Here is a 57,671-nt window from a genome sequence, read left to right as displayed (position 1 = left end):
TGGAGCGCGCGCCGTACTGGCCGCGCAGGGTCAGGTAGACGTCATTCCAGCGCGAATAGTCCTGGCCGACCGCGACACCGCTGGAGTCGAGCACCACGATGCCCTTGGCGTCGGTCACGTAGATGCGGTGGTTGACCTGGTTTTTCGCCAGGCCCCAGATCGTCGCCTGCGGCTGGCGCTCGCCATAGGCGCGCAGCAGTTGCGGCCAGCGGTTCTCGCTGAGGGTGCCGGCCTTGAAGTCGTCACGGAGGATTTCCGCCATCAGGTTGGCGGTGTCGACCAGGGTTTCCTCGGTGGACTGGCGCACGCCGGGGCGGATTTCTTCCATCACGGTGTTGAGCACGAAGTAGCCGGTGAGGCCGACAAACAGCACGTACACGAGGAAAATCCGCAGCCCCAGCGACATCAGCTGTGTCCCGGGCTGTAGCTGTAGCCGAGGCCGCGATGGGTCTGGATCGGCTCGGCCTCGGCGCGTACCAGGCGCAGCTTGGCGCGCACACTCTTGATGTGGCTGTCGATGCTGCGCTCGTATCCGGCGTCGGCGGCCACGCCCAGCGCATCGAGCAATTGCTCGCGGCTGAAGACCCGCTCCGGTTGCTCGAGCAGGCACTGCAGCAGGCGGAATTCGTGGCGCGTGAGGCTCAGCGGTTGCCCGCGATAGCTGATCTGCACCCGTTGCGGGTCCACGCGAAACAGCGCCGATGCCGGCTCCAGTGCCGCCCGTGGCGCCATGCGCTTGAGAATCGCCCGGACCCGCGCCGCCACCTCGCGCGGGCTGAACGGCTTGACCACGTAGTCGTCGGCACCGATTTCCAGGCCCACCACGCGATCGATCTCGGCATCCCGGGCGCTGAGGAACAGCACCGGCACCTCGCTGAAGCGGCGCAGCTGCCGGCAGGTTTCGAAACCGCTGATGTCCGGCAGGCCGATATCGAGGATGATCAGGTCCGCAGGGGTCTGCCGCTGGTGCTCCAGCGCGGCCGCGCCGAGACTCAGCCAGGTGGTGGTGAAGCCCTCGCCCTGCAAGGCAAAAATCAGCGTGTCGGCAATCGCCGCTTCGTCTTCGACAATCAGGATATGGGGCATGGCGTCCGAGCCTGTAGGTTGCGTGCGCGAACGGTGCCCCAAGCCTGGCATTCCGTCAATCAGACCACTGGCATCAGCAGTCCGGCTTGTCGGCGGTGAAGCGCCGGGCCGGGTTGACCGCGGCGCCGAACTCGCGCAGGGCCTTGGCGCCGATCAGCAGCGGGTAATTGAAGTTGCTGCGGTCGGTCAGGTTGACCTCCACGGTACGCTTGACGTTGCCCAGGCACAGTTCCAGGTCGACCACCGGGCGCTTGGCCACTTCCGTGGAATCGCCCTCGTCCTCTTCATCGGAACGGCTCTTGATCTTGCTGATGCGCGCGATCTTGTGTTCGTAGACCTTGTTGCCGGCGTCCTTGGTGGCGAGGCGGAAACGCACCCAGTTTTCGCCGTCGCGGGTGAAAGTCTCGATGTCTTTGGCCGACAGCGAGGCGGTCAGGGCGCCGGTGTCCATCTTCGCCTTGAGCACTTCACCGCCGATTTCCGGCAGCGCGATGTATTCGTAACGCCCGTACAGGGTCGGCTCGGCGGCCATGACCGGCAGGGCGACGAGGGCAAGCAGTGCAAGGAGGGATTTCACGTAGTGGGCTTCCTTGAAAAATGAGGGCGGCAGACGCGAGATTTTAGACAGCGGACGGGCAATTGGTTCGCCTCAAGTCCGTCTTCGCGTGCAGGCTCGTTGCCACAGTGGATTTTCTGTGGGCATGCAATCCTGCACAGCGCATAAACTTCCTGTGGGAGCGAGCCTGCTCGCGAAGAGGCCAGCCCATTCAATATGAATCTCGAGCAAAGCATACCGGCGCGAAAGTGAAACATTTGTCAGCGCCAATTTGGCCTGCCGGCCGAAGCTGCTTATCATGGCGCGCCTATCCGTCTTCATAGAGTTGCTTATGCGCCGCCTGCTCACCGGCTGTCTGGTCACCCTGCTGCTGTTGCTCAACACCCTGATCCTGATCGGGCCGTTGCTGGTCTTCGCCCTGCTCAAACTGGTGGCACCCGGACGCTGGCGCGATTACGCCTCGTGGGCGGTCATGTGGATCGCCGAGACCTGGGCCGAGATCGACAAACTGATCTTCCGCCTGTGCATCCCGACACAGTGGGACATCCGCGGTGGCGCCGACCTGCGCGGCGACACCTCGTACCTGGTGATCAGCAACCATCAGTCGTGGGTGGATATCCCGGCGCTGATCCAGACGCTCAACCGGCGCACGCCGTTCTTCAAGTTCTTCCTCAAGAAAGAATTGATCTGGGTGCCGTTCCTGGGCCTGGCGTGGTGGGCGCTGGATTATCCGTTCATGAAGCGCTACAGCAAGGCGTTCCTGGCCCGGCACCCGGAGCTGGCCGGCAAGGATCTGGAAATCACCAAGGCCGCGTGCGAGCTGTTCAAGCGCCAGCCGGTGACGGTGGTCAATTACCTCGAAGGCACCCGCTACACCGCGGCGAAAAGTGCCCAGCAACAGTCGCCGTTCAACCATCTGCTCAAGCCCAAGGCGGGCGGCGTGGCGTTCGTGCTGGCGGCGCTGGGGGAACAGCTGGACGCCATTCTCGACGTGACCGTGGTGTATCCGCAGGCGCAGATCCCCGGGTTCTGGGACTTGATCAGCGGCAACGTGCCGCGGGTGATCATCGATATCCAGACACGCGAACTCGACCCGGCCCTGTGGCAGGGCGATTACGAAAACGATCCGCTGTTTCGCGAGAAGGTCCAGGGCTGGGTCAACCAGCTCTGGACCCTGAAAGACCAGCGCATCGCCGAACTGCAGGGCGAGCGCCGCTGAATCAACTGCCGGTGCCGGTGCCCCAGATGCTGCCGAGACTGCTCAGCAGCGAGCCACCAACGCCCTGCTGGCCGAGGTACTGCAGGATCACCGGGGCAAACTGGCCGACCATGCCGCTGTCCATGCCCAAGGCGCCGAAAGCGTTGTTCAGGTCATTGGTGTCTTTCACATTGCCGAGGGCATTTTCCAGGCCGGCGGATTTCCCCGACGAGCCGAGCAAGCCGCTCAGCGCTGCCAGATTGCCGCCACCGCCGGAGAGTTTGTCGATGCCCGGCACGCTCTTGGCCAGTTGCGAATAGTCGGTGCTGCTGAGCTGGTTCTTGGCCAGGCCGAGCATCGCACTGGTACCGCCCACAGCCTGTTGCGGCGTGACATCCAGAGCGCTCAGCGCCTTGAGCAGGCCGGCGGTTTCCGAGGTCGGCGCGGCCGCGGCGGCCTTGTCGCCACCCTGCATGCCCGCGACCGCCCCGGCCACATCGCTCAGATTGAACTGGGCAAACGCCGGGCCCGCCGCCAGGGTCAGGAGCGATGCCAGGGCAAAACCGCGTGAAATCTTCATTCGAACATCCTCTTGTGGCGTAAAGACCTCCCGTCGCCGGGCGGCCAGGCTGCCGGTTTGACCGGGCAGGCGCCGGCATGTTCCGGCGCGGCGCATCCATTTTCACCCGGGCAACGTATATGAATCGTGAAACCGCGGACAACCGACGATGAATGGCACCAGCGCCCTGGCTGAACTAGCCTGTGAACAGTTCGAGACGCCACCTCGGCGCCCCGCCATTGCCCGGAGATCTGCCATTTCCATCGCCGACACCGATCAGCTGCGGCATCTGCTGGCCCAGTGTGCACTGGGCGATCGCCGTGCCTTCGAGACGCTCTACCGCAGCGTCGGCCCGCGCCTGCACGGCGTGGCCCTGCGCTTCATGGGCCGCGCGGATCTGGCCGAGGACGTGCTGCAGGAAAGTTTCGTGCGGATCTGGAACAACGCCGCGCGTTATCAACCGCAACTGTCGGCGCCACTGACCTGGATGATCAATATCACCCGCAACCAGGCCATCGACCAGTTACGCAAGCAGCGCGACCGGCCCTTGAGCGAGATGGAGCAGGACGCCCTGCCAGACGCAGGCCCCTCGCCCGCCGAGCAGTTGAGCAGCGCCCGCGAGGCCAGCGCATTGCGCCGTTGCCTGGACAGCCTCGACGGCATGCAGCGCCAGTCGATCAGCGTCGCCTATTTTCAGGGTCTGTCCTGCGCAGAACTGGCCGAGCACCTGGCCGCACCGCTGGGAACGGTCAAATCGTGGATCCGCCGCGGCATGGAACGCCTGCGCCGGTGCCTTGAAGCATGAACTACCAGACTCCGGCCCTGCGCCGCGCCCTCGCCGCCGACTACGCCATCGGGTTGATGTCCACCGCGGCCCGACGGCGCTTCGAACAACTGCTGCTCGACGATGCCGCGTTGCGCGCGGAACTGGCGCAATGGCAGGACAGCCTGGCCAGCCTCACCGCCGCCGTGCCGGAGCAAGCGGTGCCGGAGCGGGTCTGGCACGCCGTCACCGCGCGGATCGAACCGCAAGTGCTGCATGTGCCCGAGAAGCGCCCGTGGTGGACCTGGCTACGTCTCACCGTCGCCGTTGGCTCGGTGGCGTTGCTGGTGTTCGTCGGCGCGCTGTACAACCGCGACGACGCCCGCTACCGCGCCACTTTGCTCAGCGCCGACGCGCAACCGGCGCTGAAGGTCGAGGCCCACGAGAACTACCTGCAGGTCGAGCCGCTGACCCTGGCCGCCGTCGACCCGAGTCGCAGCCTGGAACTGTGGGCCATCGCGCCCGACGGCAAACCGATTTCCTTGGGCGTGATCCCGGCAGGGGGCAAAGGCAAGGTCGAACTCAGTGCGGCGCAGAAAGCCTTGATCGGCAAACCGATCGCCCTGGCGGTCAGCCTCGAGCCGAAGGGCGGCTCGCCAACCGGGCAACCGACCGGGCCGGTGCTTTACCAAGGGGCGCTGACGGCACTCTGATCGGGCGAAAGCGCTGCGAAAGGCCTGTAGTTCACCGCGGCGCGGCTCAAGGATGCGGCAAAAAAAAAGGGCAACCGTTGCGGTTGCCCTTTTGACTTGGCGGTACTTACGCCGCGCTGAACAGCTTGTGCGGATCGATGACGAATTTCTTCGGCACACCGGCATCGAACTCGCCGTAACCTTCCGGCGCCTGGTCGAGGCTGATGACCTGCACGCCGACCACTTCGGCGATATTGATGCGATCCCACATGATCGCCTGCATGAGCTGGCGGTTGTACTTCATCACCGGGGTCTGGCCGGTGTGGAAGCTGTGGGATTTGGCCCAACCGAGGCCGAAGCGAATGCTCAGGCTGCCCATCTTCGCCGCCGCATCCACCGCACCCGGATCCTCGGTCACGTACAGGCCCGGGATACCGATCTTGCCGGCTACGCGCACCACGCCCATCAGCGAGTTGAGCACGGTGGCCGGGGCTTCGTGTTTCACCCCGTCGTGACCGTGGCCACGGGCTTCGAAGCCGACGCAATCGATGGCACAGTCGACTTCCGGCTCGCCGAGCAAATCGGCGATCTGCTCGTGCAGCGGTGCGTCTTTCGACAGATCGACGGTCTCGAAGCCCTGGCCCTTGGCGTGCGCCAGGCGGATGGTGTTGACGTCACCGATGATCACCACCGCCGCGCCGAGCAGGCGCGCCGACGCCGCAGCCGCCAGACCGACCGGGCCGGCGCCCGCGATATAAACGGTGCTGCCCGGCCCCACGCCCGCCGTCACCGCACCGTGGTAGCCGGTCGGCAGAATGTCGGAGAGGCAGGTCAGGTCGCGGATTTTCTCCATGGCCTTGTCGCGATCCGGCAGTTTCAGCAGGTTGAAGTCAGCGTACGGCACCAGCACGTATTCAGCCTGGCCGCCGGTCCAGTCGCCCATGTCGACATAGCCGTAGGCACCGCCGGCACGGGCCGGGTTGACGGTCAGGCAGACGCCGGTGTGTTGCTCCTTGCAGGAACGGCAGCGCCCGCAAGCAACGTTGAACGGCACAGACACCAGGTCGCCGATTTTCAGGTTCTCGACGTCGGAACCTTTCTCGATCACTTCGCCGGTGATTTCATGGCCAAGGACCAGGCCGGTCTGTGCCGTGGTCCGGCCGCGCACCATGTGCTGGTCGGAACCACAGATGTTGGTGGACACCACTTTGAGAATGACCCCGTGCTCGATCTTGCGACCGCGCGGGTCCTGCATTTTCGGATAGTCGATTTTCTGTACTTCGACCTTGCCAGCGCCGAGATACACCACACCACGATTGCCAGACATGCTTTCACCTCGCTGTTGTTTTTATGGAACCGCGTTGCCCAGGCAGGCAGCGCGTTGAGTGCTCGGGTACAGATGCTGATTGTTGTGTTGCCTGTTATGGCCTCATCGCTGGCAAGCCAGCTCCCACAGGATTCGGGGTGGATTGAGATTTTGTATACGACACAAATCTCTGTGGGAGCTGGCTTGCCAGCGAAAGCGATCTACAGAACGACAGTTCTGTTGGCGTTCAAAAACACCCTTCTTTCGATGTGATAACCCACCGCCCGGGCCAGGGTCAGCCCTTCGATATCCCGGCCCTTGGCGATCAGGTCTTCCGGATAGTGACTGTGATCCACCGCCTCGACCCCCTGGGCAATGATCGGCCCTTCGTCGAGGTCGTTGTTGATGTAGTGCGCGGTGGCGCCGACCAGTTTCACCCCCTTGTTGTAGGCCTGGTGATACGGTTTGGCGCCCTTGAAGCCCGGCAGCAGCGAGTGGTGGATGTTGATCGCCTTGCCGTCGAGCTTGCGGCACAGCTCGGGCGACAGCACCTGCATGTAGCGGGCGAGGATCACCAGTTCGGCGCCGGCCTCCTCGATCACCTGCCAGACCTGACGCTCCTGCGCCGGTTTGTCATTGGGGTCGAGGGGGAAATGGTAGTAGGGAATCTGGTGCCAGTCGGCCAGCGGCTTGAGATCCGGATGATTGGACACCACCGCCGCCACATCCATCGACAACTGGCCGATGCGCTGGCGGTAGAGCAAGTCGTTGAGGCAGTGATCGGCCTTGGAGACCATGATCACCACTTTCGGCCGGTAGTTCGGCGCAGTCAGCTCGAAGACCATGCCGAACGCCTGGCCACGCTCGGCCAGGCCTGCGCGGAAGGACTGCTCGTCGAAGCCGTCGGGCTGGCGAAACTCCACGCGAATGAAGAATCGTCCCGACAGACGATCATCGAACGAGTGGTGCTCGGTGACGTAGCAACCCTGCTCGAACAGAAAACGCGTGACCGCGTCCACGGTGCCGAGGACGCTGGGGCAATCGGCGGTCAGAATCCATGTGTCTGGGGCGCGGCTCATATTTTTTCCTCTGATCGTTCCCATGCTCTGCGTGGGAATGCCGCCATGGACGCTCGGCGTCCGCTACTGGGACGCGGAGCGTCCCGGGATGCATGCCCACGCAGACGGCTCGACGCCTCGACGCGGGAACGCGCATCCATCAAGCCTGAACGCTAAGCCCGTACTCGGCCGACGCATCCTGCAACCACAACCACCAGTAATCCGAGAAGCTGCGGCGAATCAGCAGTTCCCAGGTGTCTTCGCCGGTGTGGCGGATCATCAGCTGCGACTTGGCGAACACCGTGCCCACCGCTTTGCCGACCGGGAAGTTGTTCGGATGGACGTCGTAGCTGGTGGACTTCATCAGCACCTGGCGCACGTTCGGCCCGCTCAGTTCGAGCAGTTGCTGGCCGCCGCTGACGTTGACGATGGCGATGTGCAGGTCGCCGAGTGCTTCGCGCAGTTTCTGTTCGGCGGCGAATTCTTCACCGCTCGGCACGATCAGCAGCCACTCGTCCGGGCCCATCCATTGCAGGCTGGTTTCACCCTTGACGATGACGCTCAGGGCGCCCGGCAGTTCGATGCCCAGGGCTTTGTGCACACCGGCGGCAAACGCCGCATCGTGGCCATCGCCGCGCAGGGTCAGGTGGCCGAGGAGTTTCTTTTCACGCACGAACACGCCGGCGTTCTTGCGGCCCTTGCCGGCCAGGCTGGCGAGGTCGGCGTGATGCAGCGACGACTCGGCACGGGCGCCGGTGGTCGGGCGTTGTTGGTAAACATTGGCTGCGGTCATAAAGCACCTTCCTGAATTCTGTTGGTTCCTGCGGTGGCTGATCTGCCGCTTTCGCGAGCAGGCTCGCTCCCACAGGGAAACGCGATCGAATGTGGGAGCGAGCCTGCTCGCGAATAGCCGCCCCCCACAGTTCCTGAGGCCATCAAATGTTCTGCCGATCACCCTTCGGATCGAAGAACACCGAAGAAACAATCTCTGCCTCGATCACGCTGCCATCGGCCAGCGGTGCAAACACCCGCTCGCCGAGGCGCTTGAGACCGCCCTTGACCACGCCCATGGCAAACGAATAGCCGAGGGAGTTGTGCGCATAGCTGGAGGTGACGTGGCCGACCATGGTCATCGGGATCGCCTGCTTGGTGTTGAACACCAGTTGCGCGCCTTCCGGCAGCCATTTGGTCGGGTCGATCGGCTTCAGGCCGACCAGTTGCTTGCGCTGGTCGCGCACGCAGTCTTCCCGGTTCATGCCGCGCTGGCCGATCCACGAGAACGGCTTGGTGCGACCGACGCACCAGCCCATGTTCAGGTCGTCCGGGGTCATCGAGCCGTCCGTGTCCTGACCGACGATGATGAAACCCTTCTCGGCCCGCAGCACGTGCATGGTTTCAGTGCCGTACGGGGTCAGGTTGTACGGCTTGCCCGCCTCGACGATCTTTTCCAGCACGCCCATCGCGTAGTCGGCCTGGACGTTGACTTCGTACGACAGCTCACCGGTGAACGAGATGCGGAACACCCGCGCCGGTACGCCGCCGACCAGGCCTTCCTTCCAGGTCATGAACGGGAAGGCTTCGTTGCTCAGGTCGATGTCGGTGACCGCGCTGAGCAGCTTGCGGCTGTTCGGCCCGGACAGGGTCATGGTCGCCCAGTGGTCGGTGACCGAAGTGAAATACACCTTCAGTTCTGGCCATTCGGTCTGGTGGTACAGCTCCAGCCACTGCAGCACGCGTGCCGCGCCGCCCGTGGTGGTGGTCATGACGAAATGGTTGTCCGCCAGACAGGCCGTGACCCCGTCGTCGAAGACCATGCCGTCCTCTTTGCACATCAGGCCGTAACGCGCCTTGCCCACATCGAGCTTGGTCCAGGCGTTGGTGTACACGCGGTTGAGGAACTCGCGGGCATCCGGGCCCTGGATGTCGATCTTGCCCAGGGTCGAAGCGTCGAGCAGGCCGACGCTGTCGCGCACGGCTTTGCATTCACGTTTGACCGCCGCGTGCAGGTCTTCGCCGTTTTTCGGGAAGTACCATGGCCGCTTCCATTGGCCGACGTCTTCGAACTCGGCACCGTTCTTCACATGCCAGGCATGCAGCGCGGTGTAGCGCACCGGTTCGAAGATGTGCCCACAGTGACGGCCGGCGACGGCGCCGAAAGTCACCGGCGTGTAGTTCGGGCGGAACATCGTGGTGCCCATCTGCGGGATGGTCACGTTCAGCGAACGGGCGGCGATGGCCAGGCCGTTGACGTTACCGAGCTTGCCCTGATCGGTACCGAAGCCCAGCGCGGTGTAGCGTTTGACGTGCTCGACCGACTCGAAACCTTCGCGGGTGGCCAGTTCGATGGCGGCGGCGGTGACGTCGTTCTGCAGGTCGACGAATTGCTTCGGTGCCCGCGCGGTGCCTTTCTCGTGCGGCACCTGGAACAGCGCCAAGGTCGGCTCTTCGAGACGACTCAGGGCCTTGGGCAACACACCTTCAACGGTCTGGAACCCGGCTTCGGCGGCCACACGCACGCCACCTTCGAAACCGTCGGCGAGGGAATCACCGAGGCCATAGACACCGTTGATGCCACCGACGCACACGCGTTTCTGCGGGGCTTCGCCCGGTACGAAACCGAGGATGTCTTCACGCCAGATCGGCTTGCCACCGAGGTGCGACGCCAGGTGCACCACCGGGCTGTAACCGCCGGAACTGGCGATCACGTCGCAGTCGAGCCATTCGCCCGGACTGGTCACGGCATGGCCTTTGACATCGATGGCGGCGACGCGGGCGGCGGTCACACGCTTGCTGCCACGGGCCTCGATCACGGCGCTGCCGGTGAGAATGCGGATGCCTTTGGCGCGGGCTTCTTCCACCAGCGCACCACGCGGATTGCTGCGCGCATCGGCGATGGCCACCACTTGCAGGCTGGCATCGAGCCAGTCCAGCGCGACGCGATAGGCGTGATCGTTGTTGGTGCTCAGCACCAGTTTCTTGCCCGGTGCCACGCCGTAGCGGCGCACGTAGGTCGAAACGGCGCCGGCGAGCATGTTGCCCGGTACGTCGTTGTTGCCGTAGACCAGCGGACGCTCGTGCGCGCCGGTCGCCAGCACCACTCGCTTGGCGCGCACACGGTGGATGCGCTGGCGCACCTGGCCGATCGGCGCACGGTCGCCGAGGTGATCGGTGAGGCGTTCGTGAATGGTCAGGAAGTTGTGGTCGTGGTAGCCGTTGACCGTGGCGCGCGGCAACAGCAGCACGTCCGGGGTGTTTTTCAGTTCAGCGATAACGCTGGCCACCCACTCCATCGCCGGTTTGCCGTCGAGGCTTTCGCGCGAATCAAGCAGGCTGCCGCCGAACTCTTCCTGCTCATCGGCGAGGATCACCCGCGCACCGCTGCGCGCAGCGGCCAGGGCAGCGGCGAGACCGGCCGGACCGGCGCCGACGATCAGCACGTCGCAGTGCTGGTTCATGTAGTCGTAGGTATCCGGATCGACTTCTGTCGGCGAACGGCCGAGGCCCGCAGCCTTGCGAATGTACTTCTCGTAGGTCATCCAGAACGATTGCGGGTACATGAAGGTTTTGTAGTAGAAACCCGGCGGCATCAGCTTGCCGCCGACCTTGCCGAGAATCCCCATCATGTCGTTGTTGACGCTCGGCCAGCCGTTGGTGCTGGTGGCGACCAGACCCTGGTACAGCGCCTGTTGCGTGGCGCGCACGTTAGGGATCTGCGTGGCTTCGGTGGCACCGATCTGCAGCACCGCGTTCGGCTCTTCGGCACCGGCGGCGAAGATCCCGCGTGGTCGCGAATACTTGAAGCTGCGACCGATGATGTCGACACCGTTGGCGATCAGCGCCGAGGCCAGCGAGTCGCCTTCGAAGCCTTTGTAGGTCTGGCCGTTGAAGGTGAAGCTCAGCACTTTGTTGCGGTCGATCCGTCCACCGTTGGACAGGCGATTGGTCTGGCTCATACCTTCTCTCCCAGCGCCGACGTGGCTGTTTTTGCAGGATCAGCCTTGTCGGTGAATTGCGGCTTGGTGCCGATCTTGTAGGTTTCGAGAATCTCGTAGGTGACGGTGTCGCGGGTGACGTTGAAGTACTGACGGCAACCGGCGACGTGATCCCACAGCTCGTGGTGCAGACCGCGCGGGTTGTCGCGGAAAAACATATAGTCGCCCCACTCTTCATCGGTGCAGGCGTTCGGATCCAGCGGACGCGGAATGTGCGCCTGGCCGGATGCGTGGAATTCCTCTTCGGAGCGCAGTTCGCCGCAGTGAGGACAGAAGATATGCAACATGGGGATTTCTCCTGTTAGTGGGCAACCGCAGCAGCGCCGTGTTCATCGATCAACGCACCGTTGTGGAAACGGTCGATGGAGAAAGGTGCGGCCAACGGGTGCATTTCACCCTTGGCCAGGCTGGCGGCAAACACGTTGCCCGAGCCAGGTGTGGCCTTGAAGCCACCGGTGCCCCAACCGCAGTTGAAGAACATGTTCGGTACCGGGGTTTTCGAAATGATCGGGCAGGCGTCCGGGGTGGTGTCGACGATGCCGCCCCACTGGCGGTTCATGCGCACCCGCGACAGCACCGGGAACATCTCGACGATGGCCTGGATGGTGTGCTCGATCACCGGGTACGAACCGCGCTGACCGTAGCCGTTGTAGCCGTCGATACCGGCGCCGATCACCAGGTCGCCCTTGTCCGACTGGCTGATGTAACCGTGCACGGCGTTGGACATGATCACGCTGTCGATAATCGGCTTGATCGGCTCGGACACCAGCGCTTGCAGCGGGTGGGATTCGATCGGCAGGCGGAAACCGGCGAGCTTGGCCATGTGCCCGGAGTTACCGGCGGTGACCACACCGACACGCTTGGCGCCGATGAAACCCTTGTTGGTCTCGACGCCGATGCACACGCCGTTTTCCTTGCGGAAACCGATGACTTCGGTCTGCTGGATCAGATCCACGCCCAAGGCGTCGGCGGCACGGGCAAAGCCCCACGCCACGGCATCGTGACGAGCGACGCCACCACGACGCTGAACGGTCGCGCCCATCACCGGGTAGCGGGTGTTTTTCGAGCAGTCGAGGTACGGAATCTCGTCGGCCACTTGCTTGGCATTGAGCAGTTCGCCATCGACGCCGTTGAGGCGGTTGGCGCTGACCCGACGCTCGGAATCACGGATGTCCTGCAGGGTGTGGCACAGGTTGTAGACGCCACGCTGGGAGAACATCACGTTGTAGTTGAGATCCTGGGACAGACCTTCCCAGAGCTTCATCGCGTGTTCGTACAGGTGCGCCGACTCGTCCCACAGGTAGTTGGAACGCACGATGGTGGTGTTGCGCGCGGTGTTACCGCCGCCCAGCCAGCCTTTCTCGACCACGGCGACGTTGGTGATGCCGTGTTCTTTCGCCAGATAGTAGGCCGTCGCCAGACCGTGCCCGCCGCCGCCGACGATGACCACGTCGTAGACCTTCTTCGGCGTCGGCGTGCGCCACATGCGCTGCCAGTTTTCGTGGTGGCTGAGGGAGTGTTTGAAGAGGCCGAAGCCCGAATAGCGTTGCATAGTCATTTACTCCAGAACGCTCAGCGATAAACCGGGAAGTCTGCGCACAGGGCCGAAACCTGCTGGGCGACATTGGCCTCGACGTCGGCGTCGCCGAGGTTGTCGAGGATGTCGCAGATCCAGCCGGCCAGCGTCACGCACTGGGTAACCTTGAAGCCGCGGGTGGTCACCGCCGGGGTGCCGATGCGCAGGCCCGAGGTGACGAACGGCGACTGCGGGTCGTTCGGCACGGCATTCTTGTTGACGGTGATGTGGGCACGGCCGAGGGCGGCATCCGCATCCTTGCCGGTCAGGCCCTGACGAATCAGGCTGACCAGGAACAGGTGGTTGTCGGTGCCGCCGGACACGACATCGTAGCCACGCTTGATAAACACGCCGGCCATCGCCTGGGCGTTGTCGATCACTTGCTGCTGGTAGGCCTTGAAGCCCGGCTCCAGCGCTTCCTTGAAGCACACGGCCTTGCCGGCGATGACGTGCATCAGCGGACCGCCCTGGGCACCGGGGAAGACCGCGGCGTTGAGCTTCTTCTCGATCTCTTCGTTGGCTTTGGCCAGGATCAGCCCGCCACGCGGACCGCGCAGGGTCTTGTGGGTGGTGGTGGTGACCACATCGGCGTACGGCAGCGGATTGGGGTACAGCCCGGCAGCGACCAGACCGGCCACGTGGGCCATGTCGACGAACAGCAGCGCCCCGACCTTGTCGGCGATCTGGCGGAAGCGCGGGAAGTCCAGGGTCTTGGAGTAGGCGGAGAACCCGGCGACGATCATTTTCGGCTGGTGCTCGACGGCCAGACGCTCGACTTCGTCGTAGTCGATCAGCCCGGTGTCGGTGTTGATGCCGTACTGCACCGCGTTGTAGAGCTTGCCCGAGGACGACACCTTGGCGCCGTGGGTCAGGTGACCGCCGTGGGCCAGGCTCATGCCGAGAATGGTGTCGCCCGGCTGGATCAGCGCCAGGTACACGGCGCTGTTGGCCGAGGAACCGGAGTGTGGCTGGACGTTGGCGTAATCGGCGCCGAACAGCTGCTTGGCGCGCTCGATGGCCAGTGCCTCGACCTTGTCGACGTGCTCGCAGCCGCCGTAGTAGCGCTTGCCCGGATAGCCTTCGGCGTACTTGTTGGTCAGGCCGCTGCCCTGCGCTTGCATCACGCGCTTGCTGGTGTAGTTCTCCGACGCGATCAGCTCGATGTGATCTTCCTGACGTTGCTCCTCGGCATTCATCGCCGCCAGCAGTGCATCGTCGTAACCCTGGATCTGGTCTTGCTTGCTGAACATCGCGTCTCTCCCAGCGGCGGCGGTGCGCCTTTTTGTCTTGGTGAGGCACGCACCTGGCGGCAGTGCCCTTTGATGCGATGGTATGACCGGCGCAGACAGCTCAAATGCCTACGGACGCCACGCAAAGGTGCGTTTACGACATGGCGAGAAATGGTCTTGCCGGACTCGATCTGGAAAACACTGAAGAACCTTGTGGGAGCTGGCTTGCCAGCTCCCACAGGGTTATGCGGCGACCTGGCGGATAAATAGCAGCAGGACAAAATGCGCGGGATAGAGGGCATAGGCCCAGCGCCGCATCGGCGGCGGCTGGAGATGTCGCGCATGTCGCAACAGGAACAGTCCGAGCAGTGGCGCAATCAGGCACGCCGCGATGCCGGACAGCGCGACGACATTGCCGAACTCGGCGGCCTCAAACAGCACCTGCCATTGATTGGCCGCCAGACACACCAGCCCCGCCAACAGGCTGAAGTACCAGGGCCGGCGAAACACCAGCAACATCGCCAGCGGCAGCAGTACCCCGAACAGGCCGAACATCAGGTGTCCCGGGAACAGCGCCGCCAGCGTCAACGCACCGACCGCGAGCCACCGAGCGATCGGCGCCCGATCCTGCCAGCCCCGCGCCACCAGCAGCCCCAGCGCCAGCGTGGGCATCACGTTCAAGGTGTCGGGATCGGGAATGTACAGACGGTAGGGCATTTCGCTGACCAGGCTGAACAGCAGCAACCAGCCCAGGTAGCGCCATTCGGTCTTCTGCGCACCGGCCCGGCACAGGTTCGCCGCCATGGCCAGGCAGAACCACGGGAACGCCAGACGCCCCGGCACATACAGCCAATCGTCGCTGATCCCGACATATCGCAGGTGATCGAGCAGCATGCTCAGCAGCGCCAGCCACTTGAGCAGATCAAGGGCGCCGTCGCGCTGGCTCAGGTGCATAATCGGCGAGCGTCCATGTAAAGTTCTGCCAGCGACATCCCGTGTGCTCCCCGGATGATCTTCGGTAAAGTGCGCACCATCATTGACCAACGCGGCGCCACAAGCGCCACGATCACGGAAGCCGGCCATGACCGACAAGAGCCAACAATTCGCCAGCGACAACTACTCCGGCATCTGCCCCGAAGCCTGGGCCGCCATGGAACAGGCCAACCACGGCCACCAGCGCGCTTATGGCGACGATGAGTGGACCGCACGCGCCGCGGATCATTTCCGCCAACTGTTCGAGACCGATTGCGAAGTATTCTTCGCCTTCAACGGCACCGCCGCCAACTCGCTGGCCCTGTCGTCGCTGTGCCAGAGTTACCACAGCGTGATCTGCTCGGAAACCGCCCACGTCGAAACCGACGAATGCGGCGCCCCGGAATTTTTCTCCAACGGCTCGAAACTGCTGATCGCCGGCACTGAAAACGGCAAGATCACCCCGGCCTCGATCCGTGAAATCGCCCTCAAGCGCCAGGACATCCACTACCCCAAACCACGCGTGGTGACCCTCACCCAGGCCACCGAAGTTGGCAGCGTCTACACCCCGGAAGAAGTCCGTGCGATCAGCGCCACCTGCAAGGAACTGGGGCTGAACCTGCACATGGACGGCGCGCGGTTCTCCAATGCCTGCGCGTTCCTCGGCTGCTCGCCGGCGGACCTGACCTGGAAGGCCGGCGTCGACGTGCTGTGCTTCGGCGGCACGAAAAATGGCATGGCGGTCGGTGAAGCGATCCTGTTCTTCAACCACAAACTGGCGGAAGACTTCGATTACCGCTGCAAGCAGGCCGGGCAACTGGCGTCGAAGATGCGCTTCCTCTCGGCCCCCTGGGTCGGCATTCTGGAAAACGACGCCTGGCTCAAATACGCCCGCCATGCCAACCACTGCGCGCAACTGCTGGCAGAACTGGTCAGCGACATTCCCGGCGTCGAACTGATGTTCCCGGTGCAGGCCAACGGCGTGTTCCTGCAACTGTCGGAGCCGGCCATCGCCGCCCTGACCGCCCGCGGCTGGCGCTTCTACACCTTCATTGGCAAAGGCGGCGCGCGCTTCATGTGCTCCTGGGATACCGAGGAAGCCCGCGTGCGCGAACTGGCCCACGACATCCGCGAAGTCATGTCCGCCTGACCCCTCCCCACGGCGAGGGAGCCTGCTCCCCCGCCCCGATCGTTCCCACGCTCTGCGTGGGAACGCCTCCCGGGACGCTCCGCGTTCCTGCCTCACCGCTGATGCAACGCCTGGCACCGTCATGACGCGGAGCGTCAAGGGCTGCATTCCCACGCGGAGCGTGGGAACGATCCTTGTTCAAAACCACCGATGATATTTCCCACCGCCGCCACAGAATTCTCTTCCAGCACAGTCACATTGCCCGCCTCACCCTGATCGTTCCCACGCTCTGCGTGGGAATGCCTCCCGGGACGCTCCGCGTTCCTGCCTCACCGCTGATGCGACGCCTGGCACCGTCATGACGCGGAGCGTCAAGGGCTGCATTCCCACGCGGAGCGTGGGAACGATCCTTGTTCAAAACCACCGATGATATTTCCCACCGCCGCCACAGAATTCTCTTCCAGCACAGTCACATTGCCCGCCTCACCCTGATCGTTCCCACGCTCTGCGTGGGAATGCCTCCCGGGACGCTCCGCGTTACTGCCTCACCGCTGATGCAACGCCTGGCACCGTCATGACGCGGAGCGTCAAGGGCTGCATTCCCACGCGGAGCGTGGGAACGATCGCTGCAGACGACTTTTCTTACCGCACCCACCGACTTCTCCCCTAGCGCGAGCACTTCGGTCACCCCACTCTGCTCGTTCCTACGCTCTGCGTGGTAACGCATCCGGGGAAGCTCCGCGTTCCTCTCAGCAGCACCACAAGATTCAAGGATGAATCCCATGGGCCGAAGTCGCTACATCATCACCGAAACCGACCAACCTCACTTCCTGACCTGCACGATCATGGAATGGCTACCCCTGTTCATCCGTCCGTACATCGTCGACCACCTGCTCAACTGCTGGCGCTATCAACAAATCCATCACGCCCTGAAACTCTACGGCTACGTGATCCTGGAAAACCATCTTCACTTCGTCGCCCAGGCACCTGACCTGAGCCAATGCCTGAGCCAGTTCAAATCCTTCACCGCCCGACAGATCATCGATGACCTGCAAAGCAAAGGCGCCGAAAGAGCATTGAAGCGCCTTCGCTTCAGCAAACGGGCACACAAGGACGATCGGGTGTATCAGATGTGGCAGGAAGGCGCTCATGCAGAGATGGTCTACAGCGAAGAAGTCATGCGCCAGAAACTCGATTACATCCATAACAACCCGGTAAAGCGTGGCTACGTGGAGTTGCCGGAGCACTGGCGGTATTCGAGTGCCCGAAACTATGCAGGGCTGGACGGGCTGATCGAGGTTCAGCGCTGGTCCTGAGTCCCCGATATCGCCGTCCGATCGTTCCCACGCTCTGCGTGGGAATGCCTCCCGGGACGCTCCGCGTTCCTGCCCCACCGCCGATGCAACGCCTGGCACCGTCATGACGCAGAGCGTCAAGGGCTGCATTCCCACGCGGAGCGTGGGAACGATCACGACTAAAAGCTACATATGCCTTTGCTCACCGCCGTCACAGACTCCTCCTCTAGCGCGAGCACTGCGGCCACCCCACTCTGCTCGTTCCCACGCTCTGCGTGGAACGCCTCCCGGGACGCTCCGCGTTCCTGCCTCACCGCTGATGCAACGCCTGGCACCGTCATGCCGCGGAGCGTCAAGGGCTGCATTCCTACGCAGAGCGTGGGAACGATCAGGACGGGCCGTTTCAGCGCCATCGTCTACATTGTCTGGCGAGCCTCCGCTCACATAACAATAAGCAGGAGCATCGGCATGTCGCTAAAAGGCAAAACCCTGTTCATCACCGGCGCCAGCCGTGGCATCGGGCGCGAGATTGCGCTGCGGGCCGCGCGGGACGGGGCCAATATCGTGATCGCGGCGAAAAGCGCCGAGCCGCACGCCAAGTTGCCCGGCACCATCCACAGTGTCGCCGCTGAGGTCGAAGCGGCCGGCGGCAAGGCCTTGGCCCTGCAACTGGACGTGCGCGACGAAGCGGCGGTGCGGCAGGCGCTGGCCCAGGCCAATGAACATTTCGGCGGGATCGACGCCTTGGTGAACAACGCCGGGGCGATCAAGCTCACGGGTGTGCAGCACATCGAACTCAAGCGCTTCGACCTGATGCACCAGATCAACACCCGCGCCGTGTTGCTGTGCAGCCAGGCCGCCCTGCCCTACCTGAAAAAATCCGCCGGACACATCCTCAACCTGTCGCCGCCGCTGAACCTGGCGAGCAAATGGTTTGCGCAGTTCAGTCCCTACACCGTGACCAAGTACGGCATGAGCATGCTGACGGTGGGCATGAGCGAGGAATTCGCCAGCTACGGCATCAGTGTCAATTCGCTGTGGCCGCAAACCATGATCGCCACGGCGGCGATCGAGTTTCAGCTGGGTAATCGCGAGTCGTTCAAGCAGGCACGCACGCCAGCGATCATGGCGGATGCCGCGCATGTCATCCTGGATAGCCGCCAGCGGCAGATCACTGGACGACTGCTTATCGACGAAGAGATTTTGCGTGAGCACGGCGTGACTGAATTTGATCACTACCGTTTCGAACCGGACAGCGACGCCGTGCTGATGCCTGACTTGTTCGTGGATTGAAACGCATCATCCTGTGGGAGCGAGCCTGCTCGCGAAGAGGCCGTGTCAGACAGCACAAATGTTGAATGACACACCGCCTTCGCGCGCAGGCTCGCTGCCACATTGGATTTGTGCAGAGGTCTAGAACTCGATGCGCACGTCGCCCTTCGGCACGCTGCAGCACGACAGGATATAACCCTCGGCCTCGTCGTCCTCGGTGATCCCGCCGTTGTGATCCATCTCCACTTCACCGCCGAGCTTGAGCACTTTGCACGTGCCGCAAATGCCCATGCCGCAGGCCTTGGGGATCATCAGGCCGACCTTGGCCGCCGCCGCGTGCACGGTTTCGCCCGGAGCGACGCGAATGCTCTTGTCCGAGGACGTGAACTCCACCAGGTGCAGATCCGCCGCCGGCACTTCAGGGGCTTCCGCCGCCTGCTCGGCCTGCTCCACGGCGTCGGCACGGGCCTCTGGGGGCGTGGCGCCGAAGGACTCCTCGTGGTAGCGCTTCATGTCGTAGCCGGCGTTTTCCAGCAGGCGCTTGACCGCGGTCATGTACGGCGTCGGGCCGCAGCAGAACACTTCGCGCTCGAGGAAGTCCGGCACCATCAGCTCGAGCATCTTGTGGTTGAGGTAGCCGCGATAACCGGCCCAGGGCTCGCCCAGACCGTGCTTCTCGCAGATCAGGTGCAGGCTGAAGTTGTCGATCCGCGACGCCATGTGCTCCAGCTCGCGGTGATAAATGATGTCTTTCGGCGAGCGGGCACTGTGGATGAACGTCATGTCGACGTTGCCGTTGGTGTCGTAGAACCAGCGCGCCATCGACATCACCGGGGTGATCCCCACGCCGCCGCTGAGATAGAGCACTTTCGGGCTCGGGAAATCGATGGCGTTGAACAGCCCGACCGGGCCGTGCACCGCCAGTTCCTGGCCTTCGTGCAGAGTGTCGTGCAGCCAGTTGGAAACCTTGCCGCCCGGTACGCGCTTGATCGTCACCGAGAAGCTGTAGGGCACCGACGGCGAACTGGAGATGGTGTACGAGCGCATGATCGGCTGGCCTTCGATTTCCAGCTCCAGGGTCACGAACTGCCCGGGCTTGAAGAAGAACAGGATCGGCTGGTCGGCCATGAAGCAGAAGGTGCGCACATCCCAGGTTTCCTGGATGACTTTGACGCAACGGACGATGTGTCGGCCATTGGCCCAGGTCTGGGTGGTGACCGGATTCAGGAAGCTGTTGGACATGCTGTTCTCCACGGCCGACTGTCGGCCTTCATGGGGCGATTCTGCGTATAGCGTGAACCGCCCGTTTACCTATCCGCGACATCGGCATACTTATCGCGACCAGCCCCCAACCACCGGGGGTTGCGCGTCGGGAACAGATTGCACCATGTCGCCCATGGATAAGGTTCCCGGCAGCGCCGGCCCCACACTCGGCCCACACAAAGACGATTTGTCGACACCTTGCGTTGCAAACCTGATTAGCCACTTTCGCCGGCCACGCAGATGGCCTTGAGGATCACATCGATGGACACCGCAAAAATCAGCCTGGGCGACCCGCTGGAACCCGCACGCAAGGCCACCGCACAGATGCTGCAGGAACGCGAGCGCACCTTCTCGTTGCCGCAACCGTTCTACAGCGACGAGCGCCTGTTCGATATCGACATGCAGGAGATCTTCCAGAAAGAATGGCTGATCGCCGGCATGACCTGCGAGATCCCGGCCAAGGGCAACTACATCACCCTGCAGATCGGCAAGAACCCGATCATCGTCATCCGTGGCGCCGACGGCGTGGTGCATGCGTTCCACAACGTCTGCCGCCACCGTGGCTCGCGCCTGTGCACCAGCGACAAGGGCAAGGTCGCCAAACTGGTCTGCCACTACCACCAGTGGACCTACGAACTGGACGGGCGCCTGCTGTTCGCCGGCACCGAGATGGGCGCCGACTTCGACATGAAGCAGTACGGCCTGAAACCGGTGAACGTGAAGACGGCCGGCGGCTACATCTTCATCAGCCTGGCGGAAAACCCACCGGCCATCGATGATTTCCTGTCGACCCTGAACCACTACATGGAACCGTACGACATGGAAAACACCAAGGTGGCGGTGCAAACCACCTTGATGGAAAAAGCCAACTGGAAACTGGTGCTGGAAAACAACCGCGAGTGCTACCACTGCGGCGGTTCGCACCCGGAATTGCTGAAAACCCTGCTGGAATGGGACGACGTCACCGACCCGCGCGCCGACCAGGCGTTCAAGGACCACGTCGCCGCCTCCGCCGCTGCCTGGGAAGCCGAGAAGATCCCTTACGCCCACGCCAGTTTCGGTCTGCGCAACCGCATCGTGCGCATGCCGCTGCTCAAGGGCACCGTGTCGATGACCATGGACGGCAAACAGGGCTGCGCCAAGCTGATGGGCCGGATCAAGAACCCCGACCTCGGCTCGATGCGCATCCTGCACCTGCCGCACTCGTGGAACCACTGCATGGGCGACCACATCATTGTCTTCACCGTGTGGCCGATCAGCGCGCAAGAAACCATGGTCACCACCAAATGGCTGGTGCACAAGGATGCGGTCGAAGGCGTCGATTACGACGTCGAGCGCATGCGCCAGGTGTGGGACGCGACCAACGACCAGGATCGGCGCCTGGCCGAAGAGAACCAGCGCGGGATCAACTCCACCGCTTATCAGCCAGGGCCGTACTCCAAGACTTATGAGTTCGGCGTGGTCAACTTCGTCGACTGGTACAGCGAGCGCATGCTGAACAACCTTGGCGCCGAGCCGGCGCCGTACCTCAAAGGCGTCCCGGTCCAAGGCTAAAAGCATCGCTGGCAAGCCAGCTCCCACAGTTTCTATGGTGCTCACAACATTTGTGCACACCGCAGCACTCTGTGGGAGCGGGCTTGCCCGCGATGGCGTCCTTACAGTCACCGCCTCACTTGGACGACCACCTCACACTGCCATCCTCACCGATAAACTCTTCGAAAATCTCCTCCCCCACCAACCTGATTTTCGCGTAGCCATTCAACACCCGCAGCGGATACGCCGGGTCATTGGCATCCTGCGTCTCCGACCACAACACCCGCGAATGCCCGTCCAGCTCGCTGGCATTGCCATAGGGAATCGCCCCGTGGCCGGCACAGCGCGCATGCAACCCACCCTGCTGCGCATACACGATGCCGTTGTGCAGATGGCCCCAGTACCAGTAATCCGGCTCGCGCCCCAAGGCATCGCACACCGGTTGAAACAACGCCGTCTGGTTGTGCCCGGAAATATCCAAGCCCTGGTGATGGCTGAGCACCATGATCCTTTTGCGTTTCGGCAGGGCTTTCAACCAGGTGATCTGCGGCTCGTTGAGCGTGCCGTCCATGTACAGGTTCATTGCATCCGAGGCATACGCCGAATCCAGCCCGACCACCAGCCAGTCATCGTTGATCAAGGCAAAGTAACTGGTGCCCTGCTGCCCCGGAAAACGTTTGTACAGTTCCTTGAAATAGCCATGGGCGCCGCTGTACATCTCGTGGTTGGAGTTGAGGGTGAACGAGCCGTGGCGGCCCATCGGCCAGCCGGCCATGTCGACGTCTTCCTGCGAATGACTGCCGGCGTAGTAGACGTCGCCCAGATGGATGGTGAAATCGGCCTGCGCCAGTTGCATCTGGTTGGCCACCGAGACCGCTGGCGCGTGAGTGTCGAAGGGGCCGGTGCCCCAGTCGCCGGCAATCGCCAGGGTCACCTCGCGATCCATTTGCACCAGTGCCGGATCGGTGCCGAAGGTTGCGTGATGACGCAGGTTTTCAATCCATTTGAGCAGGGCCTCGCTCCACAGCAGATCGAGCAGTTCCCACTTGCGGCAACCGAGCAGACTGCCATCCTTGAGCACCCGGGTCGCCAGTTGATCGGGTGATTGCGGCAACGGCGCGGCATTGCCGATACGCAGGATCGACAGACCATGGGACAGCTCCCACGGCACCGCCGGTTCGTCGCTGGGCAACTCGCCGTTTTTCAGCACGTATTGCGCCTGATCGTGCCCGCGCTGCAGCAACTTGATGATCGCCTGGAATTCCTGCGGCTCCAGTTCGCTGATGAGCTTCATCCAGGCCATTTCCATGCGCGTGAACAAGCCGTGAATGCGCACCTTGACCTTGTCGTATTCATGTTTCAGATGACCGACCGCTGACATGGCGTAATCCTCTATCCGTAAGGGTTCACAGGGTTTTCATGAATTCGATCAGCGCACGCTTGTCGTCGTCCGACAGCGTCGTGCCGTACAGGTGACCGCTGTTGTGGTTGCCCTCCAGCCGCGTGTCGTACGTGAAGTCCGCCGAGGCCTTGGCCTGAGCGCCCGTCGTGACGAAACCAACGTTGACCGGGTCGTAGACGTCGGAGCCGGTGATGAACACCTGCGGACGTTTTTCCGGCGGTTGCAGCAGGTCCCACAGGGTCGGCACCGAACCGTTGTGCAGGTACGGCGCGCGCAGCCAGATGCCGTCGGTGGGTGTGTTGCTGTAGCTCTGGGTCTTGCGATAGGCACCGAAGTCGAACGGCGGCTTCTTGAAGGTGTGGAACGCCGCGACCAGCCCCGTGGTGAACGAGTCGAGCCGATGCGGATCAGTGCCGAGCTGGTCGATGTTGGTGGTCACTTGCCCGGTGTCGGCACGACCGAAGTCGTGGCACGCGGCGCAATTGGCGGCCCAGATCGGCTTGCCCCGGGCGACTTTTGCCTGATCCAGCGCCCACGGCCACGCCGGTGCCTTGTGCCCGAGCAGCCAGTTGGTCACGCGGTTGAAGCTCGGCGGCAGCACCGATTCCGGCGTCGCCCCCACCGCCATCGCCGCGGCGTAGTTACGCTCGTGGATCTTGTTGTTATTGCCGTCCCAGTGCAGGTACATCGATTCGCGCGGTTTCTGGTTCCACACTTGCGGCAGGTCGACGGTGCCGATGGTCGAGTCATCCGGGAAGCCGAACACCACCATTTTCGTCGGATTGAAGGTGTCGGTGCGGCCCGGCCCCTGTTGCGGCCGCAGCTTCTGCCAGGCGTAGGCCTGCTTCTGCTTGAGCAGCGCGCTCTTCGCCATCGGGATGATCAGGTAGCGGTTGTAGAGCCTTTCGAAAAAGCCCAGCTGGAATTTGTTGTTGATCGCCGTCATCACCGCGTCGGTGGTGAATTTCGGGTCGCTGGCGCAATCGTAGGCGAACCACTGGAAGGCCTGCAGCTGCAGGGTGTTGGCCGGCGCACTGGGCACGTTGACCGCGACGTCGCTGGCATTGGCCCGGTAGGAACCGGTGTGGCACAGCGCGCAGTTCGGCTCCACGGTGGGGTAGCCGATCTGCCGCTTGGCCATGCCGATGGGCAGATCCTTGCCGTTCTCATAGAGGAAACCGAAGACTTCCCAGCCGCCGGGTTTGGGCAGCTTTTCCGGGCACATCTGCGGCAGCACGGCGAACAGGTAATACGGGATCCGCGCTTCGATACCCAGGCCGATGGCGGCGTATTTGTAATGATCTTCGTCGGAGGCATATTGCTGTTCCGGCACCACGCGCAACATCTGATACCAGGTCTGGTAGCCGATGAAGCCCAGTAGCGCGACCACGACCAGCGTACCGACCTTGAACGCATGACTTTGCCAGTGCCGCGCCCAACTGGCGCGCCACTCGCGCCAGCCGTCACCGAGCAAGGCCCAGGGCCGGTTTTGCGCCGAGGTGCCCAGGTACAGCAGGATGCCGAGGATCAGGAAGAAGCTCAGGTCGCCCATCAGCATCGGTACGAACACCGAGCCCTGGCTGCTGGTGTTGATCAGGTAGATCCAGAACGCCACGGCGATCAGCCGCGTCAGCACGCACAGCCAGGAATGCACCACGTAGCGCGGCGCGTTGAAGCCCGACGGCATGTAGAACACGCTGATGCCCACCAGCAGCATCCCGGCGTTTTCCAGCCACGGGTCGGAGAGTTGCGGCGGCAGGCCGACCACCGAGGTCAGCAACCCCGGCGCGAACAGCGCCGGGATCGCGAACAGCATATTCATCGCAATGCCGAGCCAGATGAAGCGTTGAAACCAGCGGATGTAGCTGTCCATGTCATCCATTTCCTTGTGCAGACCCGAGAGATGCAGCGCCGGATATACCGCTATCGCTGGCAAGCCAGCTCCCACAGGGTCTGGAGGTGTTCACAGGATCTTCGCCTGGCGTCCTCCAATGTGGGAGCGGGCTTGCCCGCGCAGCGGACGACTCGGTCTGAGATCAGCCGAGGGCCGTTTTCTCCAGGTGTTCAAGGATGATCGGATAGACATCGACCACCGCGTTCTTGCCGAACATGCAGTCGATGTGGCCATAGCCCGGCACTACCTGGCGGCTGTAGCGCTGCGGCCCGTGCAGGTCGCACAAGCGCTGGTAGGTCTTGAGCGTGCTTTGCGGCAGATAACACTGGTTGTCGGCGCCGCTGATGAAACAGATCGGCATCGTCAGCCGATCGAAGTGCGGCATGTACACATCGTTGCCTTTGAAATCCACCAGGTGCCCTTTGCGCACGATCAGCGCCAGGTGTTCGAACGTCTCGATGTTCGACTCGCCGAACAGCTCATGCAGGTTGTCGTGCAGGGTTTCGTTGAGGGTGTCGTGGCGATACAGCGAGGCGTACATGAAGGTGATGCGATGGCAAACGGGGTTGGTGCAGTAGCCCTGGGCCTCGATCCGCGCATAACCGTTGAGGGCCTTGTCGTAGAGCTTGTTGAACCAGTTCTCCTTGCTGTCGGCGTAGGCGGTCATCGACTTGATGCCGATCGCATCGAGCATCCCTGGCAGGTGCAGGCCGGCCTTCAGCCCGGTCGCCGTGGCAACGACAGTGTCTGCGGCAATCTGCGAGCAGACCACCGAGCGCACCCCCTGCAACCCGGCCAGCAACGACATGAAGAACGTCGTCGCGCCGTAGCAATGCACCACACACTGCACGTCCCTGGCGCCGGTTTGCTCCTGGATCTGCGCAATGGCCGCCTTGAAGTCGTACTGGGCGATCTGGTCGCCGTTCCATTCCTTCTTGCTCGCCGGCAGCAGGATGCTGACGCGAAAGTCCAGCAGCCACACGTCGTAGTCGTGTTTGCACAGGTACTCCAGCAGGTTGGTCTGGATGGTGTCGGTGGAAAAGATATTCGACCCCACGCCGAGGCCATGCACCAGCATCACCGGACCTTTGCTGCCGGCCTGATAGCGGGTCAGGCGCAATTCGACGCCGTCCTCGGTGGAAAAGAAATGCACGTTCGGCACGGGCGCATCCAGCGGCCGTTTCAGCCGTGGCGGCGCGTCGGGGTTGAAGTATTTGTCACCGGCAAACACGCCGCCGTAGCTTTCCCAGAGAATCCCGGCGAAGAACTTGCCGAAGCGCGCCAGGCCGTCGATGCGCTCGCGCTCATTGCGCGCGTTGAGCACCTTCATGGTGGTCATCTGTTTGGCGAAATCGCTCGGATGGATGTGCATCACGCCCGAGCCGATCACCTCGCCGGTCTTGTCCGGGCCGCGATACAGGGTCACGTAGAGGGTGCTGGTGTCGTGCCAGATGTTCAGCACGCCGTCGTCTTCGGGCACGGTCTTGAAGGCGCTGAAGAAGTAGTCACTGCCGTCCTCGGCGGTCAGCTTCATGTCGTATTTCATGTGCCGCGTATCGACCTGCTGCTCGAATTGCTCGAACAGGTTGAACACGCCATTGCTGGCGGTCAGCGGCTGCGGCGACAGCGCCGGCGCGGTCACCGTGCCGACAATCGTCGCGGCATGCTCCGGCTCCTTGATCATCCGGTTGAGGTCGCTGGCGGTGATGGTCAGGGTGAAATCGATCGGCGAATTGTCCGCCTCACCGCGCTTGGCCGCCGCCTCGTAGACTTTCAGATCGGTGCTTTGCGCAGCCGTGAACGCGCGGGAGAAATAGCCCTTCATGGTTTCGGTGAACTGCACGCCGAGGGTCGGCGGAGCCACCGGTTTGCGCGGTGCCGACGGCAGCGTGTAGTCGATCTGCCAACCGCGATCGGCTGCCAGCAAGGCCATGTTGCGCTCGCTCACCGCGGAGATGGTCAGCAGCGGATTGACCGCCAGCGAGGTCGGGATCACCGCGCCGTCGGTCACGTACAGGTTGCTGTACACGTCAGTACCGCTGGCGCCGCTGAACACCTGGCCCTTGTGGTTGACCACGCCTTGCTCGGCGTCCTCGCCCATCACGCAACCGCCCAGCGGATGCACCGAGACGATGCTGTGCTTGAGCAGTCGGGTCCAGATCGGGTTCTCCACCCAGATCCCGCCCAACGCCTTGGTGCTCTGGTGCAGACGCTCGTTGCCGAGTTTGAAGTTTTCCTGCTCGCCGACGCCCGGCCAGTCGATGCGCAGTTGATCCTTGCTGTCGAGCAGCATCCGCCCGTTGCCGCTGTCGTGACTCATGATCAGGTAGGTCTGCATGTTGTGCAGCGCGCCGTAATACGGGCCGCGCAGAAAGCTTTCGACTTCGCGCTCCTTGTATTTCACCTTGGCGCTGAAACTGTCGTCGGTGGCCACGCCGATCATCTCGGCGAACCCGGCCATGCTCGGCACCATCGGCCGCCCGAGCGCACCGGGAATCGAGCCCTCCTCGATGACCATGCGGCTGCGCCAGTCGCCCTCGGTGCGCATGTCGATGACCGAGGTAATGCACGGGCCGACCGGCTGCAGTTCCTTGGCCGGGTGCGCACCGAAACCGATGCCGTTGATGGGCTGCTCGCAATTGTGGCCGAAGCCGAGGATGTCGCCGTTGCCGCTCATGTTTTCGCCAAGCTGGGCGGACATCACCAGGCCTTTGGCCCGCGAACGCAACAGAATCTCGGTAGAGCCAAGGGTGCCGGCGGAAACCACGACGATGTCGGCTTTTACGAACAGCGTGGGCGCATCGAACTTCTCACGACCGCTGTCGAGGTACTGGAAATGTACGATCCAGCCATCGCCGTCACGTTCCAGATAACGCACCTCGGCCTGACAGAAAATCTCCGCGCCGTGATTGCAGGCGTCCGGCAGGTAGTTCATCAGCGTGGTGTTCTTGGCCTTGTTGTTACAGCCCGAGACGCAGTCGCCACAGTGGTTGCACGGCAACTGCTCGACACCGACGTGGTTGAGGTTGTTGGGCAGTTTGTCGAAGGTGACGTTGATCGGCGGCTTGTAGAAATGGGCGCTTTGCTTGAGGTAGTCCGCCGACTTGCGGTTGGCATCGAGCTTGGGCAGGTTCGGCGCGGTGCCCGGATACGGGTTGGGCTTGAGCATGTCGCGGGCACGTTGGTAGCCGTCCTTGAGCAGGGTGTCGCGGTGCTCGCGCACGGCGGCCGGCCAGCGCGGATCTTCGAACACGCCGGCCTCCGGTTCCAGCGCGACGTTGGCGTTGATCAGCGACGTACCGCCGAGACCGCAACCGACCACGACGTTCTGCTGGGCATTGACGTGCAGGTCGAACAGCCCGGTGCGCGAGCCGATATGGCCATCGGGGTCGTGCACCTGCAACTCTTCGGTGGCGGCAATCATGGTGTTGGGGTATTCCCCGGGCTGGATTTCCCGGCCGCGCTCCAGCAGGCCTACGCGCCGGCCGGCCCGGGCCAGGCGTGAAGCAGCAATGCCGCCGCCATAGCCGGAGCCAATGACGATGACGTCGTAGTGTTCCTTGATCTCGCTGATGGGCGTTGCGATCCGTGTCATGAGGGCGTTCCTCTCTCAGGCAGATGGGGCAACTCTGCGGTTGCCTTGCAATCGATGGGCGAACGGGCACCTGGCCTCCGGGGCGAACCCGGCGACAGCACAGCGGTTGGGCAGCAATTGCGGCGCTACAGACGAGCGCGCTGATTGGCGGCACGGCGCAACGTACGCTTGCGCGGCGAAGGCGCCGGCAATGCCGTGAAAACCGTGCAGGGGATGGGGGGCGAGCGATGTGGCGGGCTATCCATCATGCGTTCTCCCTGAACCAGATGTGGATAAGTGACGGCTGTCCTTGTGCAATCTGAGTGAAGACAGGCGCCGGATCGAAGTCAAGGCAGTGCCTTAGAACTGTATGAAATCTGATCAATTGCGCTTTGGACTATGCGCGCCGGGGCTTGCAGGGTTTGGCGAACAAGTTATCCACATGACCACCCACAGCAAATGGGGACAACTGTGGATGATCGGCATAAATCGCTGCTGGATTGTGAAGAAAAACCGTGACTTATCCAGAAGTACCCTTTCTAGGGCTAATTGATCACTTTTTGATCAATCGCCTGTAGCCCACGGATGCCGTGGCGCGCAGAGGCTGGCGAACACCTTATCCACAGAAGCGCCAACAGAGTTCGGGGGTAACTTCGCATGCGCTGTGGAAAAGCGCTGCAGGCGTGGAAAATCAAGGCTTTGCGGGGGATTTTCCCAGGCAAACGCGCTGATTGACTGTTTTTTGATCAATTGCTTGCAGGCCGCGGTCTATAAGGGCGCTAGCGGATAGCGAACATCTTATCCACAGAAGCGCCAACAGAGATTGGGGGCAACTTGGCTGCTTATTCACCGGGAAAAGCCAGAAAAAACCGTGACTTAGGCTGGTCACTTTTTGATCGCCGGGCTGCAGGGCTTGATTGACGTGGTGTGGCGGCAGGGGCGAACACGTTATCCACAGATCCGCCAACAGGGATTGTGGGTAAACCGCCTCCCCTTACACCAGTCCTCTCCCAGCGGGAGAGGGAGGCGACCCCGATGTATTGGAAAACGCTGCGAACTGCGACCTATATGGCGACCTTGGCTTGGCCGCACCAGAGTTCACGCTGATCGCTCGGTAGGTTCCCTCTCCCTCCGGGAGAGGGGTTTTTCAGCGAACGACACCTTCTTCAATCAGCAGCTTGAGGATCGCTTCGGCACCGGCCTGCGCGGTGACACCTTTAAGCACTTGTCCACCGCCACCACTGGCCTTGGCCGTCGCGGCCTTCATGCGATCGGCACCGCTCTTGGCCTTGATCACTTTCAAGCGTTTGGGGCGTGGCTTGGCCGGTTGCAGGGTGGCGACGGCGAGCAATTCATCGTCGAGCACCTCAACCTCTTCGGCACGCAACTCGCCGCGCCGCGCCGGACCATAAGCGCTCTGCCGCGGCTTCGGCGCAGCGTTATCCACCGTTGCCAGAAACGGCAGCTTCACCTTCAGGCGTCGCCGTTGCCCGCGCGGCAGCGCTTGCAGGACCAATGCCGCCCCGTCGTTGATCGACTCGACCTGCGCCAGGCCGACCACCAGTGGCCAGCCCAACCCTTCGGCCAGCAGGAACGGCAGCATGCCCGAGCCTTCGCCGGTTTCTGCCTGGCTGCCGGTCAGCACCACCTGGGCGCCGGCGTCGCGCAGATACGCGGTCAGCGCCGGCAACGCATCGGCGCCGGCCGGTTGTTCGAGCACGTGCATCTGCGCAAGGCCCATGCCCAGATACGCGCGCAGCGCCGGTTCGGCGACGTCACCGGCGTGCAGCACCTGCAGGTTATCCCCAGCCAGTTGCAGGCCCAGCTCCACCGCACGGGCATCCTGTTCGGCGCGACGTGGGCGGCCCGACGTGGGGTGGGCACCGATGGAAACCAGGCTGATAATTTTCGTGTTCATAAGCGTTTCCTCAAGCCGCATCGCGCTTGGCGTCGTTGCGGTAAGCCGCTACCGCCGCGATCAAGGCGTGCAGAATCTCCGCACTTTCGCCGATCACCGACAGGTCGGCACGCTTGATCATGTCGCACCCGGGGTCGAGGTTGATCGCCACCACCTTGTCGCAGGCACCAATGCCTTGCAGGTGCTGGATCGCCCCGGAAATCCCCACCGCCACATACACCCGCGCCGTGACCCAGGTGCCGGACGCGCCGACCTGGCGGTCGCGGGCCATGAAGCCATCGTCCACCGCCACCCGAGAGGCGCCTTCGGTGGCACCGAGGGCGGCAGCGGTTTCGTGGAACAGCGCCCAGTCCTTGACCCCGTTGCCACCGGAGAAAATGAATTCCGCCTCGGCCATCGGAATGGCCGCCGGGTCTACCGCCACCGCGCCAAGATCCTCGATCCGCGACAGGCTGCGCGCGACGCTTGTGGATAACTCCACCGGCAGTGCTTCGTGACGGGTTTCGCTGACCGGTTCGGCACATTCGGCCGAGGCCAGGACCAGGCGCGCCAACGGTCGGGCCAGGTCCTGCAGACCGGCACCGGCGCGGCCGATGCACGCTTGCTCGGTGATCTGCCAGACCCGCGTGGCCGGGCGCTCGCCCAGTGCCGCCGCAAAGCGTCGGCCGAGTTCACCGCCGCCGCTGCGGCTGTCCGGCAGCAGCCAGTGGCGCGGATTGAACTGGTTATCCACCGCGCGCAGGCCCTGCACGCGTTGTTCCGGTGCATAACCGCTGAACTGTTCGCCCTCGAGCACCAGCAAGCGATCGACGCCTGCCGTGGCGAAAGCGCTTTCCTTGTGCTCGCCGAAGACCACGGCCAACACCGCGCCGTCCTTGCCGGCCAGTTGATGAGCGAGGCCGAGCAGATCGCGGTCGTGGCTGCTCAAGCGGCCGCCGACCATGTCCGGCACTACGCTGATGTAGAACGCCGGAGCCGGCACCTGATGCAGCGGCAACTGCACTTCGACCGTGGCCGAACGCTTGACCGCTCCGCCCTGCTGGGCGCCACTGCGGTCGATCCGCTTGATGCCGTTGGGGCCGATGAAACCCATGCCGTGGAGGTTCTTGCGGATGACCCCGTTGGGGCCCATCCAGCTGTGTTGCGCCGGTTGCATGGCCGCGTGCAGCGGGTGCAGGCGGTTGCGGGCGATCCATTCGGCGCGTGGGTCGCGGCGGATAATGTCACTCATCAGTGGGCCTCCGCAGGTTCACGTTTGGCCGGCGTGGCCGGCTTGTTCGGCGCGGCGTCTTCGAGCAGCGCGTCGGCCACCAGCTCGGCGATGTCCTTGATCAGCGGACGCGGTTCGACCACGCCTTCGAGCATCGCCGTGCACTGTGGACAACCCACGGCTACCAGCTCGGCGCCCGTCTCGCGGATGTCTTCCATGCGCATGTCGGGAATCCGCTGCTTGCCCGGAATGTCGGTGATCGGTGCACCGCCACCGCCGCCGCAGCAGCGCGAGCGGAAACCGGAACGTTGCATCTCTTTGACCTCGATGCCGAGGGCGCGCAGCACTTCGCGCGGCGCTTCGTACTCGCCGTTGTAGCGGCCGAGGTAGCACGGGTCGTGATAGGTCACGCTGTTGCCTTTGTGCTGACCGAGGTTGAGCGCACCGGCCTGGATGATTTCCGCCATGTAGGTGCTGTGGTGCTGCACCAGGTAGTTGCCATCGAAGGCGCCGTACTCGTTTTTCAGCACATGGAAGCTGTGCGGGTCACAGGTGACGATGCGGTTGAAACTGTATTTGCCCAGGGTCTGGATATTGCGTCTGGCGAGCAACTGGAAGGTCGCTTCGTCGCCCAGACGCCGGGCCACGTCGCCGCTGTCGCGCTCTTCCAGGCCGAGCACGGCGAAGTCGATTTTCGCCGCTTTCAGCACTTTGACGAAGGCGCGCAGGGTGCGCTGGTTGCGCATGTCGAACGCACCATCGCCGACCCAGAACAGCACGTCGGTGGATTTCTTCTCGCTGAGCAGATTGAGGTTCAGATCCGCCGCCCAGTTCATCCGCCCGCCCGGGGCGAAACCGCCCGGGTTGTCGGTGGCGATCAGGTTCTCGAGGACTTCGGCGCCCTTGTTCGGCGTCGCGCCTTTTTCCAGGGTCAGGTGGCGGCGCATGTCGACGATGGCATCGACGTGCTCGATCATCATCGGGCATTCCTCGACGCAGGCGCGGCAGGTGGTGCACGACCACAGGGTCTCGGCGTCGACCAGACCGTTGACGATCGGCTGGTGCGGATTGCCGCTGTGCTCACCGATTGGCTTGCCCGGATACGGGCTGCCAGCAAACTTCGCGTCAGTGCCGCCAGCGAGGCCGACGACCATGTCCTGAATCAGTTTTTTCGGGTTCAGCGGCTGGCCGGCAGCGAACGCCGGGCACGCCGCTTCACACTTGCCGCACTGCACGCAGGCGTCGAAGCCAAGCAACTGGTTCCAGGTGAAATCCTTGGGTTTTTCCACACCCAGCGGCGCGCTTGGATCATTCAGATCCAGCGGCTTCAGACCGGTGGAACGACCACCGCCAAAGCGTTCGGCGCGACGGTGCCAGGCCAGGTGCAGGGCCCCGGCGAAGGCGTGCTTCATCGGCCCGCCCCAGGTCATGCCGAAGAACAGCTCCGACACGCCCCACAGCACGCCGATCCCGAGAATCGCCGCCAGCAGCCAGCCGCCGAAGTTTTCCGGGAGGATCCCGGCCACCGGAAGGGTCACCAGGAAAAACGACGCCGAGAACGCCAGCAGGCTTTTCGGCAGGCGCATCCACGGGCCTTTCGACAACCGTGCCGGCGGATTGAGCCGACGCCGATAGACGAAGAGCGCGCCGACGAACATCACCGCCGTCATCAGCAGCAAGGCGTAACCGAGGATGCGGTTATGCAGGCCGAACCCGTGGACCAGGATCGCCAGCACGATCGACGCCACCGCCCCGCCGGCCGTGGCCACGTGGGTGTTGGCAATGTATTTGTCCCGCGCCACCACGTGGTGCAGGTCGACCATGTAGCGCTTGGGCATGGCGAACAGGCCGCCGATCAGGTCGACCTTCGCGGCCCGGCCCCGGCGCCACATCGCTACCCGCCGCAACGCGCCGAGAACCGCGAGGCCCAGGGCGGCGAACAACAGGATTGGAAGAAGGGTGTTCAACATGGTGAAGCTCCCACCAGTACAGCCTGGAGAAACACGTGACGATCGTTCCCACGCTCTGCGTGGGAATGCCTCAATGGACGCTCTGCGTCCGCTTTGGGACGCGGAGCGTCCCGGGCTGCATTCCCACGCAGAGCGTGGGAACGATCAGTCCATCAGCTTTTAGAAGTCCTTGCAGAGCCGCAGGGCGTCGTAGATCGCGGCGTGGGTATTACGCTGCGCCACGCAGTCGCCGATGCGGAACAGCAAGTAGCCGTCACCGGTGCTGCTCAACGACGGTTGCGGCTGGATCGCGAACAACGCCTCGACGTCGATCTGGCCCTTGTTGCGCGAGCCCTCTTTGAGCGCGTAGTAGATTTCCTCGTCCGGACGCACGCCGTTTTCCACCACCACCTGATCGACCACCCGCTCCTCTTTGGCGCCGGTGTATTCGTTTTCCAGCACCGCCACCAGCTTGTCGCCTTCGCGGTAGACCTTTTCCAGCATCATGTCGCCGGTCATGATCACTTCTTTGGGGTACATGCTGCGGTAGTAGGTCGGGAACGACGTACCGCCGATGGCCACGCCCGGCTTGATGTCGTCGGTGACGATCTCGACCTGGCTGCCCTTGTCGGCGAGGAAGTCGGCGACCGACATCCCGGTGAACTCGCAAATGGTGTCGTAGACCAGCACGTTCTTGCCCGGCGCAACCTTGCCGTCGAGCACGTCCCAACTGCTGACCACCAGCCCTTCGGCGGCGCCCCAGTGTTCGTTCTGCTCGAGGAACGGATGCCCACCGACCGCCAGCACCACGACATCCGGACGCAGATCGAGGATGGTCGCCGCGTCGGCCGCAGTGCCCAGGCGCAGATCGACTTTCAGCCGCGCCAGCTCCAGCTGGAACCAGCGCGTGATCCCGGCGATCTGGTCACGTTGCGGCGCCTTCGAAGCAGTAGTGATCTGGCCGCCGATGAATTCCTTCTTCTCGAACAGGGTCACGTCGTGGCCTCGTTCAGCGGCTACGCGTGCAGCTTCCATCCCGGCCGGGCCGGCACCGACCACCACCACTTTGCGTTTCGGCCCGGTGGATTTCTCGATGATGTGCGGCACGCCCATGTATTCACGGGAAGTCGCGGCGTTCTGGATGCACAACACGTCCAGCCCCTGGTACTGCCGGTCGATGCAGTAGTTGGCGCCGACGCATTGCTTGATCTGGTCGACCTGGCCCATCTTGATCTTGGCGATCAGGTGCGGGTCGGCGATGTGCGCGCGGGTCATGCCGACCATGTCGACGTAACCGCCTTCGAGGATGCGCGTGGCCTGGTTCGGGTCCTTGATGTTCTGTGCGTGCAGCACCGGCACCTTGACCACTTCCTTGATCCCGGCCGCCAGATGCAGGAATGGCTCCGGCGGATAGCTCATGTTCGGAATCACGTTGGCCAGGGTGTTGTGGGTGTCGCAACCCGAGCCGACGACGCCGATGAAATCGAGCATGCCGGTGTCGTCGTAATACTTGGCGATCTGCTTCATGTCCTCGTGGGACAAGCCGTCCGGGTGAAACTCGTCACCGCAGATACGCATGCCCACGCAGAAATCGTCACCGACCTCGGCGCGTACGGCTTTCAGCACTTCCAGACCGAACTTCATCCGGCCTTCGAAGCTGCCGCCCCATTCATCGGTACGCTTGTTGACGCGCGGACTCCAGAACTGGTCGATCATGTGCTGGTGCACGGCCGACAGCTCAACGCCGTCCAGGCCACCGGCCTTGGCCCGGCGCGCCGCCTGGGCGTAGTTGCCGATCACCCGCCAGATCTCTTCCGGCTCGATGGTCTTGCAGGTCGCGCGGTGCACCGGTTCACGGATGCCCGACGGCGACATCAGGGTCGGCCAGTGGAAACCGTCCCAGCGTGAGCGCCGGCCCATGTGGGTAATCTGGATCATGATCTTGGCGCCGTGCTTGTGCATGGCGTCGGCCAGGTTCTGGAAGTGCGGAATGATCCGGTCGGTGGACAGGTTCACCGAACTCCACCATTGCTGCGGACTGTCGATGGCAACTACCGACGAGCCACCGCAGATCGCCAGGCCGATCCCGCCCTTGGCTTTCTCTTCGTAGTATTTGACGTAGCGCTCGGTGGTCATGCCACCGTCTGTCGCGTAGACCTCGGCGTGCGCGGTGCTGAGCACGCGGTTGCGGATGGTCAGTTTGCCAATTTGAATTGGCTGGAACATTGCTTCGAAAGCCATGGCGGGTTCCTCGACTTACAACGGCTTGACGGTGAACAGGCCGTCGTCGTGGCCTTCTTCGGAGCCACCGTAGACCTGTTCGGCCACGGTGCGGATCTGGCTGCCGCGAGCAGCGAGGATCTGATCCATGGCGCCGGCAAACCAGCCGGTGAACATGTAGTCGACCTTGCGGCCGACCTTGCCGTACACATAGACGAATGCCGAGTGTTCGAGCTTGACGCTGGCGGTGCCTTTGTCGAGGTCGATGTCCTGGATCTTGAACAGGCCCCAGCCGCGTTGCGACAGGCGCTTCATGTAGTGCTCGAACACCGCGACGCCTTCCAGGCCATGGCACTCGGCCTCTTTTTCACACCAGTGCCAGGCGGACTTGTAGCCAGCCTTGTAGAGGATCTCGGCATAGGCTTCGGCGCCCAGTACTTCCTCGATGCCCATGTGGTTGTTGACGAAGAAGTGGCGTGGCACGTAGAGCATCGGCAGGGCGTCGGAGGTCCAGACACCGGTCTCGCTGTCGACTTCGATTGGCAATTGCGGGGCGATCTTGGCCATGGAAACTTAACTCCAGAAAATTCGTGGTCGGTGCAGAGCAAAGCTTTTGCTTTGCTCTTATAAAAAAGCCGTATGAATGACTTTGGAGCCGTAGCGAGCACGTCGAGAGCAAGGAAGGACCGGAGCGACAAGCGAGACAGTACGGGACGTACGGCGAGTTTGGCGCGAGGACCTGACGCAGCTATCGGCGAGCGGAGTAGGCTCCAGAGTTATTCATTCGCCCCAGACGTCCTTGAGGACATTCACCCAGTTCTCGCCCATGATCTTGCGGACCACGCGCTCGGAATGGCCGCGCTTGAGCAGGGTTTCGGTGAGGTTCGGGAACTCGCCGACGGTGCGGATGCCCAGCGGGTTGATGATCTTGCCGAAGTTGGTCAGGCGACGGGCGTAGCCCTTGTCGTGGGTCAGGTACTCGAAGAAGTCCTGGCCGTGCCCCTGGGTGAAGTCGGTGCCGATACCGATGGCGTCTTCGCCGACCAGGTTCATGGTGTATTCGATGGCTTCGGCGTAGTCGTCGATGGTCGAATCGATGCCCTTGGCGAGGAACGGCGCGAACATGGTCACGCCGACGAAACCGCCGTGGTCGGCGATGAACTTCAGCTCTGCATCGGACTTGTTGCGCGGGTGCTCCTTGAGCCCCGACGGCAGGCAGTGGGAATAGCAGACCGGTTTTTTCGATTCGAGGATGACTTCCTCGGAGGTCTTGGAGCCGACGTGGGACAGGTCGCACATGACGCCGACGCGGTTCATCTCGGCGACGATCTCGCGGCCGAAGCCCGACAGGCCACCGTCACGCTCGTAGCAACCGGTGCCGACCAGGTTCTGGGTGTTGTAGCACATCTGCACGATGCCGACGCCGAGCTGCTTGAACACCTCGACGTAGCCGATCTGGTCTTCGAAGGCGTGGGCGTTCTGGAAGCCGAAGAGGATGCCGGTCTTACCCTGTTCCTTGGCCTTGCGGATGTCGGCGGTGGTGCGGACGGGGATCACCAGGTCGCTGTTTTCGCGGATCAGCTTCTGGCTGGCGGCGATGTTGTTCACGGTCGCCTGAAAGCCTTCCCACACCGACACGGTGCAGTTGGCCGCCGTCAGACCGCCCTTGCGCATGTCTTCGAACAGCTCGCGGTTCCATTTGGCAATGATCAGACCGTCGATAACGATGCTGTCGGCGTGTAATTCGGCTGGGCTCATCAGGCGTCCCCTTATTGGCGATTCATGCGCCGAATCGTCTGCCGGCGCTTTGGGGCCAGCATATGCCTCGGTGCAGGGGCAGCCGGGTGCAAAAACGACAGGGGAATTGCCGAAAGCGTCAATCCGCGACAAAGGGTCGCCAGGCGGCCCGACCGGCCACCTGTTCAAGCCCGCGAGCTTGAGCCAGAATCTGTCGCATCTCGGAAACACCACTGGATTAGAGCGGCGACATCAATGAAATCGATCTTCCTGGCCCTGGCCCTGATTGCGACCGGCGTACACGCCGCCGAAGAGTCCGACAACAACCCGTGCGACGCGGTGGAAAACGACGTCCAGACCCTGGAATGCTCGACCTACAGCCGCACCACCGCCGAAGACCTGCTCAAGGACAACTACCAGAGCCTGGCCGAACGCATGCAAACCACCTACGGCAAGAACCCGACACAACTGGCCGACATCACCGCCAAACTCAAGACCGCCCAGCAGCAATGGCTGAAGACCCGCGACGCCGACTGCGCCGTCGAAGCCTTCCCGGCGACCGAAGGCAGCAAGGCGTTCAAGATTGCGCAGAATGACTGCGTGGCACGGATGAGCGATGAGCGGTCGGAGTTTCTCGAGTCGATTGGGCAGGAGTGAGTCGAAGATGGACAGCATGATTCCCCACGAAGTCGTTAGCCGCATCGTTGATGGCGCCCTTCCGGTTCGTGCCTGGCGCGAACATCTCAACCTGACCCAAGAAGAAGTGGCGAAACGCATGGGTATTTCGCAGCCGGCCTTCGCTCAACAGGAAACAGTTGCGAAGCCACGCAAGGCAACCCGCGAGAAGATTGCCGCAGCATTTGGTATCACCGCCAACCAGCTTGAGCTGTAAGCTGCACCTCTATAGCCAATCAAGGGATTCACATGAACATCTGCGGCATCGAAATCAAAGGCAGCGAAGCGATCATCGCCGTGGCCTCCCTTGACGGGGCAACACTGAGCCACGTGGCGCTCAACACCAAGAAGATCGCCCTCGAGGATGACGATGAGGCGGCCAATGTGAAGCGGTTCGCAGCGCAGGTGGCGTCGTTCGTGCGCGAGCATTCGATTGACCGGATTGCGATCAAGAAGCGCAGCAAGAAGGGCGAGTTTGCCGGTGGGCCGACCACGTTCAAGATCGAGGGGGTGTTGCAGTTGCTGGACGGGTGCGAGGTGACGCTGCTGTCACCGCAAACGATCAATGCCCAGGCCAAGAAGCACAATTTCGAGCTGCCGGGGACGCTGAACAAGTATCAGCATGAGGCGTACAAGGCAGCGTGCTCGGCATTGGTGAAGAAGTAACTAGTGCGCTTTGCGCGCGCTCAGCCAGTCACCGAAGGACTTGTCTTCCAGTGCGTAGCCACCACGGCTCGACTTCCACACCAGCTCCTTGTCCCGCAGGGCGTCGATGCAGGCCTGAATGGTCTGGGTGCCCGGCACCACGTCGCTGCCCAGATTTTCCAGGGCTTTGCTGACGGCCATGAGCGTGCTGTCGGTGAACGGTGCAAAAGGCTCGTTGTTCTGTGAGCGCTCCACCATCACTTCCAGCACGGCGCGCTGAGGAATTGTCAGAGCATTCCAGGCGCTCTCGAACTCGGTCCACACGCCAGCGCGCAACAATTCGGCGCGGCTCTGCAGCAATTGCCCCAGATTGCTCGCCTCTCCCAGCTCCAGCGCGACTTCGCCGATGATGGTGCGCAACATTTCCGGGCGACGACCGACCAATTCAAAGGCGGCGTCGATATCGGCCGCATTGAATTGGTTGGTCTCGGCCAGATGGGCGTTGAGGTGCAAGGTGTACGCCTGGGTGAACTCTTTTCCCAGCAACGGAAAGGGGGTGATGCTCGAGCCGAAGAACGGTTGGCTCTTGCCCAGGACCAGATGCGCGAGCTTGTCGCGATTGGACCCGGTGAACACCAGATGCAAACCGCTGCCCTCGCCCTCACGTCCCTGGTTGAGCTGGTCACGTGCAGCCTTCAGGGCAAACATCGCGTTGATGCCTGCGGCGGTGGTGAGGGCGTGCTGGGCCTCATCGATCACCAGCACTACGGATTTTTCGGCGGCACTGTGGAGCAGTTCCAGCGCTTGCGTCAGGGTCGCGCCCGCCGGCAGTTGCGGCTTGGTGAAATCCCAGGACAAGGTGCGCAGAAAGCTGAGTTTTTCGATGCCGATATTCTTCGCCAGTTTGCGGATGCCCTTTTCAAACGGTACCAACGCACCTGCAATAGCGCTGGCGATCAAGTCAGCAGGGTCTTTTTCCTTGTCCGCCCACAGGTCGACGTAAACCGCCAGCCAGCCCCGGGACTGGCATTCCGGGATCAGGTCCTCGCGAAGGAAGGTACTTTTGCCGGTGCGACGCGGCGCGGCCAGAAAAAGGCCAGAGGTGAAATCCTGCAGACCTGCACCCACCAGCCCATCGGCAACGCTGCGTGCCAGAGCGGGGCGGCGGAAGACGAAGCCATTGTTTCTGGACATGGTTTTTACACTCGATTATTCAAGCAACTATAATTTATACCAAGAAGTATAATTAACTATAATTGCCTGTCAAACCGCCTCCCGTCGGCGGTCTTCCCGCGGGCAGCGTGCGAACTTCGCCCGGTAGCTGCGGGTGAAATACGACGGCGATTCAAAGCCACAGGCAATGCTCACCTCCAGCACGCTCATGTCGGTCTGACGCAGCAATTGCCGGGCCTTCTCCAGACGCAAACGCAGGTAGAAATTGCTCGGTGTGTCATTCAGATGCAGGCGGAACAAACGCTCCAGCTGCCGCCGCGTCACCCTGATCGATTCCGCCAGTTGCAGCGTGGTCAGCGGCGGTTCGCTGTGCTGCTCCATCTCGCCGATCACCTGCACCAGTTTCTTGTTGCTGATGCCGTAGCGCGTGGCGACCTCCATGCGCTGGTGGTCCTTGCGCGGACGGATGCGACCGAGCACGAATTGCTCGCTGACCTGGATCGCCAGTTGCGGGCCGTGGGCCTGGGCGATCAGATCGAGCATCAGATCGATGGACGCGGTGCCGCCGGCGCAAGTGATGCGGCGGCGGTCGATCTCGAACAGCTCCTGGGTGACGCTGAGCTGTGGATAAGACTCCTTGAAGGCGTCGATGGCTTCCCAGTGCAGGGTCAGGCGATGGCCGTCGAGCAGGCCGGCCTCGGCAAGGACGAAGCTGCCGGTGTCGATGGCGCCGAGGGTCACGCCGTCCTTGTCCAGCCGGCGCAGCCAGTGTTCCAGCGAAGGGGTGGCGAACTTCAGCGGTTCGAACCCGGCGACCACCAGCAGCGTCGCGCCTTTCTTCAGCGGTTCCAGGGCGGCGTCGGCGTTGACCGACATGCCATTGCTCGCCAGCACCGCGCCGCCGTCGGCGCTGAGCACATGCCAGCGATACAACTCGCCACGAAAACGGTTGGCCACCCGCAGCGGTTCGATCGCAGAGATAAAGCCGATGGCAGAGAACCCCGGCATCAGCAGAAAGTAGAAATCCTGGGACATTTTCGCCCTCGGTTGGCGGGTCGCGTGCAACGTTGATACGCCGTTTGTCGTCAGCGTTCAAGAGTGCACGTCGCTCCAGTGCAAGAGCCAGTCGCCGCAGTGCGTTTTCACCGGGGCATTGCTGCGTAACTTGGCATCACCGGCGCGACAGACGCCGGGAACCACAATAACGACCTGCCGAGGAACCCGACATGAAACGACTGATCAGCAGCTGTGTTCTTGCACTCAGCGGTACCGCCCTCCTGAGCACCGGCGTGATGGCGGCCGAACCCGCATCGTGCCAGAACGTGCGCATGGGCGTAGTGAACTGGACCGACGTGATCGCCACCAGCGCCATGACCCAGGTACTGCTCGACGGCCTCGGCTACAACACCAAACAAACCAGCGCGTCCCAGCAAATCATCTTCGCCGGGATCCGCGACCAGCGTCTGGACCTGTTCCTCGGCTACTGGAACCCGCTGATGACCCAGACCATCACCCCGTTCGTCGACGCCAACCAGGTCAAGGTCCTGCCGGCGCCGAGCCTGAAGGACGCCCGCGCGACCCTCGCCGTGCCGACCTACCTGGCCGACAAGGGCCTGAAAACCTTCGCCGACATCGCCAAATTCGAGAAGGAGCTGGGCGGCAAGATCTACGGCATCGAGCCGGGTTCGGGCGCCAACACCCAGATCAAGGCGATGATCGCCAAGAACCAGTTCGGCCTCGGCAAGTTCCAGCTGGTCGAATCCAGCGAGGCCGGCATGCTCGCCGCCGTCGACCGCGCCGTGCGCCGCAAGGAAGCCGTGGTGTTCTTCGGCTGGGCGCCGCATCCGATGAACGTCAACGTGCAGATGACCTACCTGACCGGCAGCGACGACGCCCTCGGCCCGAACGAAGGCATGGCTACCGTGTGGACGGTAACTGCGCCGAAATACACCGAACAGTGCCCGAACGTCGGCCGCCTGCTGAGCAACCTGACGTTCACCGCCGAAGACGAGAGCCGCATGATGCAGCCGCTGCTCGATCACAAGGACGCCTTTGAATCCGCCAAGCAATGGCTCAAGGATCACCCGCAGGACAAACAGCGCTGGCTCGACGGTGTGACCACCTTCGATGGCAAACCGGCCGCTGAAAACCTGCAACTGACCAGCAAATAAACCTCAACGAATGAACCACTTCGCAGCCCGCCACGGGCTGCGAACAGACCCATCACGCCTGAAGGAAACCGCACCATGAACCACGACGTCATCATCACCTGCGCACTCACCGGTGCTGGCGACACGACCGCCAAGAGCCCGCACGTGCCGGTCACCCCGAAACAGATCGCCGCTGCCGCGGTGGAAGCAGCCAAGGCCGGCGCCACGGTGGTGCATTGCCACGTCCGCGACCCGCAGACCGGCAAGTTCAGCCGCGACGTGGCGCTGTACCGCGAAGTGATGGAGCGCATCCGCGAGGCTGACGTCGACATCATCGTCAACCTCACCGCCGGCATGGGTGGCGACCTGGAAATCGGCCCGGGCGAACGGCCGATGGAGTTCGGCCCGAACACCGATCTGGTCGGCCCGCTGACCCGCCTGGCCCACGTCGAAGAATTGCTGCCGGAAATCTGCACCCTCGATTGCGGCACGCTGAACTTCGGCGACGGCGACACCATTTACGTTTCCACCCCGGCGCAACTGCGCGCCGGTGCCAAACGCATCACCGAGCTGGGGGTGAAGGCCGAGCTGGAAATCTTCGACACCGGTCACCTGTGGTTCGCCAAGCAGATGATCAAGGAAGGCCTGCTCGACAACCCGCTGTTTCAGCTGTGCCTGGGCATCCCGTGGGGGGCACCGGCCGACACCACCACCATGAAAGCCATGGTCGACAACCTGCCGGCCGACGCCGTGTGGGCCGGTTTCGGCATCGGCCGCATGCAGATGCCGATGGCCGCGCAGGCGGTGCTGCTCGGTGGCAACGTGCGGGTCGGCCTGGAAGACAACCTGTGGCTGGACAAAGGCGTGCTGGCGACCAATGGCCAACTGGTCGAACGCGCCACTGAAATCCTCAGCCGCCTCGGCGCCCGCGTGCTGACCCCGGCCGAGGGCCGCAAGAAGATGGGCCTGACCCAGCGCGGCTGAACAATCACCTATTTCCCCCTGTGGGAGCGAGCCTGCTCGCGATTGCGGTATAGCGGACGAAAGATTTCTTTCGGATGTACCGGCCTCTTCGTCGGATCGCCGCCCGGAGCAGGCTCGCTCCCACAAGGGATCATCGAACGACTTCAGGAAGTGACCATGAGCTTTATCACCGAAATCAAAACCTTCGCAGCACTGGGCAGCGGCGTCATCGGCAGCGGCTGGGTGGCCCGCGCCCTCGCCCATGGCCTCGATGTGGTGGCCTGGGACCCGGCGCCGGGCGCCGAAGCGGCGCTGCGCAAGCGCGTGGCCAATGCCTGGGGTGCGCTGGAGAAGAACGGCCTGGCACCCGGCGCTTCGCAGGATCGCCTGCGCTTTGTCGCGACCATTGAAGAGTGCGTGCGCGATGCGGATTTCATCCAGGAGAGCGCTCCGGAACGCCTCGAGCTGAAACTCGACCTGCACAGCAAAATCAGCGCAGCGGCCAAGCCGAATGCCCTGATCGGTTCGAGCACTTCGGGGCTGTTGCCGAGCGAGTTCTACGAGAGTTCGACCCATCCGGAGCGCTGCGTGGTCGGTCACCCGTTCAACCCGGTGTATTTGCTGCCGCTGGTGGAAGTGGTCGGCGGCAAGAACACCGCGCCGCAAGCGGTTCAAGCCGCCATGCAAGTCTACGAATCCCTCGGCATGCGCCCGCTGCATGTGCGCAAGGAAGTCCCTGGATTTATCGCCGACCGCCTGCTCGAAGCGTTGTGGCGCGAGGCGCTGCACCTGGTCAACGACGGTGTGGCGACCACTGGCGAGATCGACGACGCGATCCGTTTTGGCGCCGGCCTGCGCTGGTCGTTCATGGGCACCTTCCTGACCTACACCCTGGCCGGGGGCGATGCCGGCATGCGCCACTTCATGTCGCAGTTCGGCCCGGCGCTGCAATTGCCGTGGACCTATCTGCCGGCGCCGGAACTGACTGACAAGCTGATCGACGATGTGGTCGATGGCACAAGCGAGCAACTGGGCCGGCACAGTATTTCGGCGCTGGAGCGCTATCGTGATGACTGCCTGCTGGCGGTGCTGGAGGCGGTGAAGACCACCAAAGAGAAGCACGGGATGAGTTTCAGCGAGTAATCCTTGCTCAGCAGTTCCGGCCCCTTCGCGAACAGGCGCGCTCCCACAGGTAATTGCATTCAAGTGTGGGGCGAGCCTGCTCGCGAAGACGGCAGTCCAGACCCCCTCAATGGAACAGACAGCATGCCCACCCTTACCACTTACCAGACCCGCATCAGCCCCGACTGGGTCGACTACAACGGCCACCTGCGCGACGCGTTCTACCTGCTGATTTTCAGCTACGCCACCGACGCGCTGATGGACCGTCTCGGCATGGACAGCAACAACCGCGAAGCCAGCGGCCACTCGCTGTTCACCCTCGAGCTGCACCTCAATTACCTGCACGAAGTGAAGCTCGACGCCGAGGTCGAAGTGCACACGCAAATCATCGGCCACGACCAAAAGCGCCTGCACCTCTACCACAGCCTGCACCTGGTCGGCGGCGACAAGGAACTGGCCGGCAACGAACAGATGCTGCTCCACGTCGACCTCGCCGGACCGCGCTCGGCACCGTTCAGCGCCGAAACCCTGCAGCGCCTGCAGACCATCATCGCCGAACAGGCCGACCTGCCCGCACCGGCCTACATCGGCCGGGTCATCGCCCTGCCACCCGCTCGGTAAATTCATTCATCGCCAGGAGCCACCATGCCTACTGCCGTTGCTGTTGCCGATTTCCGTTCCTTTCCGTTGATCAGCGCGCTGAACGGCGTGCAGAACCTGGCGGAGCAAGTGCTGATCGAATGGGCCGATGGCCGCATCAGCCCGTTCCACCACGTCTGGCTGCGGGACAACTGCCCGTGCCCGGACTGCGTCTACAGCGTCACTCGCGAGCAGGTATTCGAGATCATCGATGCGCCGGCAGACCTCGCCCCCGCGGCCGTGCGGATCGATAGCGACGGCTACCTGCGCATCGACTGGCAGGACGGCCACCGCAGCCGCTTCGATGCCGGCTGGTTGCGCGCCCACGCCTATGACGATGACTCGCGCGCCGAGCGCCTGGCGGCCAAGCCCAGGGCGTACCTGTGGCGCAGCGACCTGCAACTGCCGGTATTCGACTATGCAGCGCTGATGAACGACAACGCGGCGCTGCTGCAATGGCTTATCGCGGTGCGTGATATCGGCCTGACCCAGGTGCGCGGCGTGCCCACCGCACCCGGCTCGCTGCAGCTGATCGCGCAACGTATTTCGTTCATCCGCGAGAGCAACTTCGGCGTGCTGTTCAACGTGCAGTCCAAAGCCGATGCCGACAGCAACGCCTACACCGCTTTCAACCTGCCGCTGCACACGGACCTGCCGACCCGCGAGCTGCAACCGGGCCTGCAATTCCTGCATTGCCTGGTGAATGACGCCGAGGGCGGCGAGAGCATTTTCGTCGACGGTTTCGCCATTGCCGACGCCCTGCGCGAGGAAGATCCGCCATCGTTCCAGGCGCTGTGCGAGATCCCGGTGGAATTTCGCAACAAGGATCGCCACAGCGACTACCGCTGCCTGGCACCGATCATTGCCCTGGATGCCCTGGGCCGGGTTACGGAAATCCGCATGGCCAACTTCCTGCGCGGCGCGTTCGAGACCTCTGTGGAGCAGATGCCGAAGCTGTATCGGGCCTATCGGCGCTTTATCGCCATGACCCGCGAACCGCGCTTTCGTTTGATGCAGCGACTCAACCCCGGCGAGCTGTGGTGCTTCGACAACCGCCGCACCCTGCACGCGCGCAACGCCTTCGACCCGGCGACCGGGGCGCGGCATTTCCAGGGGTGCTACATCGACCGCGATGAGCTGTTGTCGCGGATTCTGGTGTTGCAACGCTAGAGTGCGTCATCGTTCTTCGCGAGCAGGCTCGCTCCCACACTGAAATGCATTGCAAAGGTGGCAGCGAGCCTGCTCGCGAAGACGTCAGAGCCAACCACACCTCTCTCCCGGACTCACAGGCAAAAAAAGCCCCGATACAAGCCGTGACAGGATCGGGGCAGAGGGTACTGTTGAGGAGCTGCCAGGCGAGGGTGACCAAACCTTCGTGAAGCGAGCTGAGGCCAGTGTGCCCACTCCCCTCGCCGCCGGGTTAGCCGAAAACGACCTGTTCATAGCCGTCGCAGCCACTGCGACAAATCGCCCTTGCCGTGCCTGCGCGTGGCTACCAGAATCGAACCACGACCTCCGTTGCCGAAGAAGGATTCGCGTCATGATGTACGCCGACTTGATTGATCAGGAAGACCTGTTGGGCCAGCTCAAGGCATTGGGGTTTCAGGTGCCGAGCGGTTCGACAGCCGAGCAGGCCTGCGAATGTGCGGTGCGTGGCCTGGATAACGTGCGCGCGTTTGAATTGCGCAAGATGGTCAAGGACATGTACACCAGCGGCGCCAGTATCCAGCCCGCGGTGCGTCAGGCGATCGACAAACAGTTGTTGCCGGCACTGGCGCAGTTCCAACAGACCCACAGCGCCTGACAGGCGCCATCGCTGGCCAGCCAGCTGCCACAGGGTTTTCGGTGTGACCAGAATATCTGTATCACCACGCAACCTGTGGCAGCCGGCTGGCCAGCGTTGCGACTCGGTTCAGAGCCTTACGCTGGCAAACGTCGACTCATTGCGCGCCTGACTCAACGCCGACATCGGCCCGGACAGCGGCGACATCACGATGGCCTGCGGCAGCGGCATCATCGCCACCTGCTGGGTGGTGTTGGAGCCGACGCGCTCGTCACGCGGCGGAATGCCGAAATATTCGCGGTAGCACTTGGAGAAGTGCGGCGTCGACACGAAGCCGCAGACCGAGGCCACTTCGATGATCGACATCGGCGTCTGCTTGAGCAGTTGCCGGGCGCGGATCAGGCGCAGCTTGAGGTAATAGCGCGACGGCGAGCAGTGCAGGTATTTCTGGAACAGCCGCTCGAGCTGGCGACGCGACACGGCGACGTACACCGCCAGTTCGTCGAGGTCGATCGGCTCTTCGAGGTTGGCCTCCATCAGCGCGACGATTTCCTGCAGCTTCGGCTGGTTGGTGCCGAGCATGTGCTTGAGCGGCACGCGCTGGTGATCCTGCTCGTTGCGAATGCGCTCGTAGACGAACATTTCCGAGATGGCGGCGGACAGTTCACGGCCGTGATCGCGGCTGATCAGGTGCAGCATCATGTCCAGCGGCGCGGTGCCGCCGGAGCTGGTGAAGCGGTTGCGATCGAGGGTGAACAGGCGTGTGCTCATGGCCACGCGCGGAAAGGCTTCCTGCATCGCCGCCAGGCATTCCCAGTGCACGCTGCAATCGAAACCGTCGAGCAGGCCGGCGCAGGCCAGGGCCCAGCTGCCGGTGCACACCGCGCCAAGACGCTTGGACTGGCGCGCCTGGCTCTGCAGCCAGGACACGTGTTCGCGGGTCACGGTGCGTTGAATGCCGATACCGCCGCAGACGATCACGGTGTCCAGGGGTGGCGCTTTGTGCATGGAGGCGTCAGGGGTGATTTGCAGACCGTCACTGGCCCAGACCTGGCCACCATCGACAGTGAGGGTGCTCCAGCGATACAGCTCGCGACCGGACAACTGGTTGGCCATGCGCAGTGGCTCGACTGCGGAGGCCAGGGAAATCAGCGTGAAATTGTCCAGCAGCAGGAAGCCGATGGATTGAGGCGCACGGTTCTGGGGTTGGGCCCCGGAGTTGAACGACGTCATCGCGGTATCTCCTCACACAAAGCGGGTGATGGCCTCAGGCGGAGGCTCTTGTTATTGCCATCGTTCTCGCGTGGGAGACGGGCTTTGTTATGACAGAGCAAATGCCATGCCTAAAATTGAATGTGTGTTCAATAACTCCTGAAAACGACGTCGCGATGTGTCTATACAAGACGTCCGACCAGGACTTGTTCGAAGTGCCATCAGCGGCTGCCAGGGCCCTGCCCCGTGGTGTGTGAGCAGATCGGTAGCACTTGTGGGAACTGGCTTGCGCGCGATTGTCGGACAGTGTCACCACAAGCACGGGTGACGGACGGTAGAAGGGGTGAATCGCGGGTAACAGGTGGGAAAGACTCTTATCTGTTTGCGACGCGCTAAAAGGTGGCGTGGATGATTGACCGTGTTCACTTAGCGCGCAGTTTTGACTGGTCTGGCCTCATCGCTGGCAAGCCAGCTCCCACAGATTCTGTGGTGATACAGAAATCCTGATCACACTGAAAATCCCTGTGGGAGCTGGCTTGCCAGCGATGGTAGCGACACGGTCTCAGCACTCGACCGCGCTGACGGCCAGACCACCGCGCGAAGTCTCTTTATATTTGTCATGCATGTCGGCGCCGGTATCGCGCATGGTGCGGATCACCCGGTCGAGCGAGATGAAATGCTGGCCGTCGCCGCGCAACGCCATCTGCGCCGCGTTGATCGCCTTCACTGCAGCAATCGCGTTGCGCTCGATGCACGGCACCTGCACCAGACCGCCGACCGGATCGCAGGTCAGCCCGAGGTTGTGTTCCAGGCCGATTTCCGCGGCGTTGCACAGTTGCTCCGGCGTCGCGCCGAGGATCTCCGCCAGCCCCGCCGCTGCCATCGCGCAGGCCGAACCGACTTCACCCTGGCAACCGACTTCGGCCCCGGAGATCGAGGCGTTCTTCTTGCACAGGATGCCCACCGCCGCCGCACCGAGGAAGTAGTCGACGACGTTGGCGTCAGTCACCGCTTCGCTGAATTTCATGAAGTAGTGCAGCACCGCCGGAATGATCCCCGCCGCACCGTTGGTGGGTGCGGTGACCATTCGCCCGCCGGCGGCGTTTTCTTCGTTGACGGCGAGGGCGAACAGGTTGACCCATTCCATCGCGCTCAGCGTCGAGCCGATCACGTTGGGTTTGTTCAATTCCTGCAGGCTGCGATGCAACTTGGCCGCACGCCGCCGCACGTTCAGACCACCGGGCAGGATGCCCTCGTGCTTGAGCCCCTGCTCGACGCAATCCTGCATCGCCCGCCAGAGCTTCATCAGACCGCTGCGGATTTCCTCCTCGCTGCGCCAGACCTTCTCGTTGGCCATCATCAGTTCGGCCACGCGCAGGTTGTGGGTCTTGCACAGCTGCAGCAGCTCGACCGCACTGGAAAAGTCATAGGGCAATTCGGTGCGATCCAGATCGACCACGCCGCTGGAGGCCTGGGCCTCATCGACCACGAAACCGCCACCGACCGAATAGTAGGTGTCGCGATGAATCTCGCCGTGATCGCCCTCGGCAACCAGGGTCATGGCGTTGGGATGGAACGGCAGGTTCTCGTCGATCAGGCGCATGTCCCGCGCCCATATGAAGGGCACCGACAGACGACCATCCAGCAGCAGGGTGTGGGTTTCGCGCAACGCCTGGATGCGCGGGCCGATCTGCGACGGGTCGATTGCGTCCGGCCACTCGCCCATCAGGCCCATGATCACCGCGTTGTCGCTGCCGTGGCCGATGCCGGTGGCCGACAGCGAACCGAACAGTTGCACCTCGATGCGACGCACCTGCTCCAGTAGATGTCTGTCGCGCAACGACTCGACGAACAGGGCGGCGGCGCGCATCGGCCCGACGGTGTGGGAACTGGAAGGGCCGATGCCGATTTTGAACAGGTCGAAAACGCTGATAGCCATTGCTGCAGAGCTCCTGAGGATGCCGGTCCGGGGCGTGAAGCGCCCGCTGGCGGAGCTGCTACGCTCAAGCTGCGATCCGCCGGAATGCCCGCATCATCAGGCTTTTGTCGGGTCGTTCGGCGTCTGACACCGACGCACTCATGCTCACCAACGCCGTGCCGGTTTTCTCCCCTGTTTTCGCCGTTTTTATGCGGTTCAGATGGCCAAACGGGGCAGAAAAAAGCTGTAAACGACGTCACTGACACTGGATGCGACCATCCCTGTACTGGATACGACGCACCCTGTAGGCGTCAGATTTTCACTGGTACATGATCGTATCGACTCGATTGCAAGGCGCCGTGGTAGAGCTGTCTCCAGAACGCCATCCAACCGCAACCTATAAGTGCGGTGGTCCAGTCGGAACACTGCCAAAAAAAACACCAAGGAGTCCATCCATGAAAGGTTCCCCGTCGTTGTTGTTGGCCGCCATGCTGAGTCTGCCGTTACTGGCTCAAGCCGCAGAGCCGGCGCAGTGCAGTACCGTCAACTTCTCCGATGTCGGCTGGACCGACATCACCGCGACAACCGCCACCACCAGCTTCGTGCTCAATTCCCTCGGCTACAAGACCAAGACCACCATGATCTCCGTGCCCGTGACCTACAAGTCGCTGGCCGACGGCAAGAACATGGACGTGTTCCTCGGCAACTGGATGCCGACCATGGAAAACGACATCAAGGCCTACCGCGACGCCGGCACCGTGGAAACCGTGCGCACCAACCTCAAGGGCGCCAAGTACACCCTCGCCGTGCCGCAGGCGCTGTACGACAAGGGCCTGCATGACTTCGCCGACATCGCCAAATTCAAGAAAGAGCTCGACGGCAAGATCTACGGCATCGAGCCCGGCAACGACGGCAACCGCCTGATCCAGAGCATGATCGACAAGAACGCCTTCGGTCTCAAGGACGCCGGTTTCAAGGTCGTCGAGTCCAGCGAAGCGGGCATGCTCTCGCAGGTCGACCGCGCGCAGAAACGCGACACCGCCGTGGTCTTCCTCGGCTGGGCGCCGCACCCGATGAACAAGCGCTTCAAGATTCAATACCTGACCGGCGGCGACGACTTCTTCGGCCCGGACTTCGGTGCGGCCACCGTGGCGACCAACACCCGCAAGGGCTACGTCGAGGAATGCAGCAACGTCGGTCAGTTGCTGAAGAACCTGGAGTTCACCGTCGACATGGAAAGCGAACTGATGGGCAACATCCTGGACGACAAGATGAAGCCTGACGCGGCCGCCAAGGCCTGGCTGAAAAAGAACCCACAAGTGCTCGATACCTGGCTCGCTGGCGTGACCACCATTGACGGTAAACCTGGCCTGGAGGCCGTGAAAGCCAAGCTTCAGTAATCGCTTATGCCGGGTGGGCTCGCCCACCCGGGCTGTTTATTTCCTTGCATGCGGACGTTCACTACCATGCTGATTGATCAGAAAATCCCTTTAGGCCAGTACATCGCGGGCTTCGTCGAATGGCTGACGCAACATGGCGCCAGCACCTTCGACGCAATCGCCGTGACACTGGAAACGATGATCCACGGCGTGACGTTTGCGCTGACCTGGTTCAACCCGCTGGTGCTGATCGGCCTCATCGCCCTGCTGGCCCACTTCATCCAGCGCAAGTGGGGCCTGACAGCATTCGTCGTCGCCTCGTTTCTGCTGATCCTCAACCTGGGGTACTGGCAGGAAACCATGGAAACCCTCGCCCAGGTCATGTTCGCCACCCTGGTCTGCGTGGTCATCGGCGTGCCGTTGGGCATCGTCGCCGCGCACAAGCCGATGTTCTACACTTTAATGCGTCCGGTACTCGATCTGATGCAGACCGTACCGACCTTCGTTTACCTCATTCCTACCCTGACCCTCTTCGGGCTGGGTGTGGTGCCAGGCCTGATCTCCACGGTGGTGTTCGCCATCGCCGCGCCGATCCGCCTGACCTACCTGGGCATCCGCGATGTCCCGCAAGAACTGATGGACGCCGGCAAGGCCTTCGGCTGCTCGCGGCGCCAACTGCTGTCACGGATCGAACTGCCCCACGCCATGCCGAGCATCGCGGCCGGCATCACCCAGTGCATCATGCTGTCGCTGTCGATGGTGGTGATCGCGGCACTGGTGGGCGCCGACGGACTCGGCAAACCGGTGGTCAACGCACTGAACACTGCTGATATCGCCCTGGGCTTCGAAGCAGGCCTGGCGATCGTACTGCTGGCGATCATGCTCGACCGTATCTGCAAACAACCCGACGCCAAAGTAGGGGGTGACGCATGAGCATAATTCGCTTCGAAGACGTCGACGTAATCTTCTCCAAGGATCCGCGCGAGGCGCTCAAGCTGCTGGATCAGGGCATGACCCGCAACGAGATCCTGAAAAAGACCGGGCAGATCGTCGGCGTGGAAAAGGCCAGCCTGGACATCAACAAGGGCGAGATCTGCGTGCTGATGGGCCTCTCCGGCTCCGGCAAGTCGAGCCTCCTGCGCTGCATCAATGGCCTCAACACCGTGAGCCGCGGCAAGCTGTTCGTCGAGCACGAAGGCAAGCAGATCGACATCGCCTCGTGCACCCCCGCCGAGCTGAAGATGATGCGCACCAAGCGCATCGCCATGGTGTTCCAGAAATTCGCCCTGATGCCGTGGCTGACGGTGCGCGAGAACATCAGTTTCGGCCTGGAAATGCAGGGTCGACCGGAAAAGGAACGGCGCAAACTGGTCGACGACAAGCTCGAACTGGTCGGCCTGACGCAATGGCGCAACAAGAAGCCCGACGAACTGTCCGGCGGCATGCAGCAGCGCGTCGGCCTGGCCCGCGCCCTGGCGATGGACGCCGATATCCTGCTGATGGACGAACCGTTTTCGGCCCTCGACCCGCTGATCCGCCAGGGCCTGCAGGACGAATTGCTGGAACTGCAACGCAAGCTGAGCAAGACCATCGTGTTCGTCAGCCACGACCTCGACGAGGCGCTCAAACTGGGCAGCCGCATCGCGATCATGAAAGACGGCCGGATCATCCAGTACAGCGTGCCGGAAGAAATCGTGCTGAACCCGGCGGACGACTACGTGCGCACCTTCGTCGCTCACACCAACCCGCTCAACGTCCTCTGTGGCCGCAGCCTGATGCGCACGCTGGACAACTGCAAGCGCATCAACGGTTCGGTGTGCCTGGATCCGGGCGGCGACTCGTGGCTGGACCTGGCCGAGGGCAACACCATCAAGGGCGCCCGGCAGAACGGCTCGGTGCTGAACCTGCAGAACTGGGTGCCGGGGCAAGCGGTGGAAGGCCTGGAGCGCAAGCCGACTCTGGTCGACTCGAACATCGGCATGCGCGACGCGTTGCAAATCCGCTACCAGACCGGCAACAAACTGGTGCTGCACGACAACAACCATGTGGTGGGGATTCTCGGCGACAGCGAGCTGTATCACGCGCTGCTGGGCAAGAACCTGGGATAAAGAGAGCAGACACAAAAACGCCGCGAGACGATCGCGGCGTTTTTGTTTATCGGGACATCGAGTAATTCATCTGTGCATCTGATAGCCCCTTCGCGGGCAAGCCCGCTCCCACAGGTTCGGTGGTGTTCGCATTATTTGTGTGCGACGCCAACGGTGTGGGAGCGGGCTTGCCCGCGAAGAAGGCGGCGCGGTTTCACTGCAACACCGCGTCACTTACCACTCAGCTATAGACCCGGCCAAGGAGCTGCCGATGGCTTTCGAACTGATCGAGCACATCGCGTGTGATCTGATCCTGCGTGAAGCCCATCAGGTCGTAATCCTGGCTGCCGTTGTGCAGATACACTTCGGCGCGGTAGTAACGCTGGCGCGCTTCATCGGACTGGGCCGATTCGGTCGGCGTTGCCAGATAGCCGTCCAGGCTCACTTCGTAGACGAACGGGTTGCCCTCCTCCATCTCGACGCGCACGCCCATGCAACGCTTGGACTTGCCCAGCAGCGTCTGCACTTGCAGACCCTGGGCACGCATTTGTACGGCAGCGTCTTCCAGCGCCGGGCTGACCTGCTTGTCCATGAAACGCTGCACCACCGACTGGCTCGGTTGCAGGTCCAGCTGGGTCAGACGCTCGCTGAAACCGCGACGACCGCGCTCGGCCAGTTGCGCCTGCTCCTGTTCGATCTGCATGTCCTGGCGCATCGCCTTGTGCAGGCCGAACATGAAGCACACCAGCACCACCGAGAACGGCAGACCGGCCAGCACCACCATGGTCTGCATGGCTTCGAAGTTACCGGCGAACAGCAGACCGATGGTCACCAGGGTGATCACCACCGACCAGAAGATCCGCAGCCAGTGCGGCGCGTCTTCGTCGACGTTGCCGCCCTTGCAGGACAGATTCGCCATCATCACCGCGCCGGAGTCGGCCGGAGTCAGGAACAGCACGAAACCGACGAAGATCGACACACCGATGACGACTTTCGACGCTGGGTAATGCTCCAGCAATTGGTAGATCGCCATCGACGGCTGTTCCAGCGCCGTCTTGCCGAGTTCCACCGCGCCCTGGTTCATCACCAGATCCAGCGCCGAGTTACCGAAGATCGACAGCCACGCCAGGGTGAAACCCAGCGGGATCAGCAGCACGCCGGCGACCAGTTCGCGCACGGTACGGCCACGGGAAATACGCGCGATGAACATACCGACGAATGGCGCCCAGGAAATCCACCAGGCCCAGTAGAACAGGGTCCACAGGCCCAGCCAGCGATCGGACTTGGCGTTGTCGCCTTCATAGACATACAGGTCGAAGGTCTTCAGCACCACGCCGTTGAGGTAGTCGCCGATGTTCTGCACGAAGCCGTTGAGCAGGTGCAGGGTCGGGCCGAACAGCAGGACGAAAATCAGCAGGCCGCTGAACAGCACGATGTTCAGGTTGGACAGACGACGAATGCCGTTTTCCACGCCGGACACGGCCGCGATGGTCGCCACGGTGCTCATCACGATGATCACGATCAGCAGGTTGGTGTTGCTGTGTTCCATGCCGAACAGGTTTTCCAGGCCCGAGGACACTTGCAGCGAACCGATCCCCAGGTTGGTCACCAGACCCAGCAGGGTCACGAACATGCCGAAGCCGTCCACCGCGTGACCGGCGCCGCCCTTGACCCAACGCTCGCCCACCAGCGGATACAGCGCCGAACGCAGCGCCAGCGGCTGGTTGTGCCGATAAGCGAAATAAGCCACCGCCAAACCGACCAGGGCGTAGATCGCCCAGCCGTGCAGGCCCCAGTGGAGGAACGTCAGTTGCACGGCCTGGCGCGCAGCCAGGTTGGTGGCCGACGCGCCTTCCGGTGGATTGAAATAGTGGTCCAGCGGCTCGGAAGCGCCGAAGTACAGCAGCGAAATACCGATACCCGACGAGAACAGCATCCCCGCCCAGGCGCCGTAACTGAAATCCGGGGTATCGTCCTTGCTGCCCAGTTTGAGTTTGCCGTACGAAGAAAACGCCAGGCCCACCACAAACACCAGGTAGGCGGCGATCACCACCATGTAGTACCAGCCGAAGCTGCGCGACAACCAGGCCTGAGCCACTCCCAGCATTCTGCCGGCCTCTTGCGGGGCGATGATCAGAATGGCGGTCAACAACAGAATCAGCGCGGTAGAGGTGTAGAACACCCAACCGTTGACCGTCACCTTCTCGGGCGGGGTCTTTATAAGCGAGGCAGAACTCATGGCACAAATGCTCCAGGCAGTGCGAGAGAAGAACACAAGGCAACACGGAACCCGACCAATCGGTTAGTTGGCAGCCGACCGGCGGGTGATATAAAGACACCCCGAAATAAAGCCTGAACCTGCCGAAATGGCGTTGCGAATCGCTTTCGCGGCCATGGTCTGGACGTTCATCCGAAACCTGGCGTCGAGCGTCTTGCCCATTCAACACGTCCATCGAACAGCGAACCGCGCCATGCCCCACGCAGGTTTCAAGCTTTTTCGGATGTCGGTTTATCGCCATTTACAAGCAGAAAAAATCTGTAGGCAGCGACGATTTGTCGCAGATCTTATTCTTTGTTGATTGAACGTTCAATCAAAACAAAATAGACTGGCCCTCAATCCGATCGACGTCATTCGCCGCTCGGAAGGCCTAAGGAGATGTGCAAGATGCCCAAGGTCGGTATGCAACCCATCCGCCGCCAACAACTGATCGAAGCCACGCTGCAAGCGGTCGATCAGGTCGGAATGGGGGACGCCAGCATTGCGCTGATCGCCCGTTTGGCCGGTGTCTCGAATGGCATCATCAGTCATTACTTTCAGGACAAGAACGGCCTGATCGCCGCCACGATGCGGTATCTGATGACCGCCCTCAGCGAGAGTGTCACCGCGCGCCGTCAGGCGCTGGCAGATAACAGCCCCCGGGCCCATCTGCAGGTGATCATCGAAGGCAACTTCGACGCCAGCCAGGTCAATGGCCCGGCAATGAAAACCTGGCTGGCCTTCTGGGCCACCAGCATGCACCAGCCGTCTTTGCACAGGTTGCAGCGGATCAACGATCACCGTCTGTATTCCAACCTGTGCTGCGAGTTCCGCCGGGTGCTGCCGCTCGAAGATGCGCGCAGCGCCGCCCGTGGACTGGCAGCCCTGATCGACGGCTTGTGGTTGCGCGGCGCGCTGTCGGGAGACGCTTTCGACACCGCGCAGGCGCAACAGATCGCTTACGAATACATGGATTTCCAATTGGCCAAGCAGGTGAGTTAGAGCACAGAGAAAACGCTCGGCCCCTGAACCGCCACCGCAGTTGCATCGCGGTGGTCAACGCCAACCACTAATGCACTTGCGAGGACACTATGGCCCGTTTCGAACTGCAAAAACTCTACATCGATGGCGCGTACTCCGACGCCGGCAGCGATGCCACCTTCGAAGCCATCAACCCGGCGAACGGTGAAGTCCTCGCACTGGTGCAGCGCGCGACCAAGGAAGACGTCGAACGCGCCGTGGTCAGCGCCGAAAAGGGCCAGAAAATCTGGGCCGCGATGACCGCCATGGAGCGTTCGCGCATCCTGCGCCGTGCCGTCGACATCCTGCGTGAGCGCAACGATGAGCTGGCTGCGCTGGAAACCCTGGACACCGGCAAAGCCTTCTCCGAAACCAAATACGTCGACATCGTCACCGGCGCCGACGTACTGGAATACTACGCCGGCCTGGTGCCAGCGATCGAAGGCGAGCAGATCCCGCTGCGCGACACGTCCTTCGTCTACACCCGTCGCGAGCCACTGGGCGTGGTCGCCGGTATCGGCGCGTGGAACTACCCGATCCAGATCGCGCTGTGGAAATCCGCACCGGCCCTGGCCGCCGGTAACGCGATGATCTTCAAGCCAAGCGAAGTCACCTCGCTGACCACCCTGAAACTGGCCGAGATCTACACCGAAGCCGGCCTGCCGAACGGTGTGTTCAACGTGCTGACCGGCAGCGGCCGCGAAGTCGGCACCTGGCTCACCGAGCACCCGCGCATCGAGAAAGTCTCCTTCACCGGCGGCACCGACACCGGCAAGAAAGTCATGGCCAGCGCCTCGGCTTCGTCGCTGAAAGACGTGACCATGGAACTGGGCGGCAAGTCGCCGCTGATCATCTGCGACGACGCCGACCTCGATCGCGCCGCCGACACCGCGATGATGGCCAACTTCTACAGCTCCGGTCAGGTCTGCACCAACGGTACGCGCGTATTCGTCCCGAGCCACCTGAAAGCCGCTTTCGAAGCCAAGATCGTCGAGCGCGTAGCGCGCATTCGCATCGGCAACCCGGAAGACGAAAACACCAACTTCGGCCCGCTGGTCAGCTTCGCCCACATGGAAAGCGTGCTGGGTTACATCGCCAAGGGTAAGGAAGAAGGTGCCCGTGTCCTGTGCGGCGGCGAGCGTCTGACCGACGGCGAATTCGCCAAAGGTGCCTTCGTCGCGCCGACCGTGTTCACCGATTGCACCGACGAGATGACCATCGTCCGTGAAGAAATCTTTGGCCCGGTGATGGCGATCCTCACCTAC

General features: G+C 62.6%; 48 protein-coding genes and 1 pseudogene (2 of these 49 cut by a window edge). 21 read left to right on the top strand and 28 right to left on the bottom strand.

Annotation, left to right across the window (positions count from 1 at the left end):
* The 3 genes from creC to rloA2 form a co-directional block, all read right to left on the bottom strand.
* On the bottom strand, positions 1-406 hold the start of the coding sequence (creC, locus tag QRN70_RS17925; RefSeq protein ID WP_285419268.1) for a two-component system sensor histidine kinase CreC. Its footprint begins 1,013 nt before the window's first position; the window shows 406 of its 1,419 coding nt (coding positions 1-406); it begins with the start codon at positions 404-406; its stop codon lies beyond the left edge, outside the window.
* Positions 406-1,086, bottom strand: coding sequence for a two-component system response regulator CreB (gene creB / locus QRN70_RS17920; RefSeq protein ID WP_285419267.1), 681 nt, complete (start codon positions 1,084-1,086; stop codon positions 406-408). The genes creC and creB overlap by 1 nt, the downstream gene beginning before the upstream one ends.
* Positions 1,087-1,159: 73 nt before the next feature.
* Complete coding sequence (rloA2, locus tag QRN70_RS17915; RefSeq protein WP_285419266.1) at positions 1,160-1,663, bottom strand: retropepsin-like aspartic peptidase RloA2; 504 nt, start codon at positions 1,661-1,663, stop codon at positions 1,160-1,162.
* A 310-nt stretch (positions 1,664-1,973) separates the two neighbouring features.
* On the opposite strand from rloA2, the gene yihG reads away from it, so the two are divergent.
* On the top strand, positions 1,974-2,861 hold the full coding sequence (yihG, locus tag QRN70_RS17910; RefSeq protein ID WP_285419265.1) for a 1-acylglycerol-3-phosphate O-acyltransferase, YihG family: 888 nt from the start codon (positions 1,974-1,976) through the stop codon (positions 2,859-2,861).
* Position 2,862: 1 nt separating this feature from the next.
* On the opposite strand, the gene QRN70_RS17905 is transcribed toward yihG, so the two are convergent.
* The gene (locus QRN70_RS17905; protein WP_285419264.1) at positions 2,863-3,420 is read right to left on the bottom strand and encodes a DUF2780 domain-containing protein; all 558 of its coding nucleotides are present in this window, start codon (positions 3,418-3,420) and stop codon (positions 2,863-2,865) included.
* A gap of 148 nt (positions 3,421-3,568) precedes the next feature.
* Between QRN70_RS17905 and QRN70_RS17900 the strand changes: the two genes are divergently transcribed.
* Both QRN70_RS17900 and QRN70_RS17895 read left to right on the top strand, forming a co-directional pair.
* On the top strand, positions 3,569-4,204 hold the full coding sequence (locus tag QRN70_RS17900) for an RNA polymerase sigma factor (RefSeq protein ID WP_285419263.1): 636 nt from the start codon (positions 3,569-3,571) through the stop codon (positions 4,202-4,204).
* Complete coding sequence (locus QRN70_RS17895) at positions 4,201-4,875, top strand: anti-sigma factor (protein WP_285419262.1); 675 nt, start codon at positions 4,201-4,203, stop codon at positions 4,873-4,875. The genes QRN70_RS17900 and QRN70_RS17895 overlap by 4 nt, the downstream gene beginning before the upstream one ends.
* A gap of 106 nt (positions 4,876-4,981) precedes the next feature.
* Here the strand turns inward: QRN70_RS17895 and fdhA are convergent, their stop codons facing one another.
* The 8 genes from fdhA to QRN70_RS17855 all read right to left on the bottom strand — a co-directional run bounded on the left by fdhA (position 4,982) and on the right by QRN70_RS17855 (position 14,969).
* On the bottom strand, positions 4,982-6,181 hold the full coding sequence (gene fdhA / locus QRN70_RS17890) for a formaldehyde dehydrogenase, glutathione-independent (RefSeq protein ID WP_285419261.1): 1,200 nt from the start codon (positions 6,179-6,181) through the stop codon (positions 4,982-4,984).
* 200 nt (positions 6,182-6,381) lie between these two features.
* On the bottom strand, positions 6,382-7,239 hold the full coding sequence (gene purU, locus QRN70_RS17885) for a formyltetrahydrofolate deformylase (protein ID WP_285419260.1): 858 nt from the start codon (positions 7,237-7,239) through the stop codon (positions 6,382-6,384).
* 139 nt (positions 7,240-7,378) lie between these two features.
* Positions 7,379-8,011: a sarcosine oxidase subunit gamma gene (locus QRN70_RS17880; protein ID WP_285419259.1), complete on the bottom strand. Its 633-nt coding sequence runs from the start codon at positions 8,009-8,011 to the stop codon at positions 7,379-7,381.
* Positions 8,012-8,153: 142 nt separating this feature from the next.
* Positions 8,154-11,171 carry a sarcosine oxidase subunit alpha gene (locus tag QRN70_RS17875; RefSeq protein ID WP_285419258.1) on the bottom strand — a complete coding sequence of 1,006 codons (3,018 nt, stop codon included), beginning with the start codon at positions 11,169-11,171 and terminating at the stop codon, positions 8,154-8,156.
* Entirely contained in the window at positions 11,168-11,497 is a 330-nt protein-coding gene (locus QRN70_RS17870) for a sarcosine oxidase subunit delta (protein WP_285419257.1), read from the bottom strand. Before QRN70_RS17870 ends, QRN70_RS17875 begins: the two co-directional genes overlap by 4 nt.
* Positions 11,498-11,511: 14 nt before the next feature.
* A complete protein-coding gene (locus QRN70_RS17865) occupies positions 11,512-12,762 on the bottom strand; it encodes a sarcosine oxidase subunit beta (RefSeq protein ID WP_003206307.1) in 1,251 nt (416 codons plus the stop codon).
* A 20-nt stretch (positions 12,763-12,782) separates the two neighbouring features.
* Positions 12,783-14,036 (bottom strand): serine hydroxymethyltransferase, encoded by a 1,254-nt coding sequence (gene glyA / locus QRN70_RS17860; protein ID WP_285419256.1) that lies wholly within the window; start codon positions 14,034-14,036, stop codon positions 12,783-12,785.
* A gap of 222 nt (positions 14,037-14,258) precedes the next feature.
* Complete coding sequence (locus QRN70_RS17855) at positions 14,259-14,969, bottom strand: TraX family protein (RefSeq protein ID WP_285419255.1); 711 nt, start codon at positions 14,967-14,969, stop codon at positions 14,259-14,261.
* Between the two features lie 127 nt (positions 14,970-15,096).
* Between QRN70_RS17855 and QRN70_RS17850 the strand changes: the two genes are divergently transcribed.
* The 3 genes from QRN70_RS17850 (at position 15,097) to QRN70_RS17840 (ending at position 18,704) form a co-directional block, all read left to right on the top strand.
* On the top strand, positions 15,097-16,137 hold the full coding sequence (locus QRN70_RS17850; RefSeq protein WP_285419254.1) for a threonine aldolase family protein: 1,041 nt from the start codon (positions 15,097-15,099) through the stop codon (positions 16,135-16,137).
* A gap of 761 nt (positions 16,138-16,898) precedes the next feature.
* Positions 16,899-17,432, top strand: a complete 534-nt coding sequence (locus QRN70_RS17845; protein WP_285419253.1) for an REP-associated tyrosine transposase — start codon at positions 16,899-16,901, stop codon at positions 17,430-17,432.
* A gap of 447 nt (positions 17,433-17,879) precedes the next feature.
* Positions 17,880-18,704 carry an SDR family oxidoreductase gene (locus QRN70_RS17840; RefSeq protein ID WP_285419252.1) on the top strand — a complete coding sequence of 275 codons (825 nt, stop codon included), beginning with the start codon at positions 17,880-17,882 and terminating at the stop codon, positions 18,702-18,704.
* 120 nt (positions 18,705-18,824) lie between these two features.
* Here QRN70_RS17840 and gbcB read toward each other — a convergent pair whose 3' ends face one another.
* A complete protein-coding gene (gene gbcB, locus QRN70_RS17835; protein WP_085612982.1) occupies positions 18,825-19,925 on the bottom strand; it encodes a glycine betaine monooxygenase reductase subunit in 1,101 nt (366 codons plus the stop codon).
* Between the two features lie 282 nt (positions 19,926-20,207).
* Here gbcB and gbca point away from each other — a divergent pair, with 282 nt between their 5' ends.
* Positions 20,208-21,500: a glycine betaine monooxygenase oxygenase subunit gene (gbca, locus tag QRN70_RS17830; protein WP_285419251.1), complete on the top strand. Its 1,293-nt coding sequence runs from the start codon at positions 20,208-20,210 to the stop codon at positions 21,498-21,500.
* Positions 21,501-21,615: 115 nt separating this feature from the next.
* Here the strand turns inward: gbca and QRN70_RS17825 are convergent, their stop codons facing one another.
* The 9 genes from QRN70_RS17825 to QRN70_RS17785 all read right to left on the bottom strand — a co-directional run bounded on the left by QRN70_RS17825 (position 21,616) and on the right by QRN70_RS17785 (position 37,404).
* Positions 21,616-22,860, bottom strand: coding sequence for a metallophosphoesterase family protein (locus QRN70_RS17825; protein WP_285419250.1), 1,245 nt, complete (start codon positions 22,858-22,860; stop codon positions 21,616-21,618).
* A 25-nt stretch (positions 22,861-22,885) separates the two neighbouring features.
* The gene (locus tag QRN70_RS17820; RefSeq protein ID WP_285419249.1) at positions 22,886-24,754 is read right to left on the bottom strand and encodes a c-type cytochrome; all 1,869 of its coding nucleotides are present in this window, start codon (positions 24,752-24,754) and stop codon (positions 22,886-22,888) included.
* A gap of 163 nt (positions 24,755-24,917) precedes the next feature.
* Positions 24,918-28,370 carry an alpha/beta fold hydrolase gene (locus tag QRN70_RS17815; RefSeq protein WP_285419248.1) on the bottom strand — a complete coding sequence of 1,151 codons (3,453 nt, stop codon included), beginning with the start codon at positions 28,368-28,370 and terminating at the stop codon, positions 24,918-24,920.
* A gap of 1,126 nt (positions 28,371-29,496) precedes the next feature.
* On the bottom strand, positions 29,497-30,267 hold the full coding sequence (etfB, locus tag QRN70_RS17810) for an electron transfer flavoprotein subunit beta (RefSeq protein WP_285419247.1): 771 nt from the start codon (positions 30,265-30,267) through the stop codon (positions 29,497-29,499).
* Between the two features lie 10 nt (positions 30,268-30,277).
* Entirely contained in the window at positions 30,278-31,498 is a 1,221-nt protein-coding gene (gene etfA, locus QRN70_RS17805) for an electron transfer flavoprotein subunit alpha (protein ID WP_285419246.1), read from the bottom strand.
* Entirely contained in the window at positions 31,498-33,447 is a 1,950-nt protein-coding gene (dgcB, locus tag QRN70_RS17800) for a dimethylglycine demethylation protein DgcB (protein ID WP_285419245.1), read from the bottom strand. The genes etfA and dgcB overlap by 1 nt, the downstream gene beginning before the upstream one ends.
* Before the next feature lie 159 nt (positions 33,448-33,606).
* Entirely contained in the window at positions 33,607-35,667 is a 2,061-nt protein-coding gene (gene dgcA, locus QRN70_RS17795) for a dimethylglycine demethylation protein DgcA (RefSeq protein ID WP_285419244.1), read from the bottom strand.
* Positions 35,668-35,682: 15 nt separating this feature from the next.
* Entirely contained in the window at positions 35,683-36,213 is a 531-nt protein-coding gene (locus QRN70_RS17790; RefSeq protein ID WP_010452075.1) for a DUF5943 domain-containing protein, read from the bottom strand.
* Positions 36,214-36,426: 213 nt separating this feature from the next.
* Entirely contained in the window at positions 36,427-37,404 is a 978-nt protein-coding gene (locus QRN70_RS17785) for a dipeptidase (protein ID WP_285419243.1), read from the bottom strand.
* A 234-nt stretch (positions 37,405-37,638) separates the two neighbouring features.
* Between QRN70_RS17785 and QRN70_RS17780 the strand changes: the two genes are divergently transcribed.
* The 3 genes and pseudogenes from QRN70_RS17780 (at position 37,639) to QRN70_RS17770 (ending at position 38,724) form a co-directional block, all read left to right on the top strand.
* Positions 37,639-38,040: a lysozyme inhibitor LprI family protein gene (locus QRN70_RS17780; protein ID WP_285419242.1), complete on the top strand. Its 402-nt coding sequence runs from the start codon at positions 37,639-37,641 to the stop codon at positions 38,038-38,040.
* Between the two features lie 16 nt (positions 38,041-38,056).
* A pseudogene (locus tag QRN70_RS17775) lies at positions 38,057-38,275 on the top strand (helix-turn-helix domain-containing protein); the annotation flags it as partial.
* 32 nt (positions 38,276-38,307) lie between these two features.
* On the top strand, positions 38,308-38,724 hold the full coding sequence (locus QRN70_RS17770; RefSeq protein ID WP_285419240.1) for a DUF3010 family protein: 417 nt from the start codon (positions 38,308-38,310) through the stop codon (positions 38,722-38,724).
* Here QRN70_RS17770 and QRN70_RS17765 read toward each other — a convergent pair whose 3' ends face one another.
* Positions 38,725-39,897 (bottom strand): ATP-binding protein, encoded by a 1,173-nt coding sequence (locus QRN70_RS17765; RefSeq protein ID WP_285419239.1) that lies wholly within the window; start codon positions 39,895-39,897, stop codon positions 38,725-38,727.
* 69 nt (positions 39,898-39,966) lie between these two features.
* Positions 39,967-40,911, bottom strand: coding sequence for a GlxA family transcriptional regulator (locus QRN70_RS17760; RefSeq protein ID WP_285419238.1), 945 nt, complete (start codon positions 40,909-40,911; stop codon positions 39,967-39,969).
* Positions 40,912-41,102: 191 nt separating this feature from the next.
* Between QRN70_RS17760 and QRN70_RS17755 the strand changes: the two genes are divergently transcribed.
* The 6 genes from QRN70_RS17755 (at position 41,103) to QRN70_RS17730 (ending at position 46,554) form a co-directional block, all read left to right on the top strand.
* Positions 41,103-42,047 (top strand): choline ABC transporter substrate-binding protein, encoded by a 945-nt coding sequence (locus tag QRN70_RS17755; RefSeq protein ID WP_285419237.1) that lies wholly within the window; start codon positions 41,103-41,105, stop codon positions 42,045-42,047.
* Positions 42,048-42,122: 75 nt separating this feature from the next.
* Positions 42,123-43,010, top strand: a complete 888-nt coding sequence (gene cdhC, locus QRN70_RS17750; RefSeq protein ID WP_085697783.1) for a 3-dehydrocarnitine:acetyl-CoA trimethylamine transferase CdhC — start codon at positions 42,123-42,125, stop codon at positions 43,008-43,010.
* 156 nt (positions 43,011-43,166) lie between these two features.
* Positions 43,167-44,132, top strand: coding sequence for an L-carnitine dehydrogenase (locus QRN70_RS17745; protein ID WP_285419236.1), 966 nt, complete (start codon positions 43,167-43,169; stop codon positions 44,130-44,132).
* Between the two features lie 123 nt (positions 44,133-44,255).
* Positions 44,256-44,732: a thioesterase family protein gene (locus tag QRN70_RS17740; RefSeq protein ID WP_285419235.1), complete on the top strand. Its 477-nt coding sequence runs from the start codon at positions 44,256-44,258 to the stop codon at positions 44,730-44,732.
* 24 nt (positions 44,733-44,756) lie between these two features.
* A complete protein-coding gene (locus QRN70_RS17735) occupies positions 44,757-45,920 on the top strand; it encodes a gamma-butyrobetaine dioxygenase (RefSeq protein WP_285419234.1) in 1,164 nt (387 codons plus the stop codon).
* A gap of 370 nt (positions 45,921-46,290) precedes the next feature.
* Entirely contained in the window at positions 46,291-46,554 is a 264-nt protein-coding gene (locus QRN70_RS17730) for a hypothetical protein (protein ID WP_041063364.1), read from the top strand.
* A gap of 108 nt (positions 46,555-46,662) precedes the next feature.
* Here the strand turns inward: QRN70_RS17730 and gbdR are convergent, their stop codons facing one another.
* Together gbdR and QRN70_RS17720 are read right to left on the bottom strand one after the other, a co-directional pair.
* Positions 46,663-47,766 (bottom strand): choline metabolism transcriptional regulator GbdR, encoded by a 1,104-nt coding sequence (gene gbdR / locus QRN70_RS17725; RefSeq protein WP_064589578.1) that lies wholly within the window; start codon positions 47,764-47,766, stop codon positions 46,663-46,665.
* A 541-nt stretch (positions 47,767-48,307) separates the two neighbouring features.
* Positions 48,308-49,684, bottom strand: coding sequence for an L-serine ammonia-lyase (locus QRN70_RS17720; RefSeq protein ID WP_285419233.1), 1,377 nt, complete (start codon positions 49,682-49,684; stop codon positions 48,308-48,310).
* 434 nt (positions 49,685-50,118) lie between these two features.
* Here QRN70_RS17720 and QRN70_RS17715 point away from each other — a divergent pair, with 434 nt between their 5' ends.
* From QRN70_RS17715 to choV, 3 genes are all read left to right on the top strand, one after another.
* Positions 50,119-51,063, top strand: a complete 945-nt coding sequence (locus tag QRN70_RS17715; protein ID WP_285419232.1) for a choline ABC transporter substrate-binding protein — start codon at positions 50,119-50,121, stop codon at positions 51,061-51,063.
* Positions 51,064-51,129: 66 nt separating this feature from the next.
* On the top strand, positions 51,130-51,975 hold the full coding sequence (gene choW / locus QRN70_RS17710) for a choline ABC transporter permease subunit (RefSeq protein ID WP_285419231.1): 846 nt from the start codon (positions 51,130-51,132) through the stop codon (positions 51,973-51,975).
* On the top strand, positions 51,972-53,150 hold the full coding sequence (gene choV, locus QRN70_RS17705; protein WP_285419230.1) for a choline ABC transporter ATP-binding protein: 1,179 nt from the start codon (positions 51,972-51,974) through the stop codon (positions 53,148-53,150). The genes choW and choV overlap by 4 nt, the downstream gene beginning before the upstream one ends.
* A 220-nt stretch (positions 53,151-53,370) precedes the next feature.
* On the opposite strand, the gene QRN70_RS17700 is transcribed toward choV, so the two are convergent.
* Both QRN70_RS17700 and QRN70_RS17695 read right to left on the bottom strand, forming a co-directional pair.
* Positions 53,371-55,311 carry a BCCT family transporter gene (locus tag QRN70_RS17700; RefSeq protein ID WP_285419373.1) on the bottom strand — a complete coding sequence of 647 codons (1,941 nt, stop codon included), beginning with the start codon at positions 55,309-55,311 and terminating at the stop codon, positions 53,371-53,373.
* Between the two features lie 120 nt (positions 55,312-55,431).
* The gene (locus QRN70_RS17695; protein ID WP_285419229.1) at positions 55,432-55,569 is read right to left on the bottom strand and encodes a hypothetical protein; all 138 of its coding nucleotides are present in this window, start codon (positions 55,567-55,569) and stop codon (positions 55,432-55,434) included.
* Positions 55,570-55,794: 225 nt separating this feature from the next.
* On the opposite strand from QRN70_RS17695, the gene betI reads away from it, so the two are divergent.
* Positions 55,795-56,388: a transcriptional regulator BetI gene (gene betI / locus QRN70_RS17690; protein ID WP_285419228.1), complete on the top strand. Its 594-nt coding sequence runs from the start codon at positions 55,795-55,797 to the stop codon at positions 56,386-56,388.
* Positions 56,389-56,477: 89 nt separating this feature from the next.
* Positions 56,478-57,671, top strand: partial view of a betaine-aldehyde dehydrogenase gene (betB, locus tag QRN70_RS17685; protein ID WP_285419227.1) — the 5' portion only. 279 nt of this gene lie beyond the right edge of the window; 1,194 of the gene's 1,473 nt are visible here — the first part of the coding sequence; its start codon is at positions 56,478-56,480; the stop codon falls past the right edge of the window.

This window comes from Pseudomonas sp. efr-133-TYG-5 (genome assembly GCF_030209175.1).
Taxonomy (GTDB): domain Bacteria; phylum Pseudomonadota; class Gammaproteobacteria; order Pseudomonadales; family Pseudomonadaceae; genus Aquipseudomonas.
This window is presented reverse-complemented; position numbering and strand designations above follow the sequence as displayed.

Excerpts from the sequence above, each read along its gene's own strand:
- QRN70_RS17840 (WP_285419252.1), top strand. The coding sequence starts at position 17,880 with ATGTCGCTAAAAGGCAAAACCCTGTTCATCACCGGCGCCAGCCGTGGC.
- yihG (WP_285419265.1), top strand. The coding sequence starts at position 1,974 with ATGCGCCGCCTGCTCACCGGCTGTCTGGTCACCCTGCTGCTGTTGCTC.
- dgcB (WP_285419245.1), bottom strand. The coding sequence starts at position 33,447 with ATGTTGAACACCCTTCTTCCAATCCTGTTGTTCGCCGCCCTGGGCCTC.
- QRN70_RS17745 (WP_285419236.1), top strand. The coding sequence starts at position 43,167 with ATGAGCTTTATCACCGAAATCAAAACCTTCGCAGCACTGGGCAGCGGC.
- fdhA (WP_285419261.1), bottom strand. The coding sequence starts at position 6,181 with ATGTCTGGCAATCGTGGTGTGGTGTATCTCGGCGCTGGCAAGGTCGAA.
- QRN70_RS17815 (WP_285419248.1), bottom strand. The coding sequence starts at position 28,370 with ATGACACGGATCGCAACGCCCATCAGCGAGATCAAGGAACACTACGAC.
- choW (WP_285419231.1), top strand. The coding sequence starts at position 51,130 with ATGCTGATTGATCAGAAAATCCCTTTAGGCCAGTACATCGCGGGCTTC.
- QRN70_RS17780 (WP_285419242.1), top strand. The coding sequence starts at position 37,639 with ATGAAATCGATCTTCCTGGCCCTGGCCCTGATTGCGACCGGCGTACAC.
- QRN70_RS17790 (WP_010452075.1), bottom strand. The coding sequence starts at position 36,213 with ATGGCCAAGATCGCCCCGCAATTGCCAATCGAAGTCGACAGCGAGACC.
- QRN70_RS17755 (WP_285419237.1), top strand. The coding sequence starts at position 41,103 with ATGAAACGACTGATCAGCAGCTGTGTTCTTGCACTCAGCGGTACCGCC.
- QRN70_RS17785 (WP_285419243.1), bottom strand. The coding sequence starts at position 37,404 with ATGAGCCCAGCCGAATTACACGCCGACAGCATCGTTATCGACGGTCTG.
- QRN70_RS17765 (WP_285419239.1), bottom strand. The coding sequence starts at position 39,897 with ATGTCCAGAAACAATGGCTTCGTCTTCCGCCGCCCCGCTCTGGCACGC.
- etfA (WP_285419246.1), bottom strand. The coding sequence starts at position 31,498 with ATGAGTGACATTATCCGCCGCGACCCACGCGCCGAATGGATCGCCCGC.
- QRN70_RS17870 (WP_285419257.1), bottom strand. The coding sequence starts at position 11,497 with ATGTTGCATATCTTCTGTCCTCACTGCGGCGAACTGCGCTCCGAAGAG.
- glyA (WP_285419256.1), bottom strand. The coding sequence starts at position 14,036 with ATGTTCAGCAAGCAAGACCAGATCCAGGGTTACGACGATGCACTGCTG.
- QRN70_RS17880 (WP_285419259.1), bottom strand. The coding sequence starts at position 8,011 with ATGACCGCAGCCAATGTTTACCAACAACGCCCGACCACCGGCGCCCGT.
- QRN70_RS17695 (WP_285419229.1), bottom strand. The coding sequence starts at position 55,569 with ATGGGCAAGACGCTCGACGCCAGGTTTCGGATGAACGTCCAGACCATG.
- QRN70_RS17740 (WP_285419235.1), top strand. The coding sequence starts at position 44,256 with ATGCCCACCCTTACCACTTACCAGACCCGCATCAGCCCCGACTGGGTC.
- QRN70_RS17865 (WP_003206307.1), bottom strand. The coding sequence starts at position 12,762 with ATGCAACGCTATTCGGGCTTCGGCCTCTTCAAACACTCCCTCAGCCAC.
- QRN70_RS17735 (WP_285419234.1), top strand. The coding sequence starts at position 44,757 with ATGCCTACTGCCGTTGCTGTTGCCGATTTCCGTTCCTTTCCGTTGATC.
- QRN70_RS17905 (WP_285419264.1), bottom strand. The coding sequence starts at position 3,420 with ATGAAGATTTCACGCGGTTTTGCCCTGGCATCGCTCCTGACCCTGGCG.
- cdhC (WP_085697783.1), top strand. The coding sequence starts at position 42,123 with ATGAACCACGACGTCATCATCACCTGCGCACTCACCGGTGCTGGCGAC.
- QRN70_RS17825 (WP_285419250.1), bottom strand. The coding sequence starts at position 22,860 with ATGTCAGCGGTCGGTCATCTGAAACATGAATACGACAAGGTCAAGGTG.
- choV (WP_285419230.1), top strand. The coding sequence starts at position 51,972 with ATGAGCATAATTCGCTTCGAAGACGTCGACGTAATCTTCTCCAAGGAT.
- gbca (WP_285419251.1), top strand. The coding sequence starts at position 20,208 with ATGGACACCGCAAAAATCAGCCTGGGCGACCCGCTGGAACCCGCACGC.
- etfB (WP_285419247.1), bottom strand. The coding sequence starts at position 30,267 with ATGAACACGAAAATTATCAGCCTGGTTTCCATCGGTGCCCACCCCACG.
- QRN70_RS17875 (WP_285419258.1), bottom strand. The coding sequence starts at position 11,171 with ATGAGCCAGACCAATCGCCTGTCCAACGGTGGACGGATCGACCGCAAC.
- QRN70_RS17730 (WP_041063364.1), top strand. The coding sequence starts at position 46,291 with ATGATGTACGCCGACTTGATTGATCAGGAAGACCTGTTGGGCCAGCTC.
- QRN70_RS17715 (WP_285419232.1), top strand. The coding sequence starts at position 50,119 with ATGAAAGGTTCCCCGTCGTTGTTGTTGGCCGCCATGCTGAGTCTGCCG.
- QRN70_RS17845 (WP_285419253.1), top strand. The coding sequence starts at position 16,899 with ATGGGCCGAAGTCGCTACATCATCACCGAAACCGACCAACCTCACTTC.
- QRN70_RS17895 (WP_285419262.1), top strand. The coding sequence starts at position 4,201 with ATGAACTACCAGACTCCGGCCCTGCGCCGCGCCCTCGCCGCCGACTAC.
- dgcA (WP_285419244.1), bottom strand. The coding sequence starts at position 35,667 with ATGGCTTTCGAAGCAATGTTCCAGCCAATTCAAATTGGCAAACTGACC.
- QRN70_RS17720 (WP_285419233.1), bottom strand. The coding sequence starts at position 49,684 with ATGGCTATCAGCGTTTTCGACCTGTTCAAAATCGGCATCGGCCCTTCC.
- QRN70_RS17770 (WP_285419240.1), top strand. The coding sequence starts at position 38,308 with ATGAACATCTGCGGCATCGAAATCAAAGGCAGCGAAGCGATCATCGCC.
- QRN70_RS17820 (WP_285419249.1), bottom strand. The coding sequence starts at position 24,754 with ATGGACAGCTACATCCGCTGGTTTCAACGCTTCATCTGGCTCGGCATT.
- gbcB (WP_085612982.1), bottom strand. The coding sequence starts at position 19,925 with ATGTCCAACAGCTTCCTGAATCCGGTCACCACCCAGACCTGGGCCAAT.
- QRN70_RS17760 (WP_285419238.1), bottom strand. The coding sequence starts at position 40,911 with ATGTCCCAGGATTTCTACTTTCTGCTGATGCCGGGGTTCTCTGCCATC.
- QRN70_RS17900 (WP_285419263.1), top strand. The coding sequence starts at position 3,569 with ATGAATGGCACCAGCGCCCTGGCTGAACTAGCCTGTGAACAGTTCGAG.
- QRN70_RS17855 (WP_285419255.1), bottom strand. The coding sequence starts at position 14,969 with ATGCACCTGAGCCAGCGCGACGGCGCCCTTGATCTGCTCAAGTGGCTG.
- purU (WP_285419260.1), bottom strand. The coding sequence starts at position 7,239 with ATGAGCCGCGCCCCAGACACATGGATTCTGACCGCCGATTGCCCCAGC.
- QRN70_RS17850 (WP_285419254.1), top strand. The coding sequence starts at position 15,097 with ATGACCGACAAGAGCCAACAATTCGCCAGCGACAACTACTCCGGCATC.
- betI (WP_285419228.1), top strand. The coding sequence starts at position 55,795 with ATGCCCAAGGTCGGTATGCAACCCATCCGCCGCCAACAACTGATCGAA.
- gbdR (WP_064589578.1), bottom strand. The coding sequence starts at position 47,766 with ATGACGTCGTTCAACTCCGGGGCCCAACCCCAGAACCGTGCGCCTCAA.
- creB (WP_285419267.1), bottom strand. The coding sequence starts at position 1,086 with ATGCCCCATATCCTGATTGTCGAAGACGAAGCGGCGATTGCCGACACG.